Source organism: Pseudoxanthomonas sp. CCNWLY206-1 (assembly GCF_039710385.1).
Taxonomy (GTDB): Bacteria; Pseudomonadota; Gammaproteobacteria; order Xanthomonadales; family Xanthomonadaceae; genus Pseudoxanthomonas_A.
This window is the reverse complement of the sequence record NZ_JBDKXI010000007.1, coordinates 115,344-173,014: the sequence shown is the minus strand read 5'-3', so window position 1 is coordinate 173,014 and position 57,671 is coordinate 115,344. Positions and strand designations below refer to the sequence as shown.

The window sequence follows — 57,671 nt, the reverse complement described above, 5'->3', positions numbered from 1 at the left end:
TCTGACCTTCGTCTCCGTACGCCATCACAGTGTAGAAATTGCCATTGGTGGTCTTATAGCCATACGAATATGGATAGCGACCGCTGGTATTCGGCGAATTCGCCACATCGTGGGCCGAGCCCATCAGATGGCTTGCTTCATGGACCAACGTCTCTGGGGCGCAGTAATAGCTTTGACCGTCGGTACCCTGGTCGTCACCATCACTGACCACCGCATACGCCCACGACGCGTCGCTTGGCACGATTGCTTGCTGATTTGCGCCTATCAACCAGGCGATACCGCAGCCTTGATGCTCAGGCTGCTGAAAATCGCGAACTAGGATTGCGATATCTGCGCCGTACTGATCACGCGCGGTGCGCAGGGGAGTTAATGAAGCGGGAATTGCCACATTCGCCGTCCCATTGCTGCCGGTCAGTTCGTGCAACGCAGTCTGATTGGCGTTACCGTCGGTATAGGCTACTTCCGTGGCGCTCACCAAACGTAGATAGCCGTTGATGACGCTATTCGAGTAGGCCTGGTTGCCTACCTGGACCAGAAAGGTAAGACGAGTCGTTGCTGCCGATTGGCTTCCGTATGTCGCGCGATAACCTGCGGTGTAGCCGATAGCGACGTCCACTGTATTAGCGGACGTTGGGGGGGCATTCTGGGCGATGGCGTTTTGAGATACCTGCGCGTTCGCCTGGACCTGAGCGGCCGCGGCTTCGCGCACTGCCAGTGCTGCGGGCACCAGCATGTCGTTATGGCCCTTATTCGGCGACTTCACCTTGGAGGGATCCGTCTGCACGGCGAACAACGCGCCGTTGCGGGTCTGGATACTTAGCGGCGGTGCGCCGTTAGCTTGGGGAATGGATGCGAAGACCGCTTTCTCGCCAAAAGTGACGATGGCTTCCTGCTGCGGATCGCCGCCGACGACACGACCGATCCAGGTCCAATTGCCATCCGGGCTTTCGTCGTGGCGTTCGTACTTGAGTTTGACCTGGCTGCCGTCCGGCATCGGCATGGACATCTCACCGGTCACCAGCGCCTTCAGCGCATGGTCTTCACTGATCGCGACCGGATAGTAGGTAAAGGCACCTTCGCGTTTGGTCGGGGCGCCTTTGTTCTGGTAGCTCACTAATGCACCACGATCAGGCGCATTGGCGATGGACTTGGCGGCGACCCGACCGAGGTGAAGTTTGGGAAGTTGTCCAGCAGCGCCCTTCGTTGCTGCCGCACCGCGCAGCTCGGCGAAATCCGTATTCGGGCCTTTCCCACTGCACCCGGCCAGACATACCAACAAGGCGCACGCGCCAACCCGAAACTTCATGTAAGCCTCAACCTGAATGGATAACCCCTGAGGCTGCACTATAACGCAGGGGTCATGCTCGCAATAGAGAGGGCCGTCCAGCCTTTCAATTAAATTTGGCCGTTATACAGCTTTCAGATCCGGACTCCGGGTGCGGCAAGTCAGCAGATTAGGACTGGCGCCGGAACGGCACCCCGGTTTTTGACTGAAGTTCATCGTCGGTAACCCCTTCAGCCGACTCCACGAGTGCCAATCCTTCAGGCGTAACGTCGAAGACCGCCAAGTCCGTGATGATCCGGTTGACCACGCCAACCCCCGTCAACGGCAAATCGCATTGCGGCAAAATTTTGTGACCGCCGTCCTTCGCGACGTGCTCCATCAGCACAACGATGCGCTTGACGCCAGCGACCAGGTCCATCGCCCCGCCCATGCCTTTGACCATCTTGCCGGGCACCATCCAGTTAGCCAGATCGCCCTTGTCGGTGACCTGCATGGCACCCAGCACCGCCAAGTCGATATGACCGCCCCGGATCATTCCGAAGGAGTCATGGCTACCGAAATAGCTGGCGCCGGGGCGGGCGGTGACGGTTTGCTTGCCGGCGTTGATCAGGTCCGCGTCGATTTCTTCCTCGATGGGAAACGGACCGATGCCCAGCAAGCCGTTCTCCGACTGCAGCCAGACATCCATCCCTTCCGGAATATGGTTGGCCACCAAAGTGGGTAAGCCGATGCCCAGGTTGACATAGGCACCATCGGTCAATTCGCGGGCGGCGCGCTGCGCCATTTCGTCACGTGTCCAGGCCATCACTTACTCCCTTGGCGCACGGTGCGCTGTTCAATTCGTTTTTCCGGATGCGGGTTGTGGACGATGCGGTCGACGTAAATGCCAGGCAGATGGACATGGTCGGGGTCGATAGAGCCGATCTCCACTACCTCTTCGACTTCGGCCACGCAGACCTTTCCGGCCATGGCGCAGGCGGGGTTGAAATTGCGTGCGGTCTTGCGGAAGACCAGATTGCCCGCTTTGTCGGCCTTCCACGCCTTGACCAGCGATACATCGGCGATCAACGCGGTTTCCATGACATACCAATGCTCACCGAATTGGCGGGTCTCCTTGCCGTCGGCCACGATGGTGCCGTAGCCGGTGCGGGTGTAGAACGCCGGGATCCCCGCTCCTCCGGCACGCAGCCGCTCGGCGAGGGTGCCCTGGGGATTGAACTCCAGCTCCAACTCTCCGGACAGGTATTGGCGCTCGAACTCCTTGTTCTCGCCCACGTAGGACGAAATCATCTTGCGGATCTGCCGGGTCTCCAGCAGCAAGCCCAGGCCGAAACCATCCACGCCTGCGTTGTTGGAAATGGCGGTCAGCCCTTTCACGTTGCTATCGCGAAGTGCCGTGATCAACGCTTCCGGAATGCCGCACAGGCCGAATCCGCCGACCGCCAATGTTTGGCCGTCCGCGACGATCCCTCGAAGCGCTGCCTCGGCATTCAGAAAGAGCTTGCTTTTGATTCCGCCACTCGACGGCGTGGATGCGACAGCTTCGGCCATGACCAGGTCCATTCCAGAGGATGCCCGCATTTTACGCACCCGGCGGTTTGGCACACAGGTACTTTCGGGCAATGGGAAATCCTCCAGCCTCCTGCGTTTAAACTTGTGCGATGAAGACGCTTGCCCTTGTCACCGCCATCGCTGCCGCGGGTCACGACGACGACCTGGCACCACTATTGGACGCCTGTGCATCGGCGGGCCTGCATGCACGCGCTGTCGCCTGGGACGACCCCACCGTCAGCTGGGGCCGATTCGATGCTGCGTTGCTTCGCTCCCCTTGGGATTACACCGAGCGCCTTGCGGAATTCCTGGCCTGGTGCGACCGGCTGGAACAGCGGGTCGCCCTTCTCAACCCCGCCCACGTGGTCCGCTGGAATACGGACAAGCACTACTTATCCGACCTGGCGACCATAGGCATACCCGCCGTCGAAACGACCTTCGTGGAGCCGGACGCCGAGCCTTTGCAGGCGCTGCAAGCGTTTTTGGTCGCGCATCCTGCTGCTGAGTTTGTGGTCAAACCCACTGTCAGTGCCGGTGCCCGGGATACACAGCGCTATACGCGCAGCCAGGAGTTCGCTGCCAGCAACCACGTCGCGCGCTTGCTCGATCACGGCCGCGGCGTAATGCTGCAACCCTATCTGCCAGCCGTGGACAGCGCCGGCGAAACGGCGCTGATCTACTTCGATGGCCGGTTCAGTCATGCGATTGGCAAGGGTGCGTTGTTGCAGAAAGATGCTGCCGCCACCGCGACACCTTTCGCCGCAGGCAATATCAGTAGCCGCAAAGCCGATCCTGAAGAACTGAAAGTGGGAGAGCAGGTGTTGGCCGCGGCCTCCCGTCTGCTGCAGCTCAACCAACCCTTGTCTTACGCCCGCATCGACCTGATCCGGGGTGACGACGGCCACCCCCGCCTGTTGGAGTTGGAGCTGACCGAACCCTCGCTATTCTTCGCACAGGCTCCCGGCAGCGCTGAACGTTTCGCCGCCACCCTGGCGTCCCGGCTGAGCGACGATACCGTACGCACTCGCACGGGCACCGGCTGACCGGTAAAATCCTCGCCCTGTCCCCGCCTAAGCCGGGGCCGCTCCGATCCGTAGCATTCAAGGAATTCCCGCAGGATGAAGATTCTCGTCGCCTACAAGCGCGTGGTGGACTACAACGTCCGCATTCAGGTCAAGCCGGACGGGTCCGGCGTGGTCACCGATGGCGTCAAGCTGTCCGCCAATCCGTTCGACGAAATCGCGCTGGAAGAGGCTCTGCGGCTACGTGATAAGGGCGTTGCCACTGAGGTAGTGGTGGCCACGATCGCCCCGGCCGATGCTCAGGCGCACCTGCGCAACGGGTTGGCCATGGGGGCCAACCGCGCCATCCATGTGGTCACCGACCAGCCCATCCAGCCTCTGACCGCCGCCCGCACGCTGCTCAAGCTGATCGAGAAGGAACAGCCGCAGTTGGTCATCCTGGGCAAGCAGGCCATCGATGACGACGCCAACCAGACTGGCCAGATGCTGGCCACGCTGTGGGGCCGTCCGCAGGCAACCTTCGCCTCCAAGCTTGAAATCGCCGGTGACAAAGCGACCGTCACTCGCGAAGTGGACGCCGGCCTGGAAACGCTGGAAGTGGATCTGCCCGCCGTGGTCACCACCGATCTTCGCCTCAATGAGCCGCGTTTCATCAAACTGCCGGACATCATGAAAGCCAAGAGCAAGCCCTTGGAAACACTCCAGTTGGCGGATTTGGGCGTGGAGTCGGCGGACACGCTGAAGACCATGCATTACGCCCCGCCGCCCAAGCGCAGCAAGGGCGTCATGGTCAAAGACGCGGCCGAACTGGTCGCTGCATTGAAGGCCAAGGGCCTGCTGTAACGCTTCTAGTCCCCTTTCCCACAACGGGAGAGGGCTGAGATGAGGGCGCGAAGCCACCTGCCGCGACCCGCTCGACCTTTCTGGAGATCCGTCATGTCCAAAGTCCTTGTCATCGCCGAACACCTGGACGGCAAGCTCAACGCCGCCACCGCCAAGACCGTCAGCGCCGCGCTGGCATTGAATCCGGGCAGTATCGAAGTGGCCGTGCTCGCTGCCGACCCATCCGCGGTCGCTGCCCAGGCCGCGCAAATCACCGGCGTCACCAAGGTGCTGGCGCTGGCCAACCCTGCCAGCGAACACGCCATCGCCCAGGTGCTCGCACCGCAAATCGTCAAGCTCGCCGGCGGCTATACACATGTCTTCGGACCTTCGACCACGTTCGGCAAGGACCTGATGCCCTGCGTAGCGGCCCTTTTGGGCGTGGCTCAAGTGTCGGACGTGATGACGGTGGAAGGCAGCCACACCTTCAAGCGCCCGATCTACGCAGGCAACGCCATCATTACCGTGGAAGCCCCCGCCGACCAGGCAGTAGTCGCCACCGTGCGCACCGCCTCCTGGCCCGAAGCCGCCAAGGGCGGCAGCGCCGCCGTGGAAGCCGTGGCGGTCGAAGCACCTCTGCCTACCCACACCCGATTTGTTGGCCTGGCCGCCGGGAAATCAGACCGCCCCGACCTGCAAAGCGCCAAGCGCGTCGTCTCCGGCGGCCGTGGCGTGGGCTCGATGGAAAACTTCCAAATCATCTACTCCCTGGCCGACAAGCTGGGAGCAGCTGTCGGCGCCTCTCGGGCCGCGGTTGATGCCGGTTACGTCCCGAACGAATTGCAGGTTGGTCAGACCGGCAAGATCATCGCACCCGAACTTTACGTCGCCATCGGTATCTCGGGCGCCATACAGCATCTGACCGGCATCAAGGATGCAGGCACTATCGTCGCCATCAACAAGGACGCCGAAGCACCGATTTTTGAGATTGCGGATATCGGACTGGTCGGTGATCTGTTTAAGTTGTTGCCGGAGTTGGAATCCGCTCTGGGTTGAGGTCAGCCTCCCCAGCTACCAAGGAATGCAATGTCTTTATCTTGTTTTAAAGCCTATGACATCCGCGGCCGGGTGCCTGAAGAACTGAATCCACCCCTCGCGCGCCGGATCGGCATGGGCATGGCTGGACTGCTGAATACCGGACCTGTGGTGTTAGGGCGTGATGTACGCCTGAGCAGTCTTGAGTTGCAGCAGGCGCTTGAGGACGGGTTTCGTCATGCCGGCCGCGAGATTATCGATATTGGTCTATGCGGTACGGAGGAGGTCTACTTCCAGACCGCGCACCTGGGCGCAGCGGGTGGAGTGATGGTCACTGCCAGTCACAACCCGATGGATTACAACGGGATGAAACTGGTGCGCGAAGACGCCCGGCCAATCAGCGGCGACACCGGACTGTTCGCTATTCGTGATTTCGCCGCAGGAAACGAGAACCTCCCGGCTGCCACAGATCCTGGCCGTCGCGAGTCGACCGATAAGGGCGACTACATCAAGCACTTGCTGTCCTACGTCGATAGCAGCGCACTGAAGCCGTTGAAGATCGTGGTCAATGCAGGCAATGGTGGCGCTGGTCTCATCGTCGACCAACTTGCGCCGCATCTCCCCTTTGAATTCGTCCGGATCCAACACGAACCGGATGGCAGGTTTCCGAATGGTATTCCCAATCCCTTGCTACCTGAAAACCGCGCCGCAACCGCAGAAGCAGTACGCGCCAGCGGTGCGGACTTCGGCATCGCTTGGGACGGTGATTTCGATCGCTGCTTTTTCTTTGACGCCGGCGGCAACTTCATTGAAGGTTATTACCTGGTCGGACTGCTCGCCACCGCGTTGCTGGTGCGCGAGCCGGGTGGAAAAATCATCCACGATCCTCGCCTGACCTGGAGCACCATCGAGATGGTGCAGCAAGCCGGCGGCATGCCGGTGATGAGCAAGACTGGCCATGCTTTCATTAAAGAACGCATGCGCTCGGAAGACGCCATATACGGCGGTGAAATGAGCGCTCATCACTACTTCCGCGACTTCTCTTACTGCGATTCAGGGATGATTCCGTGGTTGCTGATCGCGGATCTCGTTTCGCGCACCGGCATGCGATTGGGTGAGTTGGTCGCCGATCGCATGCGAGCCTTCCCCTGTAGTGGGGAAATCAACTTTCGTGTCGACGATTCCAAAGCGACTGTGAGCCGCATCATGGAACACTATGCTGGGCAATCGCCAACGCTTGATCACACCGATGGCGTCAGCGCCGACTTCGGTGATTGGCGATTTAATTTGCGCAGCTCCAATACGGAGCCGCTGCTCCGCCTGAACATCGAAACTCGAGCCAATCCTGTTCTATTGCAGATTCGCACCGACGAGCTTTCTGCCATGATCGGTTCCGAAACTCCCCACCACTGACTAGGACTTCCCCCAATGTTGCCTATTCTTCCCGTCATCCTGTCCGGCGGTTCCGGTACCCGATTGTGGCCGCTCTCGCGCGAGGCTTATCCCAAGCAGTTTTTGCCCCTTGTGGGTGAAGACACGATGCTTCAGGCCACCTGGAAACGCGTAGCGCCAGTGGCAGGTGCTGCGCCGATCGTAGTGGCCAATCAGGAGCATCGATTCATGGCCGCCGAACAATTGCGCGAGTGCGGTGTGGTGCCAGCGGCGCTCATTCTCGAACCCATTGGCCGAAATACCGCTCCCGCCATCGCCATTGCCGCATTGCAGGCTTGCTCGATTTGCGACGACGCGCTGCTGCTTGTGCTTCCATCGGATCATGTGGTGCGCGACGATGCTGCGTTTCACGCTGCGGTGCGTGAGGCGGCTGTTGCCGCCAACATCGGCAAGCTGGTTACGTTTGGCATTGTTCCAACCGGTCCTGAAACGGGCTATGGCTATATAAAGTCAGGCTCCGGCGTAGGTGTGCGCGTTGTCGAGCGCTTTGTGGAAAAGCCGAACATGACGACAGCTCAGGAGTACGTGGCTTCTGGCGAATATTTCTGGAACAGCGGCATGTTCTTGTTCAAGGCGTCACGATACCTGGAGGAATTGAAGGCGCTGCAGCCATCGATGTTGAACGCTTGTGAACAAGCCCTGGCCAAGGCAACCCGTGATGCGGACTTCATACGGCTGGACGCGGATGCGTTCGCCGCAACGCCAAGCGACTCGATTGACTATGCGGTCATGGAGAAAACCTCCGATGCGGTGATGATACCGCTCGATGCTGGTTGGAGCGACGTTGGGTCATGGTCTGCGCTGTGGGAGGTTTCCGATAAAGATGCGTCGGGCAATGCTCATCACGGTGATGTTATCGAGATTGATTGCCGCGACACCTATGCTTACGGCACCCGTTTGATTGCCATGGTCGGTTTGCAAGACGTGGTCGTCGTCGAAACTGATGATGCGATCATGGTTGGGCACCGCACTCGAGTCCAGGATGTGAAGGAAGTAGTCAGCCGCATCAAGCGCGAAGGTCGCAGCGAGGCGGCAGCTCACCGCAAGGTTTATCGTCCCTGGGGTGCGTATGATTCCATCGATAACGGCGAACGTTTCCAGGTCAAGCGCATCACGGTAAAGCCAGGCGCATCACTAAGTTTGCAGATGCATCATCACCGCGCTGAGCACTGGATCGTCGTAAGCGGTACGGCGGAAGTTACGCGTGGCGACGAGGTGATCCTGTTGACGGAGAATCAAAGCACCTACATTCCTCTTGGGGTCACGCATCGTTTGCGTAATCCGGGAAAGCTGGCTTTGGAGCTGATAGAGGTGCAGTCCGGAGGGTATCTAGGCGAAGATGACATCGTGCGTTTCGAAGATACCTATGGCCGAGCGTGACCAAACCTAGACGTAGTCATCCGCGGTCGGCATAAGGATAATTTCCGGGCCGACCCTCCTGTTGGTCGCCGGAGATATCAGGCGATTCCAATGTCTTATATCCGGCATCGCGTATGCAGAGTTTGAAAATTCGTTCGATTGCATGGGCGAGCGTGCCATCTATTTGGCCGCGCTCGTCATCGAAGTCTGATGGCGCCAAGTCAGCGTCAAGAAGAAGGCGGAGGCTCTCAAGCCGAACCCAAAACATGCTGCCGGATACGAAAGTTTCGCTTGTGAGATCACTGTCCGGTACGCCGATCTGGTCCAGTAGTGAGTTAACGCGATCTTCGTTGGCGCCCCAGTAATAGTTCATTGACTGAGTATGGCCACTTGGAGATATTAGTCCCAAGGATGGATCTTCAAGAAAAGACGAAAGGTTTCGTGACGCTCTGTCGCCGCCTATGAGCCGATCGAGCAACTCGTTGCGCCAGATGCTTCCGTCTTTCCGGTGAGGCGACAGTTTTGTGTGTAGCTTAAGCACTACGTCAACACCTTCGTCCAACAGCTGCTGTGCGGCGATGAGGAAGGGCAGGATGTCGCGGCCACGATTCTCGACTATCACGAATCTGTAATCAAAAGAGAATCTTCTCAAGACATCCAGCATAACTGGCTGGTTGTGCGGAGCTGTTGTAACTACCAGTTTCCAATCCAGTCCCGCTTCCGATAACCGAGCTAGAACTTCCTCGAGGACGTCGGGATACCAGGCGTGCAGCACTACATGCGGTCGGCCCTGGGTTTTTGTCGCCGCTATCGAGGTTGAAGGGTGTGTCAATGCCTTCCGGGTGGCTTCGAGATAGGCAAAGCCATATCTGGCATCGGGTTCGAGAATTGCTCCTTCTGCCCACTCGTTCCATGCATTGACAAATACAAGGCTGTGCTCTTGGTCGCGTGAATAGTTGATTGCCTGAATCAAGGCATCACGATATCTGCGTGGCGCGGAATGGATGTACGCCAATCCTCCTCCGGGACGACGAGCTTGATTGTCCCAGGCAGGGTTGACGCACTGGAACAAGGGAAACCGGGTTTCGCATTGCTTCTTGAAATGCGCCGCCCACATGCTTCTCCAATCCAGGACGCGCCCTGAAAAATGCCGGTTAATCAGCGTCAGCGAGTCGGTGATGGGATGCAGGGAAGTTTGATTTGGCGGAAAAGCGATCGCCGAATCGAACCCAAACTCGTTTGGTGCGGCGGAATCGAAGCTCTGGACGTATGCGATGTGGATTTCGCCTATATCGTTCGATCTGCACCACGCGCGCCATCGCTCAGAAGTAGCACGAATGTCTTTGAGCAAGCTAGGCCGGTAGACAAGAAGGATGGGCTTTCCGAGCGTGCGCAGGTAACGCGGATCCCGCATGTACTCCGCGACATACTCGATGAATGCAATGTCGTCTTCAGGGCTGTGCTTCTGGTCAATCAGGATCTCATCGCCGCGTCCGTCCCAAGTGCGGGTCCATTTTTCGTTTGCCCAGCAAAGGCAAAACTTAAAGTCGATCCCCTTATCGTCCAGCCAGTTGCGCAAAGGTGCTTCCAGCAAGGTCTTCCCACCAAACCAGTAGAAGTAGAAGCAGAACGCGCTAACACCATACTCGCGTGCGAGCCTTGCCTGCTCGTGCATTACATTGATGTTGCGTAAGTCGTAGAAGCCAAGATCTCCTGGGAGTTTGGGTTGGTAATGGCCCTCGAACTGCGGTAAAGCGCGCGTAACGTTTCGCCACTCGGTGAAGCCCTTGCCCCACCAGGTGTCGTTCTCAGGAATCGTATGAAACTGAGGCAAATAGAACGCCACCAATGTCGTCGGCAGTGGGTGCGGAAGTTCACTCTTCTGATACGGCACGTATCCAATGGCGCGTTCGTCTGAGCGCACATAGGGGCGTCGGGAAGGGGCACCCCCGGGCGACCTCCCTTCAGGGCCGTCCGGAACCCAGTGTTTTCGCGTATCGAGGAAGCGCTGACGCAATCTATCGCGCATGATCTGTGACATGGGCGTCAGGCGAAATACGGCGCGTAGTCCATGAAACAGTAGGACACGCACTCGATGAGACAAAGGTGTCGTCACTAGATCTCTACAAATTCTGATAGTTTGGCCCCGAACCACCTTCTGGCGTCACCCAGGTGATGATCTCGTAGGGGTCCTTGATGTCGCAGGTTTTGCAGTGGACGCAGTTGGCGGCGTTGATTTGCAGGCGTTTGCCCTCGCTTCCATCAGGCTGCACATCTGAAACGATTTCGTAGACGGCGGCGGGGCAGAAGCGGGTGCAGGGGTTGTCGTATTCTTCGGTGCAGCGGGTGACGCAGATGGACGTGTCGAGTACGCGTAGGTGCACGGGTTGGTCTTCGTCGTGCTCGGTGGCAGCGTAATAGACGCCTTGCAGGCGATCGCGGGGAGCCAGCGTGCGGTCCACGTAGTCGTGCTTGGGTTGCTCGTGCTCGCCGAGCTTATCCAGTGATGACCAATCCGGTGCGACCTTCAACGTCCATAGCGAATGGCCACCCACGGCAGTTTCCCAGGCGCCATTCAACAGGCCGAACCACAGGCCCTTCTTGAAGCCCGGCTTGATGTTGCGAACCTGCTTGAGTTCGGTCATCGCATCGGAGGCCCGCAACTTTGCATCGAAGCCTGCGCTGTCCAGCGATTGCGCCAGATGTTCGGCTGCGAGCATGCCACTGCGGATGGCTTGATGGGTGCCTTTGATCTTCGGCACGTTGAGCAGGCCGGCCGTGTCGCCAATCAGCAATGCACCCGGCATTTCCACTTTTGGCAACGACTGCCAGCCGCCCGTGACGATGGCGCGCGCGCCAGCGGAAAGAATGTTGCCGCCTTCCAGCACCGGCTGGATCAGCGGATGGTTTTTCCATTGCTGGAAAGCTTCCCACGGCTTGTACTGCGGGTCCTTGTAGTCCAGCCCGCTCACGTAGCCCAATGCGATGCGGTCGTTATCCAGGTGATAGAGGAAACTACCGCCGTAAGTCTGGGTGTCTGCCGGCCAGCCCAGGGTATGCATGATCTTGCCGGGCGATGTGCGGCCTGCCGGCACCTGCCAAAGCTCCTTGATGCCGATCGAGTACGCCTGCGGGTCGCTGTCCTTGTCCAGTTCGAATCGCTTGACCAAGCGCTTGGTCAAATGTCCGCGCGCGCCTTCCGCCAGCACGGTGACCTTGGCGTGGATATCGATCCCGGGCGTGTACCCGGCTTTGGGGGAGCCGTCCTTTGCTACGCCCATATCGCCGATACGCACGCCGATGACCTTGCCTGCGTCATCGTGCAAGGTTTCCGAAGCGGCAAAGCCGGGATAGATCTCCACGCCCAAGGCTTCGGCTTGTGGTGCCATCCACGCGCACATCGCGCCCAGGCTGACGATGAAGTTGCCATGGTTACGCATGCCAGGCGGCAGGATGGGAAACTTGCGTCCACCGGTTTTGTTGAGGAACCAGAGTTCGTCCTCGGTAGCGGGCACGCAGATCGGCGGCGGGTTGTCGCGCCAGTTGGGCAGTAACGCGTCCAATGGACCGGGCTCGATCACCGCGCCGGAAAGGATGTGCGCGCCAATGGTGCTGGCCTTTTCGATGACGCAGACCGAGAGCTCCGGCTTGAGCTGCTTCAGGCGAATAGCCAGCGCCAGCCCCGCCGGCCCGGCACCTACGGTGACGACGTCGTATTCCATTACATCGCGTTCGACATCGGTCATCAGGAACTCCAGTTTGGCATTTCGGCTGCGGCTATTTTCGTGGTTTGCGTCGAGTGGGGCAAATCCGCCAGGATTAGGGCGCGTCCTCCATTGAGTAGCCGCCCGCGTTGAGTCAGTACGGCCGCCAGCCGGTGTTGCGTGGCGCAGCGCCAGACTGGCCGTTTGGTCAAACCGCGCGGCGCCGGCTGGCGGCCGTACCGGCTCAACCCAGAGGGCCGTTCCGCCGCGCGCCCGGCGCGGTGTGATCGCTCAGTCGTGTATCGGCATACACTTCTTCGCTCTTCCTTGCGCCAAACGCGCGGCGGAACGGCGCGGATGGCTACTCAATGGAGGACACGCCCTGGTCATGACCATACCAAAGCTACCGTCCGCGAATGGGATTTCACCGGACCTGCCCGGAGCGACGCTGTGGTTCTCACCGCAGTGGCTGGGCCCGGTGGAAGCGGATGCTCTGTTCGCCCAACTAACGGCGGAAATTCCTTGGGAGATCCATCGCATTCGACTGTTCGGCCGGGAGATTGATTCGCCTCGGCTGAGCTGCTGGATGGGCGATGAGGACGCTGTTTATCGTTATTCGGGAACGCGCTTCGTGCCGCACGCCTGGCATCCCGCCTTACGAATATTGAGGGAGCGTCTGGAGCACGAATTCGCCGTCGCTTTTAACAGCGTATTGGCCAACAGGTACCGGGATGGACGCGACGCCATGGGTTGGCACAGCGATAGCGAGCCGGAGTTGGGCAAAACGCCCGTCATTGCGTCCATCAGTCTGGGCGCCACGCGTCGTTTCGTGTTGAAGCACCACGAGGAACCAGAGCGAAAACTCGAACTGCCGCTGCCGCACGGCAGCCTGTTGCTGATGTCCGGCGAGACCCAGCGCCATTACCGGCATGCGCTGCCGCGTACCGTGAAACCAGTTGGGGAGAGGATCAACCTGACGTTCCGGAACATCCTTCGTCGAAGCGCCTGAAGTCTTTTTTTCTTCGCGGGCTCAGCTGTCTTTTGACTCAGGAGCCGTGGAGTGGAGAGCAGCCGAGCCCCCCAAAGGGATGTAACCAGCTCGGCCTCTACGTGAAAGGATGATTCGAGTATCTCGGCGCCATGTGCTTCTAAGCCCCGCAGCTTCTCGTAGAGCGGAGCTTGTTACATCCCCTTGGGGGGCTCGGCTGATCATCTCCGGAGCCGATGAGCCAGGACTAGCGGAGCCCCAAAAAGGAGCATTTTGATCAAGCTCCGTTCTACGTCATATGGCGAGAGATCGTGAGCATCATCTCAAGGCGAGGGTCGCGCGTCTCCATTGCCGTTGCCCAGCACCCAACCCACGATGTCGTGAGTGACCGCCGACAAGGAGTCTTCGAAGGCAGCCGCGACACTCGCAATTTCCGCATCGCTGGCGGGTTTGGATTGAAGAAAAGTACGCGACGCGACGACGCGCTGGTCGCGGTTCTTGACCAGCTTGGCACTGACTTCGACCACGGCCGAAGGTGTCGGTTGCCCGGCGTAGTCCGCTTCGAACCGGCGCAGGTCCATCACCAACCGGTAGTCGCCCAGAATGCCGGCATCTGAACTGGCCACGGCGCGAATACGGCCCGAATCTTCCAACGTCCGCTGCACCGCATCCTGCAGGAGATCCGTCGCTGGTTGGGCCCAGGAGGCGCCGCGGTAAACCTGCAGCTCTCCAGGAACCGGCCGAACGGATATGCGGGGACTGTCCACCACGCGCGCCGCGGTGGGTTTGGCGATGACCAGCGACCAGTCGGCCGTGGGCCAGGCGGGATCGGCAGGGATGCGGATGTCGGGCGAGTAAATGGTGACCGGATCACGTTGCGTGGTGCCCAGCACGGAACAACCGGCCAACGCCATCAACGGTAAGACTAAGGACAATCGCAGCAGCGCCTTCATTTGGGTTCGAACTCCTTGGGTGCGTCGCGGCCGAGCAGATAACGGGCAGGGTTGCCTTCAAGACGATCGCTGACACGGCGCAGATCGCGTACCAGCGAGCGCAGCTCGGTCAGCGTGGGCCCAAGCTGGGACAACCCATCGTTGGCGAAGCTGTTGATGGCCGCGCGATTCTCGCCGAGGATCGCGTCGGCGTTGTTCGCCGCCGAATCCAGCTTGACCAGCGTGCTGTCCAGCTTGGTAAGGATCGGCGGCAGTTCCTGGATCAGGTTCTGGTCTAGTCGTTCGATCGCGCCATTGGTGGTGGTCAACGTCGCGTCCAATTTTTGCGCGGCGTCGCGAGCGCTGACAAGCAACGACTGCAGGCCTTCATCACGACTGGCCAGAGAACCACTGACGACCTCCAGGTTCTGCAATGTGGCGGCGATACTGGCGACATTGCGGTCGCTCAGCACCTGGTCCAGCCGCTCGACGATTCGGTTGGCGGTGTCGGTGATGTTCTGCAGCGCGGAAGGCGCCGTCTGGATGACCGGTGCCTCGCGTTTGTCGACGGACGTGAGCGCCGGCGCCTGCGGAGTGCCGCCGCTCAGCTGGATGATCGTGGGGCCGGTCAAGCTGGTGATGGCCAGTTTGGCGCGGGTATCGGTTTTGATGGGCGTGGTTGATTCAACGCGGATAAGCGCGATGACTTGGCGAGGATCGTTGGGCGCGAGCGACAGTTTGGTGATCGAGCCCACCGAGATGCCGTTGTACTGAACAGGGCTGCCGACCGACAGGCCGGTGACGGCCTCGCGGAAAACCACCTCGTACTGCTGCCAGGTGCGCTCAGATGAGTATTTCGCCGCCCACAAGCCAAACAGCAGCAGCGCGCCGATAAGAATGATGGTGAATGCGCCGATGAGGACGTAATTGGCTTTGGTTTCCATGTCTCATACCGCCGTTTGCGTGGTGCGCTGCTGGTAACGCTGCCGTCCATCGCGCGCAGCGCGCGCGCGCGGACCGTGGAAATATTCCTGCACCCACGGGTGGTCGAACGTCTCGACTTCCTCCAGCGGGGCAATGGCGACGACTTTGCGGTCCGCCAGCACCGCGACCCTGTCGCAGATAGCGTACAGGGTGTCCAGGTCGTGGGTAATCAGGAATACGGTCAGCCCCAGGGCTTCCTGCAAGGTCTTGATCAGGCGGTCGAAAGCGGCCGCACCGATCGGATCGAGGCCGGCGGTGGGTTCGTCCAGAAACAGCAACGGTGGATCCAACGCCAGCGCGCGCGCCAGGCCCGCCCGTTTGCGCATCCCGCCGGAGAGCTGCGATGGCAGTTTGCCGATGGCGTCGGCTGGCAGACCCGCCAACTTGACCTTCAGCAGTGCCAATTCGTAGCGCCAGCTGTCTGGAAGCTCAGGGTGATGCTCTTTCAGGGGTACCTGCACGTTCTCGCCCACCGTGAGCGATGAGAACAGCGCGCCGTCCTGAAACAACACGCCTGTGTTGCGCTCGATGTGCTGGCGCGCCTGCATGTCGTCCGAGCGTGCATCTGCGCCCAGCACGGAGATCTGCCCTTCGTTCGGTATGCGCAGGCCCAGAATGGATCGCATCAAAACCGATTTTCCGGTGCCGGAACCGCCCACCACACCCAGGATTTCGCCACGGCGGACATCCAGATCCAGATCCTCATGCACGGTCTGCTCGCCGAAACGATTGACCAGGCCACGGACTTGGATGATGGGACTTTCGTCGGCTCCTGCGGGGGTCACGATGGACTCCTATGGCGGCGTTGGACAAGGTGGTCGCGATAGTCAATGCCGAAGTCGGCGGCTGCGCCGCCTGTCAATAGCGAAGGAAGGCAGATCACCCGCACATTCCGATGCCGTTTTCCTTGGCAGCCCGCAACGCGGGCGAATTTACTCTTGGCCATTGACTGCCCTACCAATCCATATTCATGAACCACAGCGCCGCTATGGCGTCGATGACGATCACCAGCGAGATGGTCTGCACCACGCTGGACGTCGTCCGTTCGCCAACCGATTGTGCGGTGCCTTCCACCTGCAGACCTTCCAGGCAGCCGATCAGACCGATCACCAGCGCGAAGATCGGCGCCTTGGAAAGGCCGACGATGAAATGTCTGATTTCGATGGTCTCGTGCATACGCGCGATATACATCTGGGGTGGGATGCCAAGATCGAATGCGCCGACGGTGATGCCGCCTGCCAGGCCAGCCATCATCGCTATGAAGGTCAGCAACGGCAGCATTACCAACAGAGCCAGCAAACGTGGAATAACCAAAAGATCGATAGGGTCCAGCCCCAACGTGCGGATCGCATCGATTTCCTCACGGCTTTTCATCGTGCCGATTTGAGCAGTGAAAGCACTGGCAGTGCGGCCGGCCAACACGATAGCTGTCAGCAACACCGCGAACTCGCGCAAGAAGGCGATGCTAACCAGCTCCACCACATAGATTTCCGCGCCGAAGTCGCGCAGGACGGTGGAGCCAAGAAAGGCGATAACCGTGCCGACCAGGTAGGACAGCAGAATCACTAGCGGCACCGCGTCCAAACCCACCTGTTCCATATGTGACACGGTGGCGGTCATCCGGAATCGGCGCGGCTCGCGCACCATTCTCAGCAGCTTCACCATATTCTCGCCAGTGAAGCTGAGCAGTGCCACGACTTCCTTGCCGTTTTCCTCCATCCGGTAGCCCAGGCGAGCCAATGCAGCCAGGAACCCGTAGTCACGCTTGCGTGGCGGACGGTCGTCGGCCACGTCTTCTATGGTGGAGACCAGCGCCTGGTGATCCTTGCGGAATTCGATATCGTCCAGCGAAAGTCCACGCCGATTGGCGAAACGCAGCAACTGCAATACGCCGGCCGAATCGATCCGGCCGATGTCGGTCGCATCTATGCGCTTGGTCTGTTCCGGAAATTCGCGCAGCCGGTCCGCCACGGCCAGTGCCGTGGACAAAACCCAGTCGCCGACCAGCCTTACCCGCGTTGGGTCGGCTTGATCGGCCTGGTATTGCGGATGTGCGGTTGTCTGGGTCATAGGGGCACTCGGCCGAGGAGCATACAGGCTATAGCACTGAACGTAAGCAACACACCCATGGGCGCAAATCATGGCAACGGCTAGGATAACCACAATGCACTTTCGCCGAGATCCGCTGCCGTGCGGGAGCCAACCTAGGCTGGGCAATCATCAGGACACTGTCGAAAACCCCGGGGTAGTCCAGGCATGCCATGCCTTTTCTGAGGATGCGGCGGGACGCCGCAGATCAAGGGCACCCCAAGAGCAACACGAACAACGTCCCTATTTGTGCTGTGACGTCTTTGCGGGCATGACGGCACTGGGGAATACGCGATTTGGCACGGCTGAGGTTTGACGCCCGCTTCAGTTCTGCAACATGGGCGGAGGCAGGTATTTCACGCTACCTGAGCAGGCGCTTTCCACGACCTTCGGCGATACTGTTGCCATGCTCGAACCCGCCAACTCCGCCGCTTCCGCCACCTATGCCCAGCGCATCGCTTTTGTCTGCGAAATGGCGGGCCGGCTCCACAGTTACGGCACCACGGCCCAGCGCCTGGAAGGCGCCGTGGTGGCGCTGTCACAGCAGTTGGGCCTGGACTGCGAACCCTGGTCCAACCCGACCGGCGTCATCTTGAGCTTCAGCGATCCCACCCGTCCTCTGGGGGCTAGCGATACCACCCGCGTGATCCGTTTGCCGCCGGGCGAAAACGATCTGCATAAACTCAGCGAAGCTGACCGTATCGCCGATGCAGTCGCTGCCGGCAACATGAGTATCGCCGAAGGCCACACCGCTTTGCGCCAGTTGGACCGCACGCCCAGCCGGCGTTGGAGGGCCATGCAGATATTGGCTTCCGGTCTGGCTTCCGGCGCGGTGGCGGGCTTGTGGCGGCTGCCTTGGCTGGATATCACCACGGCAGGGTTGATCGGTCTGTTGATTGGTGTACTGGCGCAAGTGATCGAACGGCGCCCACAGCTGAAGGAAGCCAATGATGCGTTATCGGCATTGGCTGCCGGCTTGGTCGCCATCCTGGTGGGCAACTTCATCGCCCCGCTCAATCTCAACACCGTGATCATCGCTTCGCTCATCGTGCTACTACCTGGTATGGCGCTGACCAACGCGGTCAACGAGCTGACCAGTCAGCATCTGGTGTCCGGCACGGCACGCTTCGCGGGTGCGCTGGCGACGATACTCAAACTGACGGTGGGCAGTTTGATTGCTGTGACATTGGCGCAACTGGTGGGCATGTATCCGGAGGTCCGCGCACTTCGTCCGCAACAGGATTGGGTGGAGTGGGGTGCACTGCTCGTGGCCGCCTATGCTTTTGCGGTGCTGTTCCGCGCTCATCGGCGCGATTATCCGTGGGTAATGGCGGCTGCCATCACTGGCTACCTTATTTCACGCGTGGCGGGGCAGGCGTGGGGTAGCCCGGTGGGTATCTTCCTGTCGGCGCTGGTGCTGACCGCGGGTGGCAATGCCTTCGCGCGCTGGGCAAACAGGCCGGGAGCGTTGATCCGGGTTCCCGGCATCATCATGCTGGTGCCCGGCAGTACCAGCCTGCGCGGCTTGATGACGATGGTCCAACAGCAGGACGTGGGCGTGGGCGAACCCGCGCTTCTGACCGTCGTGAACATCGTAATGGCACTCATCGCCGGCCTGCTATTCGGCAATCTGGTGATATCCGCGCGCAAGAATCTTTAAGCGGTGAAAACGAAAAACGGGAGACGGGAGACAAAGCGCAGATCCGCTTTGTTTCCCGCCTCCCGTCTCTCTTTACGGTGTTACTTTTTCTTGATCAGGAAATCGTCAGGCTTCTTGCCCTTGGCTACCAACGCGGCCATCCAGCGTGGCTGCTTGCCTCGGCCAGTCCAGACTTCCTTGGGATTGGCAGGATTGCGGTACTTGGGCGGAACCTTGCCGAGCTTGCGACCAGCCCTTGAACTTGGCTTGGCGACGGCGGCTTTGCGACCACGCGTGGCGGGAGCGGGCGACGCACCAAACAGTTCCTCGATGGTGTAGCCCTCGGCCTTGGCATACTTGGTGATCTTGCCGCGGACGGTAGCAATCGGATTGCGTTTGGCGAGCTTGCTCTGTTGCTCTTTTGCCTTGTTGATCAAGGCTGAGAGTTGTTTGGCCGAGAGGCCACGCAAATCAATTGACATCAATATCTCCGGAATAGAAAGAGGAAGCCTGCCCCTGACGGGGGACGCCCGATGATAGTCGACTTAATCAACGCGGCACAAACCCCAATATTTCCGGAAATGCCGGATAAACGTGCGTGACCGCACGTTTATCCGTTTTTTCAACTACGTTTCACACTATTTAATCAAGCGAGCCACAAGCTCATCGCGGCTCAGATTTTCTGCCGCTTCCGCACGTCGCGCACGATATTCGTAGGTGCCGGCCGCCAGGCCGCGCTCGGAGACCACGACTCGATGTGGAATGCCGATCAGCTCGATATCGGCGAACATCGGCCCGGGGCGCAAGCCGCGATCATCCAGCACAGCATCGACGCCAGCGGCTGTCAGTTCGTCAAGCAACTGCTGCGAGGCTTCGTTCACCGCAGCATCGTTCTTCGGATTGATGATGCAGATCGCCACTGTCCATGGCGCCATCGGCTCGGGCCAGATGATGCCGTTGCCGTCGTGGTTCTGTTCAATGGCGGCCGCGACGATGCGTGATATGCCAATGCCGTAGGTGCCCATCGCAGGCACGGCCGCCTTGCCGTTCTCATCCAATACCGTGAACTGCAACGCGGTGCTGTACTTGCGCCCGAGTTGGAAGACATGCCCGACCTCGATGCCGCGAGCGATGCGAAGTTCGCCACCATCCTGCGCGCGTTCGCCTTCGACGACATTGCGTATATCGGCGATGGTCTCCGGTTCGGGTAGGTCCCGCCCCCAGTTGACGCCCGCGATATGGAAGCCGATTTCATTGGCGCCGACGACGAAATCAGCCATCGCCGCGACATCGCGATCCGCGACGACGCGGACCGCTTTGCGCGGCTGTACCGGACCCAGGAAACCAGGTTCGCTACCCAGAAAATCGGCAATTTCCGCCTCGGTGGCTGTCCGGTAATCAGCCAGTCCGGGAACCTTGTTCAGTTTGATTTCGTTGACCATGTGGTCGCCGCGTACCAGCGCCAACACGAAACCATCGTCGGTCATCACCGCCACCGACTTGACCGTGCGCTGCAGCGCGATGCCCAGCAGCGCCGCGACGTCCTCGCAGGTTTTCTGCGTGGGCGTCGCTACCTTGCGCAATTCCTCGCTGGCTGCCGGACGTGGGCCAGGTGCAGCAGCCTGCGCGGTTTCGAGATTGGCGGCGTAGTCCGAGCCGGTGGAGAACACGATCGCGTCCTCGCCCGATTCGGCGAGCACTTGAAACTCCTGCGACGCATCGCCGCCGATGGCGCCGGAGTCCGCCTGTACCGCGCGGAATTCCAACCCAAGACGAGTGAAGATGCGGCTGTAGGCCGCGTGCATGTTGCGGTACTCGCGCACCATGTCCTCATCGGTCAGGTGAAACGAATAACCATCCTTCATCAAAAACTCGCGCGCGCGCATCACGCCGAAGCGTGGACGGATCTCATCGCGGAATTTGGTCTGTATCTGATAAAAGTTGACTGGCAACTGCTTGTAGCTGCTGAGCTCGTTGCGCGCGAAATCGGTGATGGCTTCTTCCGCGGTGGGGCTGTAGCAATACTCGGCTTCCTTGCGGTCCTTGATTTTCAATAGTTGGTCGCCGAACTTCTGCCAGCGCCCGCTTTCCTGCCATAGCTCTCGCGGCTGGATCGTCGGCATCAGCATTTCGATGGCGCCGGCGCGATTCATTTCCTCGCGCACAATAGTTTCGACCTTGCGCAATACGCGCAGGCCCAGCGGCGACCACGTATACAGGCCCGAGGCCAGTTTTCGGATCATGCCGGCACGCAGCATCAGCTGGTGGCTGACGATCTCGGCGTCGGCGGGTGTTTCCTTGGCGGTATGCAGGTGGAATTGCGACAGGCGCATCGATGCAGGCTTCTGAGGGACGAAAGCGCTATTTTGCCAGTGTTGGCGGCCGCTGCGCCGAATGCCTCGCCACTGGCCATCAAAAATCGCTGATTTAGTCGCCTATCGTGACGAGGACACGACGATAGGCGAGATCACCAGCTTGGTGGTGGGCGAGACGGAGGCTAAGCGCACGAGTACCGGCTGGCCCAGGCCGTGGAGCGGCAGCTCGTTCAACGGGACGACCTTCTGCACACCGACCTGCCGCTCGACTCCGTTGTGGTCGGTGAAGCGCACGGTGAGATCCATCAGCGGGCTGGTGTCGCTGTAGGCTCCGCCGAATCGGCTATTGCCTTGTATCGTCGCCGCGCACCGTAATCGCTGCCGGAGCTTCGCGGTCGATACGTTCGTACTTACGATCCTTGGGCGGCTTGTCAGTGATTTGCAGCACGCCAGCGTCATCGCGCCACCGGTAAATCGAGGGGCGCGCATCCCTGGCTTGCTCGGATGCCGCATGTTGAGCGCGCCGCTGTTTGGCCGCCGCTGACTCAGGTGCCTCGCGGGACAGGTACCAAGCGAGGCCGCCACCCAGCGCGACGCCGGCGGCGATCGCCCAGAAAGCGCGCATGACTTAGGCGCCGGCGGCAGGCGGCTTGCTGCAATAGGCGTTTGCGGCCGCTTGGGCCAAGGCGCGCTGGTTTTCACGTTCGCTGTCGTCCAGCGTTTTGTCAGGCTTGCCGTCGCCGTCGAGATCCTGCTGCACCGCGCCTTTGCCTTGCAGCACTTCCAGGTTTTTCCGCGCTGTCTGGCACTGCGGGTTGACTATAGACTCGCCCGCGGGTGCGGCGGTCTGCGCGGGCGCACCTTCGTCGTTGATACGGCGCCCCTTGTATTGCTCGCCCGTCGGCGGCTTGTCGGAATAGTGGGTCACGCCTTTGGCGTCTTTCCATTGGTACAGATTGCTGGCTGCGGCCAGTGCGCTGGCGCTGGCCAGCATGGCCAGGAGGCAGGCATGGAGCCAGTGGCGGGGCCGGGGCAATGTGCGCATGGCGAGTCCGAAGCATTCAGGGTAGGGTTGATTGCAGCACCCCTGGGCGGAGCTGGCAAGCCGTGGATTCGGCCGGTTGGGCTAAACTGGGACATATGGACGAAATCAAGCCGCCGCCGCGTTCCCGTGGCATCTACCTGCTGCCCAACCTGTTCACCACGGCGGGCCTGTTCGCCGGCTTCTACGCGATCATCGCCGCGGCCAACGAGCAGTTCGCGTATGCCGCCATCGCGGTGTTCGTCGCCGGCCTGATGGACGGTATCGATGGCCGGGTGGCGCGCCTGACCGGCACCAGCAGCGACTTCGGTGTGCAGTACGACTCGCTGGCGGACTTGGTCAGCTTCGGTCTGGCACCCGCGCTGGTCATGTACCACTGGTCGCTGTCATCGCTGAAGTTCGATGGCGCGGTCATGGGCCGGGTAGGCTGGACAGTCGCATTCCTGTATGCCGCTTGCGCGGCATTGCGCTTGGCGCGCTTCAACACCCAGGTCGGTACGGTCGACAAGCGCTGGTTCATCGGCTTGGCCAGCCCGGCCGCCGCCGGACTGATGATGTCCTTCGTCTGGGCCTTTGCCGACGGCAGTCTGGGCTGGAGCGGCGACGAACTGCGGTATGTGGCTTTGTTCGTCACCTTGACCGCCGCGTTGTTGATGGTGAGCCGCATCCGCTTCTGGAGCTTCAAGGGTTCCGGCGAAGGCGGCCCGAAGGCTGACCGCGTCCCGTTCTTCGTGTTGCTGCTGGTGGCGGTGGGTCTGGCAGTGCTGTTCATTGATCTGCCGCGCACCTTGTTCGCCGTGGGTGTGCTGTATGCGCTGTCGGGACCGGCGTACTGGATATGGCAGCGGACGCGCCGTGCCCAAGGGCCGGTGCCGTGAGCCTGTCGGCTGACATGTTGTGGTCGGCGGAACAGCACGAATGGCTGTCCGCGCTGGGTCACACGCTTTATGTGCCGGGTCCCCTGCCGGTGGCAATGCCCGAAAGCCCTGCGCCGGCGGGCCAACCACAAGCTTCACCTATATCCAAGGCCACAGTTCCGGTTCCCGCCCGGCGTGCCCCGTCCGCGCCCGCTGCAGTTCCGGCGGCGAATACGTCCGCACCGCCGCGCCGGGCAGCGGGAGCGCTGCCGGACCGCCTGCATTTCGCCCTGATCCGTGCGTCCGGCTGCAATCCCAATGCGGAAGGCGCCGCGGAGATCATTGCGCAATGGCCGTCCTCGGCCGAGCTGCGCGGCAATCCAGCCGCCAAGCGTGCCTTGTGGCCTGCATTGCGCAAGTTGCGCAGGACGAACCCATGAGCGCGCTGGGTGTCGAATCGGCGGCGCCGTCGCCTTCTCTTAGGCCGATGCGCGACTCCGATCTCGAGGCCATCCTGGCCATAGAACAGCGGGCGTATCCATTTCCCTGGAGCCGTGGAATCTTTCGCGACTGCATGAAGGCGCAGTATCCGGCCTGGGTGTTACTGGAGCATGGACTGGTGATCGGTTACGGCATTCTCAGTTGTGCCGCCGATGAGGCCCATGTGTTGAATGTATGCGTCGCGCCGGAGCGGCAAGGGCGCGGATATGGCCGTTTCCTATTGCGTGCGTTGGTAAGCGCTGCGCGCAATCTTGGCGCACAGCGGGTTTTCCTGGAAGTCCGCCCATCGAATCCCAACGCCATAGCGCTGTACCACAAGGAAGGTTTCAATGAGATCGGTCGGCGGCCACGCTATTACCCCGCTCATGACGGTCGCGAAGATGCGCTGGTGATGGCGATGGAACTGGTGCGCGACGACATCGACACGATGCCGAGGCTGTAAGAGACGGCACGTCACAGGCGAGCGATGGATGCATTCGCGTCGATGCATTTCGTGTGACCAGGGATGCTCTGTTCCAGAGAGAAATCTCGCAGTTCTTGAGTTTTAAACTTTGCACAGAACATCGACCACGCGATTTTCTCCAGCAGAAAAATCTCCTATGTGACTTTTCTCCGTGATGGACTCAGTGCGAATGCATGCATAGCTATTCGCTATGAGTGTGATCCGTACAAACTACTTTTCACTTCTGTTTTCCTCGCGTAGCGTGGCGCGTTGTTCACAGGAGTGCCTACATGCGTTATCACATTTTTGTTCCATCCATGCTGGCTGCGACGCTGGCGTTTTCCCCCGCTGTCAGTGCGCAATCACCGCAATCACTCACGCGCGACAATGGCGCGCCTGTAGGTGATAACCAGAATTCGCAGACTGCGGGCGAAGATGGTCCCGTCTTGCTGCAGGATGTGCACCTGGTGCAGAAGCTGCAGCGTTTCGCTCGCGAGCGCATACCGGAGCGCGTGGTGCACGCGCGTGGCACAGGTGCGCACGGCAGCTTCACGGTGACGGGGGACATCACTCGCCATACGCGTGCAGCGGTTTTCAAGCCGGGCACGACAACGCCGGTCTTCGTGCGTTTTTCAACGGTGATTCATGGCAATCACTCGCCGGAAACGCTGCGCGATCCACGCGGCTTCGCGACCAAGTTCTACACCAAGGAGGGCAATTGGGACCTGGTGGGTAACAATCTGCCGGTATTCTTTATCCGCGATGCCATCAAGTTCCCGGACATGGTGCATTCGCTCAAGCCAAGCCCCGATACCAACGTGCAGGATCCGGCCCGGGTATTCGATTTCTTTCCGCATGTGCCTGAGTCGACACATATGCTTACGCGCGTCTACTCGGATTTCGGCACGCCGCGCAGCTATCGCGAAATGGATGGTAACGGCGTCCACGCATACAAGCTGGTCAACGAGAACGACCAGTACGTCTACGTGAAGTTCCGTTGGGACAGCCGGCAGAGCGAACACAACTTATCGGCCGCTGAAGTAGAGAAGGTGCAGGGGCGCGACTTCAACCATCTATCCAATGATCTGGTGAAGGCCATCGCCCGCGGCGACTACCCGCAATGGGATCTGTACGTGCAGATTCTCACGCCCGAGCAATTGGACAGTTTCGACTTCAATCCGTTGGATGCGACCAAGGTCTGGACCGACATTCCCGAAGTCAAGGTGGGCACCATGACGCTGGACCGCAATCCGGCGAATGTCTTCCAGGAAACGGAGCAGGCAGCGTTCGCGCCAGCCAATCTGGTGCCCGGCATCGAGCCATCGGAGGATCGCCTGCTGCAGGGAAGGATGTTCTCCTATGCCGATACACAGCTGTACCGCGTGGGCACCAACGTCAACCAGTTGCCGATCAATGCACCGCGCGTGCCCGTCAACAGCAACAATCAGGACGGTGCGCTCAATGCAGGTGCGCGCAAGGGCAAGGTCAACTACGAGCCGTCGAGGATTGAGCCAAAGCCGCAGGTGACCCATGCGCGCTCCAGCGCATTGCCTGTGCAAGGCACCACCGTACAGGCACGCATCGGCAAGACGCTGAACTTCCGTCAGGCGGGTGAGTTCTACCGCTCGTTGTCGCAGGCGGATCGCAAGAACCTGGTTGCCAATCTGGCCGGCGATCTTGGACAAGTCAGCGACGAGACCACGCGCTACACGATGTTGTCCTATTTCCATAAAGCCGATGCGGAGTATGGCGTGCGGTTGACGCAAGCACTGAAGAGCGATGTGACGCGGGTGCAGGCAATGTCCGCCGCATTGAGCGAATAAGCTTCAGACGAAAAACGGGGGCGTGGTGATCCACCACGCCCTTCTCTTCACCTCTTCTTCTCCAGTCCGCGCTTATTCGGGCTACTCGCAGGAACTCATATGACTTGCGGCATCGTGCGTTTCCGCTGTCTGGCTGCTTCACTTTTCGCTTTGCTACCCATGGTGGCCGTTGTCTCTCTTGCCGGTGATGCGACGAGGACCGCTGGCCCAGATCTTCCGATGGCAACCTCGGGAGAGGCTCGCGACATGCGACTTCTTGCCGCCGCGCGTGTCGGCGACATAGCCGGGGCGATGAGTGCCGTGGCGGAAGGGGCGGCCATCGATACTCGCGACGAACGCGGTTCGACGCCGCTGATTCTGGCGTCTTACTACGGCCACGACGCATTGGTAAAAGCCCTGCTGGTAGCTGGTGCGTCACCTAACATAGGCGATGCACAACGCGGCAACACGGCATTGATGGGCGCGCTGTTCCGGGGCGAAGACGCGGTCGCCCGCATTCTGCTGGACGACGCACGCACCCTCGTCGACCAGCGCAATCATGCAGGGCAGACGGCCGTCATGTTCGCCGCACTATTCGGCCGCACCGCTATGATCGAAGCACTAGCGGCGCGTGGCGCGGATTTCAGCCTGGCCGATGCCCAGGGAGAAACCGCCGAAGGACTGGCGCACAAGCAGGGAAATGATGCGGTGATGGAGATACTGGCGAAGTATTCCGTTCGGCGCTGAGGGTCGCCTTGCCCGGTGCGTGATTCCAGCTGGGATCGAGGCTTTCGCGGTGGTCGTGAGATGGGCGCTGGTCGTTGTCGGCTCGAAGTCGCTAGCGTCGTTGATGCCAACGGCCGCGCACGATGTCGATCCAGTCAGATGCGCATGCAACTGCCGTGCTAAAGGCATGCACGAGATAGCTTTTTGCGATCGACCGCACTTCTTTTTCGTTATCCGAAGCGCTGCGGTGTGCCAGTATTCGTGACGGGGAAGGGATAAGTGAGATGCCGGGCCGCGAGCCCGCGTCGGACGTCCTTCAAAGGTCAACTTCGAATATGCCAACACCATCGAGAACGCTCGCGTCCGCGAACGTGGTTGCGCTTTGCATTCTGCTGTCCAGCGGAGTCTTGGCGCAGACGGTTCAACCCATTCTGGTGCGAGGCCAGCATCCGCTCATACCGCCTCGGCCAGCGACTACTGTGGATCACACCCGCGAAGTCGCGACCACCGGCTGGGCCACGCAGAACGGCGGTACGCGCGGTGGCTCCCAGGCAGTCGCGGCTGACATCTATACCGTATCCACGGCGCAGGCGCTGAAAACCGCATTGAAGGCAACGGCCGGTAGCGGTGGGCGACTCATCAGAATTCAGGGCGTTATCGACGTCAGCGAAGGCAAGCCGTACGCCACGACCGCGGATATGAAGCTCCGCGCGCGACTCGACATTCCAGCCAAGACGACGCTGATCGGCATCACCCGGGATGCGGGAATCATCGACGGCTATCTCTACGTCAAAGCCAGCGATGTGATCATCCGCAACCTGATGATCGAGAACCCCTGGGATGTACAGCCGATCTGGGATCCCGACGACGGCAGCGACGGTAACTGGAACTCCGAATACGACGGGCTGACAGTCGAGGGCGCCAGCAACGTCTGGATTGACCACATGCTCTTCACCGACGGCCACCGGCTGGACGATCCTACGGAGATATCCAATGGACGTCGCGTGCAGCATCACGACGGCGCGCTGGACGTAAAGAAGGGCGCCAACTACGTCACCGTTTCATACTCGGTATTCACTTCGCACGAGAAGAACAATCTGATCGGGTCCAGCGATGATGCAGCAAGCACCGATGCGGGCAAGCTGAAGGTAACCATCCACCATTCGCTGTTCGAGAACATCTCCTCGCGGAGCCCCCGCGTGCGCTTCGGCATGGTGCATCTGTACAACAACTACCATGTGGGCAGCACTCAGGATTCCGCTTATCCATTTGTCTATGCGCACGGCGTGGGCAAGGAATCCAAGATCCTGTCGGAGCATAATGTCTTCGATGTCGCGGGAGTTACCAGCTGCACCAAAATCGCCGCGAACTACGGCGGAAGTACGTATCGCGATATCGGTTCGCTGCTCAACGGAAAAGCGTTGACGTGTTCCTGGGACGGCAACATTGGCTGGACTCCGCCGTACGGCTATGCGCTATTGCCCGCCAACGAGGTCGCGGCGGCTGTCGTGGCCCAGGCGGGAGCAGGGCAGGACTGGGCTGCGTCAGGGTCGGTAGCCGCAGCCAGTATCAGCCCGCCGCAGAGGCTGCCGGCGCTACCGCAGCCAACGGCTCGCAGACCGTCAAAGCCATCTCTGGTCCGAGCGCGGGAAGTGCACGCACCGCAGGGTTGCCAGCGAAGCTGCCTGAACAGAGCGCGTTAGACGGAAGACGCATGCACGCAGCTTCTCGTAGAGCCGAGCTTGCTCGGCTGATCGTTTCCGGAGCCGACGCACGGCGAGCAGCGGAAGGCCGGAGCAGCGGAGCAAGCTCCGCTCTACGTGGTGCACGCGGGACGAAGGCATATGCTCGCAAGCTTCTCGTAGAGCCGAGCTTGCTCGGCTGAGTGTGTCCGGAGCCAACGCGCTGCGAGAAGTGGAAGGCAGGGGCAGCGGAGCAAGCTCCGCTCTACGTGGCGCACGCCCGGAAACGAAGGCATATGCTCGCAAGCTTTTCGTAGAGCCGAGCTTGCTCGGCTGATTGTGTCCGGAGCCAACGCGCGGCGAGAAGCGGAAGGCACGAGCAGCGGAGCAAGCTCCGCTCTACGCGGTGTACGCCCGGGAACGAAGCATATGCTCGCAAGCCTCTCGTAGAGCCGAGCTTGCTCGGCTGAGTGTGTCCGGAGTCAACGCGCGGCGAGAAGCGGAAGGCAGAGCAGCGGAGCGAGCTCCGCTCTACATGGCGGCACGCCCGGGAACGAAGGCATATGCTCGCAAGCCTCTCGTAGAGCCGAGCTTGCTCGGCTGAGTGTGTCCGGAGCTAACGCGCGGCGAGAAGTGGAAGGCCGGAGCAGCGGAGCAAGCTCCGCTCTACGCGGTTGCTCGCCCGGTTATCCCGCTACAACTTGGCGCGCTGTTCGCGCAGCGCATTGAGTTGGGTGTTCCAATCCGTCAGGCGTGCGCGTTCTTGTTCGACGACGGCGGCGGGTGCGTTCTGCACGAAAGTCGCGTTGCCTAACTTGCCATTGCACTTGCCTATCTCGGTTTCCACGCGCTTGATCTCCTTGTCCAAGCGAGTGCGTTCGGCGTCCAGATCAACCAGGCCTTCCAGCGGCACCAGCAGCTTCAGTTCACCGACGACCGCCGCGGCGGAAGCGGGTGCTTCGGCATCGCTGGTCAGCCATTCGATGGTGTCCAATTTCAGCAGGAACTTCAGCGATTGGGTGAAGCGCTCGATGCGTGGGCGGTCGTCCGCGGTGCCGCCTTGCAGCAACAGGCGCACGGTCTTGGCGGGAGATACATTCAGCTCACTGCGTACACGACGCAATGCCGTCACCATGGCTTTCAGCCATTCCACATCCACTTCGGCCTGCGCAAAATCCTGCCCGTTGAATTCGGCGGCGGATGGATAGGGCTGCAGCGAAATCGTATCGCTTTCGATACCCAGACGCGGTGCCACTTGCTGCCACAGCTCCTCGGTAACGAACGGAGTCAACGGGTGCAGCAGGCGCAGCAACGATTCCAGCACGTGCAACAAGGTATGGCGAGTGCTGCCGGCAGCAACGGCATCGTCGCCGTTCAAAGCAGGCTTGGCGAGTTCGACGAACCAGTCGCAGAACTCGTTCCAGGCGAATTCGTACAGCGATTGCGCCAGCAGGTCGAAGCGATAATTGGCGAAATGGGTTTCAGCTTCCGCGGTGGTTTTGGCCAGGCGCGAGAGGATCCACTTTTCGGCGTCGGTGATGGGCGCCAATTTGCCCCCATCCGCCCGCTTATCAAGTACGGGGCGGGCTCTTCGGGCACCTTCCCCCGCAAGCAAGGGAAGGGAGAATTCGGCAGTATTCATCAGCACAAACCGCGTGGCGTTCCACAGCTTGTTGCAGAAATTCTTGTAGCCTTCGGCGCGGCCCAGGTCGAACTTGATGTCGCGGCCGTGGGTCGCAAGCGCGGCGATGGTGAAGCGCAGGGCATCGGCGCCGTGGGGAATGATGCCGTCGGGGAATTCCTTGCGTGTGGCGCGCTCGATCTTCTCCGCCATTTTGGGCTGCATCAGCCCGGCGGTGCGTTTGGCGACCAGGTCATCCAGGCTGATGCCGTCAATGATGTCCAGCGGATCCAGCACATTGCCCTTGGACTTGGACATCTTCTGCCCATCCTTGTCGCGGATCAGGCCGGTGATGTAGACGTCCTTGAACGGGATCTGCCCGGTGAAATGATCGGTCGCCATGATCATGCGCGCGACCCAGAAAAAGATGATGTCGAAGCCGGTGACCAGCACCGACGAGGGCAGGTAGCGATCGAAGCCGCGTTCGGCCATTGCTGCGTGGTCCGGCCAGCCCAGCGTGCTGAACGGCCACAGCTGCGAACTGAACCAGGTTTCCAGCACGTCGCTGTCCTGCGTCAAGGCCACGTCGCCTGCGATGCCATGCTTCGCGCGCACGTCGGCTTCGTTGCGGCCAACGAGGATATTGCCTGCCGAATCGAACCACGCCGGTATCCGATGGCCCCACCACAGCTGGCGGCTGATGCACCAATCCTGGATGTTCTCCATCCAATGGCGGTAGGTGTTGATCCAGTTGGCGGGGACGAACTTCACGGCTCCGCTCTCGACCAGCTCCAGCCCGCGTTGTGCCAAGCCGTCCATTTTCACGAACCACTGGTCGGTCAGGTACGGCTCGATGACCTGGCCGGTGCGATCGCCCTTGGGCACCTGCAACTTATGGGGCTTGGTTTCCACCAGCAGGCCGGCTTCTTCCAGATCGGACAGCACGGCCTTGCGCGCTTCGTAGCGGTCCAGGCCGCGGTATTTCTCCGGTGCCGTGTCGTTGATCGCCGCGACGTCGGTGAGGATATTGATCAGCGGCAAGCCATGCCGCATACCGACCTGGTAATCGTTGAAGTCATGCGCGGGAGTGATCTTCACCACCCCGGTGCCGAACTCACGCTCCACATAGGTGTCGGCGATGATCGGAATTTCGCGGTCCGTCAACGGCAATTTCACCGTCTTGCCGATCAGGTGCGCGTAGCGCTCGTCTTCCGGATGCACCGCCACCGCAGCATCGCCCAGCATCGTTTCCGGCCGTGTGGTCGCTACGGTCAGTGAGCCGCTGCCATCAGTCAGTGGATAGGCGATCGACCAAAGAAAACCGTCTTCCTCGATGTTCTCCACTTCCAGATCGGAAATGGCCGTCTTCAGCACCGGGTCCCAGTTGACCAGACGCTGGCCTCGATAGATCAGGCCTTCCTCGTACAAACGCACGAAGGCTTCGATCACCGCCTGCGATGGCTGCGGGTCCATGGTGAAGGTGCTGCGCGACCAGTCGCCGGAAGTGCCCAGGCGGCGCATCTGCCGCTCGATGGTATCGCCCGATTGCGCCTTCCATTCCCACACCTTGCCGATGAAGCCTTCGCGTCCCAGCGAATCGCGGGTCTGGCCTTTGCCTTCCTGCGCCAGGTTGCGCGAGACCACCATTTCGGTTGCGATGCCGGCATGGTCGGTGCCCATCTGCCACAGCGTGTCGTAGCCGCGCATGCGGTGGTAGCGGATCAACGCATCCTGCAGCGTGTGCTGGAACGCATGGCCCATGTGCAGCGTGCCGGTGACGTTGGGTGGCGGCAGCAGGATCGAATACGGCTCGCCTTCGCCACGCGGCCTAAAATAGCCGGCGCTTTCCCAAGCCTCATACAGGCGGGTTTCGAAGGATTTCGGATCGTAGCTGGAGGCGAGGTCAGTCATTAGGCGGGAATCGGGAGTGGAGAATGGGGAATGGGAAAAGAGCAGGGAGATCGAGGCGGTTGGCGCATTGCCGATTCCCTATTCTCGATTCCCCATTCCCGTCTTACATATCGTGCTTGTTCACATCAAAGCCGCGCGCTTTGTATTGCTTCCAACGCTCGCGTAGAGGCTCGCGCGCGGCGGGGTCGGCGGGGACGACTTCCAGGATGCGCTCGCAAGCGCCTTCGAAAGCCGCATCGCGCAGATTGATCACCAGTGCGCGGGCCGGAACATCTACTTCCGGCGTGGCGATCAGTACCGGCGTCAGTTCGTCTTCTTCGTCAGTACCGGCGATCTGATGCGGGATGTAGGCGTCGTCGTCCAACTCCCACAGCAACGCGTCGATCTGCTCGGCCTGGTCCATGTCGCGCGCCAGGATCAGCGTCCACAGATTGGCATCGTAGGACTTGCGCGCCAACTCGCAGACCAGGCGCAATGGCTCCTCCAGGAAGCGAGGTTTGGCGATGAGATAGAAGTCGGCGCGGGGCATGGCTCGCTACGCTCGCAGTAAAGAGTGAAGTCCTGCGCTTCGCGCGCTGCGAATGGCAAAGGAAGCGATTGGATGCTCTGCTTCGCCATTGACAGCCTGCGCAGCAGGCGACTTCACTGTTGGCCGCTCCTATCCAGCAGCCACTGCGTCAGCAGACCTACCGGCCGGCCGGTAGCCATGCCGCGCTTGCCCTCGTCGTTGGCGACGCCGGCGATGTCCAGGTGCACCCAGCGCTGGCCTTCGGTGAAACGGGCCAGGAAGCAGCCGGCGGTGATGGCGCCGGCCCAGCGGCCGCCGATGTTGTAGACGTCGGCGAAGGTCGAATCCAGCATGGTCTGGTATTCGTCCCACAGCGGCAGGCGCCAGGCGCGGTCGAACACCTGTTCGCCGGCGGCGAGCAGTTCATTGGACAGATCGTCGTGCTTGCTCATCAGGCCGGTAGCGTAGCGTCCCAGTGCGACGACGCAGGCACCGGTCAGCGTGGCCACGTCGATCAGGGCTTCAGGCTTGAAGCGTTCGGCATAGGTCAGCGCATCGCACAGGATCAGGCGGCCTTCGGCGTCGGTATTGCCGACTTCGATGGTTTTGCCGGACATGCTGGTGATGACATCGGAGGGGCGATAGGCGTTGCCGTCGATGGCGTTTTCCACCGCCGGGACCACGACCACGAGATTGACGGGCAGCTTCATCTTCACCGCGGCCACGAAGGTGCCGATGACGCTGGCTGCGCCGCACATGTCGTACTTCATTTCCTCGATGCCACCTTGCGTCTTCAGATTGACGCCGCCGGTATCGAAGGTGATGCCCTTGCCGACCAGCACGTAGGGCTTGGCGTCGCCGGCGCCTGCCTTGGCCGCGCCGTCCCACTTCAGCACCACCAATCTGGGGCGATTGACCGAGCCGCGAGCGACCGCCAGCAGCGAGCCCATGCCCAGGGTTTCCATCTGTGTTTCGTCCAGGATTTCCGATTCGGCGCCATGGTCGGCTGCGAACTGGCGCGCTTGCTCAGCCAGATAAACCGGATTGCAGATGTTGGGCGGCAGATTGCCCAGCTCGCGAGCGAACTTGACGCCTGCGGCGATGGCTTCGCCTTGCGCCAGCGCGGTAGCGTCGTCGCCGCTGATGGCCAGCTTGGCCAAGCCGGGGTCGTCATTCTTCTTCTTGCCGAGCGTGGCGGTGTACCGGTAACAGGCGTGTTCGGCGGCAATCACCGCCTGGCGGATCTTCCAGGCCGCATCGCGTTCCTTGACGTCCAACTCGGTGAGGGTGAACAGGGCGTTGGCGGCCGGGCCCACTTTCAGCACGCGCGCGGCATCGCCCACGGCCTTGATGTACTGAGGGACGCCGAACTTGGCCGATTCGCCCAGTCCCACCACCAGCACGCGCGGCGCGCTTACGCCTGACAGGTCGTGCAGCAACGTGGTCTTTCCGGTCTTGCCGCTAACATCCCCGCGCTCGACCAGTGCCGCCAGCTTGCCGCCGCTGGCCGCGTCCAAGGCTTTGGCGGCGGGCGTCAGGGTCTTGTCGGCAAATGCGCCTACCACGATGCAGTCGAACGAAGCGGCAGCCGGAGCATCGCGATTCAGGGTGAATTCCAAGGTCATTGATCAGATTCCGTAGTCATTTACGTACAATCGCGGGCCGATGTCGGTGGCGGAAGTTGCCTCGGACCGCGTGAACCGACGCCGTGAAAGCCGGCGCACAAGCCCCCGATTGTAGATCAAGCCCTACCGATGCCGAAGCTGGACCGCTATCTCTTCCGAGAATTCACCCAAAGCTTCCTGGCGACGCTGATCATTCTGTTGATGGTCAGCGTGGGCGGAGTGATGGCCGATCTGCTGGGCAAGGTGGCCGATGGACGCGTTCCCGCGCGCCTGCTGCTGTCACAACTTGGCCTCCAGTTCCTGGGCTACATGCCTTACATCCTGCCGCTGGCACTGATGCTGGGCCTGCTGCTGGCGTTCTCCCGCCTCTATCGCGATTCGGAAATGGCGGTGCTGACCGGCACCGGCATCGGTCCGGCGCGCTTGCTCAAGCCCTTGTTGCTGCTGGTCCTGCCGGTGGTGCTGCTGGTAGGTGCGTGCTCGCTGTGGCTTGGGCCGTGGGCGCTGCGCACCGCCGAGCGGATGCTGGACCACGCCAACCGCAGTCTGGTGGTGTCCGGACTGGATGCCGGCAAGTTCACTGTGCTGTCCAGCGGCGCGGTGATCTATATCAGCGGAATTTCGGGCGATGGGACACAGCTGAGCCGCGTGTTCATGCATCGCCAGCAGGAGGACCGCATCGACGTGGTGACCGCTCGCAGCGGCGAGATGTTCTTTGAAGGCGACCGCAACCGCTATCTGCGCCTGAAAGACGGTTTCCGAGTGGAAGGGCCCGCGGACAAAGGGATGGACTACCGGCTGATCCGCTACGCGGTCAATGAAGTGGGGTTGCCGGACCGTACCGAAACCTTGGACGAAAACTCTCCGGAAGTGCTTCCCACGATGGCGTTGTTTGGCGATTCGCGTCCGGGTGCCAATGCGCAGTTGCATGCCCGCATCGCGCCGCCATTGTTGGCGCTGGCGTTTGCCTTGTTGACGCTGCCTCTGGCACGCAGCTCGCCGCGACAGACGCGCTATGGACGGGTGATGCTGGGGTTCATGGCCTATCTGGTCGGCGTCAGCCTGATGTTCAACGGCACCCAGATGCTGGCGGAGAACAAGTTGCCGGGAATGCTGGGTTTGTGGTGGTTGACGTTGCCGTTGCTGCTGGTGGCGATATGGCTGTACCTGCGTGATGGCCGCCTGACCTGGCGGAGGGCGCGCGCATGAAGCTGCGTCCCAGACTGCATGACCTGTATGTCGGCCAGGTCGTCCTGGTCACGGTGCTGCTGACATGGGCGGTACTGGTCGGCTTGGACGTGGTGATGGCGCTTTCGGGCGAAGTCGGCGACCTGGGCAAGGGTAACTACACGTTTGGCCATGCGGTGGCGTGGGTGGCTTATACGGTGCCGCGGCGTGCCTACACGATGTTCCCCACTGCGGCGGTGATCGGCTCGTTGATGGGGCTGGGCCAGTTGGCCGCAAGTTCCGAATTGACAGCGTTGCGCGCACTGGGTTTGTCGCGCCGGCGCCTGAGCATTTCCGTCGCCGCCACCCTGGCCATCCTGACGGGCTTGATGGTGATTAGCGGCGAGACGATAGGCCCCTGGGGCCAGCGCCACGCCGATGCCCTCAAGATCAGCGCCCGCAGCGGCGACGTGGTGGCGCTGGACCGCTTCTTCGGCATGTGGGCGCGGGAAGGGAATACCTTCCTTTATGCGCAAAGCGGCGAGCAGCGTGACGGCGAGGGCAAGCAATGGCTGCAGCTGAACGACGTGCGCTTGTACGAAATCGCCGATGACGGTCGCCTTGCATCGATCGCGCAAGCGGCGACGGCCGAGCACCTGGGAGGCTACTGGCTGCTGAAGAATGTCCGGCGCACCACTTTCCACGAGCGTTCGGTGACCCAGCAGCAGATTCTGGGCGAACGCTGGGAGTCGAAGCTGGATGCCGCGGTGCTGGCGTCCGGCGTCACCAAGGTCCGCAACCTGCCTACCCGCGACCTGGGACAGAACATCGAATACCGGCGCCGCAACGGATTGGATGCGCGCGAATATGAAGACCTCTACTGGAGTCGCTGGTTCTTTCCGTTGAACGTACTGGCGCTGTGCCTGGCGGCTATTCCGTTCGCATTCGGCAGTCTGCGCAGTGGCGGCATGGGCAAGCGCCTGTTCCTGGGCATCGTGTTCGCGGTCGGATTCTGGGCGTTGCAGACGATGTTCGTCCGCATGGCCGGCGCCTTCCGTCTGGATTTCCGCATCGCCTACGCGCTGCCGCCGATATTGCTGATGGTGATCTCGGGCCTGCTGTTCCGACGGCGAAGTAGCTGATTTCGGGTGGCGGGTGCGGCTTAGGGGCACTCGACCGTAGGAGCGGCGTCCCGCCGCGAGCTCTTTCCATCACATCGCGAAGAAGCGAAGACCTCGCGGCGGGACGCCGCTCCTACAGAGATAGGTTTATCAGCTCTGTCGCTTAGGCATCCGGACCATCCGCGTCCCGCTGAGCCGGTCGTGAAACGTCAGCCTCTCCCGGTCCACCCACGCCCACCAGAAGCCCAGACCTCCGATCAGCGTGGAAAGCGTGGCAACCACAAAGCGCAGCCACAGCGCCCGCCAGCTGGCCGGGCTGCCATCAGCCGCCACCACTTTCAGTCGCCATGGACGCATGCCCAAGGTCTGGCCGCCACGACGCCAGCTGAGCACTGCATAGAGACCTGTCACGCCCCAGCACAGGAACCACAGCAGGATCTGCAGCGGGCTGAGCGGAGCGATGTTCTGGCGTGCGCCATGTCCCGCGAGGTAATAGCCGACCGTGAAGGCGGCGGAAATCAGCATCCACAGCGCCAATACCGGCCAGATGTCGTAGATCAACGCAAGCAAGCGCCAGCCGATCAAAGCTTTCCCCTGGCGTGATTCGGGGGGGCGAGGTTTTTCGACGGAAGGAGTGGTGGCTTTCATCGCGACAGGATAGCGTTTTGCCTCGATTCGGCACTGGTTGCGGGTAGTGCGACCGGATGCGCGGGAGGCGTTGTAGCATCGCGAGTGCACCGCAGTCGCGACGTCGCGCCGAGTGGAGCGACGGTTCGGATCAGCACCTGCCTGTCTGGCGGACCGCCGCGCTAAGCTTCGCTGGATGACCGCCAAAACTCCTGCCGAACGGCGTTTGCTCGCCAATGCTCTACCGCCCATACCGGATGCCGATGCTGCGGCGATTGCGTCCTTCCTGGACGCCATCTGGGCCGAGAATGGTCTGGCGCAGCAGTCGCTGGACGGTTATCGCCGCGACCTGGAAGGTTTCGCGCGGTGGCGCAATGCGAGCAAGGGCGGCCTGATCGATGCGAACCGGACGCTGCTGTTCGATTACCTCGCCTGGCGTACCCGCGAAGGCTATTCCCCGCGCAGCAACGCGCGCCTGCTGTCGTCACTGCGCGCGTTCTACGCATTGCTGGTGCGCCGGGGTCAGCGCGGCGATGACCCTACCGCGCTGCTGGATCCACCGAAGCTCCCGAGGTCCTTGCCCAAGGCGCTGACCGAATCAGAAATCGACGCCTTGCTGTCAGCGCCGGACACGGCGACACCGCTAGGATTGCGCAACCGGGCGATGCTGGAACTGATGTACGCCGCGGGCCTGCGCGTCAGCGAACTGGTCGATCTGCCGTCCACCGCGGTCAATCTGCGCCAGGGCGTGCTGCGAGTGACCGGCAAAGGCAGCAAGGAACGTCTGGTGCCGCTGGGCGAGGAATCGCAGCACTGGCTGGAAAAATACCTGGCTGGCGCGCGACCGGTGCTGGCCGGCAAGCGCAGCCTGGTTCCCTTGTTCATCGACCCTGACGGCCGCGCGCCGAGCCGGCAGTCGTTCTGGGGTCTGGTGAAGCGGTATGCAGGCGCCGCCGGCATCGATCCGGTACGCATCAGCCCGCATGGATTGCGCCACAGCTTCGCCACCCACCTGCTCAACCGCGGCGCCGATCTGCGAGCCCTGCAGTTGCTGTTGGGGCACAGCTCGCTATCGACCACGCAGATCTACACCCTGGTCGCGCGCGAGCACCTCAAGCAACTGCACGGTAAGCATCATCCGCGGGCATGATCGTGGGCAGGTTCTCTGGAACCACAACGGGAATTTACATGCCTGAAATCGTCGGCATCGACCACATCTACTTCACCGTAAGCAATCTGGCCCGCTCTGAAGCGTTCTACGACGTCGTGCTGGTGGACGTGCTCGGTTTCCGCAAAAGCGGAGCATTCCAGCTGGGCGACGATCCGCATGTCGGCTACTTCAATCGCCTGTTTGGCATCGTGCTGCGGCCGGCGCGATTCGCAATGCATCACCAACCTTATGCCCCCGGCCTGCATCACTTCTGCCTGCGGGTGGAGTCGCCGGACGACGTCCATGAGGCGGCAGAACGGCTCATCGCCGCCAGCATCGACGCCACGCCAGCGCGCCTGTGTCCGGAATATGCGGACGACTACATTGCGACGTTCTTTCAGGACCCGGATGGCATCCGACTGGAAGTGACCAATTTTCGGCGGGAGCGGCGCGAGCGCTCGCAGCAGTGGGAACGCTGAGCGCCGCCGGTGACAGCGCCGTTGCGAGCCAGTCAGCTCTGTGGGGACGGGTGTGCGAGAATTGCCGCACTCCACGTTACCCCCATGTTGCCGCCGCAGGCGGGACAGCACAGGAATTCCCATGATTCGTTCTCTCGCCGCCACCATGTTGGCTGTTGTTAGCCTTTCCGCCTGTGCCCAGGCGCCGCAAACTCCAGCGGCTACCAGCACCAAGCCGGCGGCCACCGCCACTGCGACGAAAGGCGGCGATTCGAACGAGCGCGCCCGTCAGGCGATCAAGTCGCTTAATCCGCAGATCACGGTGGATTACGTGGGCGCCGCGCCGCTGCCAGGGTTCCGGGAAGTCATCGCCGGCGGCCAATTGCTATATGTGAGCGACGACGGCCGTTATCTGATGCAGGGTGCGGTGCTCGACATCCAGGCGCAGCAGGATCTGATGCAGTCCAGTCCGGCACTGATGAAGTACCGCGTAGACCTGCTGAAGACGGTGCCGCAATCGGAACGCATCGTTTTCGCTCCGCCGAATACGAAGTACACCGTCAGCGTCTTTACTGATATCGAATGTGGTTACTGCCGCAAGCTGCACGGTGAGATCGCCGAGCTCAACAAGCTGGGCGTGGCCGTGGAATACCTGGCCTTCCCGCGTATGGGGTTGGGCAGCAAGGACCACAAGGACATGATTTCGGTGTGGTGCTCGTCCGATCGCAAGCGCGCGCTGACCGACGCCAAGGCGGGTAAGCAAGTCCCCGCCAAGGACTGCAAGAACCCGGTAACCATGGAGTACAACCTGGGCCAGCGCATCGGTGTCACCGGTACCCCGGCTATTTACGCTCCCGACGGCACCCAGCTGGGCGGCTACCTGCCCCCGCAGGCGCTGCGGGACGCCTTGGATAAGCTGGCCAGCAAGTCCGCCCAGACGGGTGCTGCCAGCAAGTAACGCGGAGAGTCCCCTTTTAAAGAGGGGCGTCCCGGCACGGGCGACGGGGATTTGCTCTTCCCGTCTCCCGTCTCCCGAATCATGGCCTTGCTACAATAGCGGGCCCCGTCTTGACGGCACGTACCCACGGTTCGGACATGATCGTCCTTGAAGGCCTGCCGGCCTTGTCGCAATTCCGCCGCGCGCGGCTCGAAAGCAAGCTCCAGTCCATCGTTCCGGCCGTCCGCATCAGCGGTGCCTGGCACGTCTATTTCATCGAACCCGAGCCCGGGGCCAGCCTGGACGACGCCACGCTGCGCCGCATCCTGCAGGCGCAGGCGGAGATCGCACCGGTGGAGTCCGGCGCGGTATCGCGGTTCGTGGTGCCGCGCCTGGGGACTTTGTCGCCTTGGGCCAGCAAGGCGACCGAGCTGCTGCGCGACGCGGGCTTGAAAGTGAAGCGTGTGGAGCGGGGGACCCGCATCGACCTGATCGGCGGCGGCGATGACGCTGCCTTGCTCAAGGCCTTGCATGACCCGATGACCCAGTCGTTGCTGGCAGCGCGCGAACAGGCCGCGGCGATGTTCGCGGTTCCTGCGCGTGGCGCCCTGGAGCGCATCGCGCTGAGCGACCTGGAATCAGCCAACCGCCGCCTGGGCCTGGCGCTGGCCGAGGACGAGATCGAATACCTGCGCGCCCGTTATGGCGAACTTGGCCGCGATCCGTCCGACGTCGAACTGATGATGTTCGCGCAGGCCAATTCCGAACACTGCCGCCACAAGATATTCAACGCATCGTGGACCATCGACGGCAAGGATCAGCCTAATTCGCTGTTCCGCATGATCAAGCACACCCATGCGCAAACGCCGCAATACACGCTGTCGGCGTACAGCGACAATGCGGCTGTGCTGGAAGGCTACCCGGCCGCGCGCTTCCGCCCGGATGGCAGCGGCCACTACCGCAGTGAAACAGTGCAGGACTCGGCGTTCTGCATCAAAGTCGAAACACATAATCATCCAACCGCCATCGCGCCTTTTCCGGGTGCCAGCACCGGCGCTGGTGGCGAAATCCGCGACGAAGGTGCGACCGGGCGCGGCGGTAAGCCAAAAGCCGGACTGACCGGTTTCACGGTTTCGCACCTGCGTATTCCCACGCTACCGCAGCCATGGGAAGCGGACCGCGCGTTGAACCCGCGCATGGCGCCCGCGTTGGAAATCATGCTGGACGGGCCGCTCGGCGGCGCCGCGTTCAACAATGAATTCGGTCGCCCCAATCTGCTGGGCTACTTCCGCAGCTTCGAACTTTCGCAAGGCAACGACCCAGCCGGCACTCAGCTGACCCGCGCCTACGACAAGCCCATCATGCTGGCCGGCGGTCTCGGTGCCATCGACCGCGTACAGGTGGAGAAGAAGCGGCTCTCGCCGGGCGATGCCGTGATCGTGCTGGGCGGACCGGCGATGCTGATCGGCCTGGGCGGTGGCGCCGCCAGTTCGGTGGCTTCCGGCGACAGTGCCGAAGACCTGGATTTTGCCAGCGTGCAGCGCGACAACCCGGAAATGGAGCGGCGCTGCCAGGAAGTGATCGATCGTTGCGTGGCGATGAGCGAGAACAATCCCATCCTGTGGTTCCACGACGTAGGCGCGGGCGGCTTGTCCAACGCGATTCCGGAGTTGCTGCACGACTCCGGCGTGGGCGGTGTAATCGACCTGGACAAAGTGCCCAGCGACGATCCTTCGCTGTCGCCGATGCAGTTGTGGTGCAACGAATCGCAGGAACGCTATGTGCTGGGCGTGCCACAGGCGCGTCTGGCGGAATTCGCCGATATCTGCGCGCGCGAGCGCTGCCCGTTCGCGGCGGTGGGTGTTGCGACGGCTGAGGAACGGCTGGTCGTGGGATATGGAGCGACGGCTGATTCCCTTCTCCCGGGGGGAGAAGGAAAAACGCTTCACCCCATCGACATTCCCATGGATGTTCTCTTCGGCAAGGCGCCGAAGATGCATCGCGACACGCGTCACCCGCCGGCACCGTTATGGCCGTCGTTGGAAACCGCGGGGCTGGATCTGCATGAAGCGGGTCTGCGTGTGCTGTCGCATCCTTCGGTGGCGAGCAAGCAATTCCTGATCACCATTGGTGACCGCAGCGTCGGTGGCCTGACCGCGCGCGACCAGATGATCGGTCCTTGGCAGCTGCCGTTGGCCGATTGCGCCATCACCTTGTCCGGCTTCGAAGGCTATGTCGGCGAAGCCATGGCGATTGGCGAACGCACGCCGATCGCGTTGCTGGATGCTGGCGCCGCTGCACGCATGGCAGTAGGCGAGGCCATCACCAATTTGTGCGCGGCGCCGGTGGAGTCGCTGGAGCGCATCAAGTTGTCGGCCAACTGGATGGCAGCCGCCAATCATCCGGGCGAAGACGCATTACTGTTCGACGCCGTCAAAGCCGTGGGCATGGAACTGTGCCCCGAGATCGACGTCAGCATCCCGGTGGGCAAGGACTCGCTGTCGATGCAGGCGCAATGGCAAGCAGGAGATGCGGCGCAGAAGTCGGTATCGCCGGTATCGCTGGTGATAACCGCGTTTGCACCGGTGACCGATGCGCGCACGCAGCTGACGCCGCTGTTATCTCGCGAAGAAGACAGCGATCTGTGGTTGATTGGTTTGGGCGCAGGCAAGAAGCGCCTCGGTGGTTCGGTACTGGCGCAGTGCTATCCGCAAGCCAAGCGCGAAGGCGCGTTGCCTGCTTTCGCGGGCAGCGACGCGGATGACAGCGTCCCGGACTTGGACGATCCGCAACGCCTGCGCGATTTCTTCGCGCTGATCCGCGACGCGCGGGAAGCCGGCCTGCTGCTGGCCTATCACGACCGCAGCGATGGCGGTGCTTTCGCCACGCTGTGCGAAATGGCGTTCGCTTCCCACTGCGGCTTGGATATCAACCTGGACGGGTGGGGCGATGACCCCTTCCGCACGCTGTTTGCCGAAGAACTGGGCGCGGTGGTGCAAGTGGCGGCGGAAGACCGCCCGGCGTTCGCCGATCTGGTGGAACGCCATGCTCTGACCGAATGCGCACAGCGCATCGCGCGTCCCACCACGGCGCCGACCATCCGCGTGCAACAGGACGGCGAACAGCTGACGCAGTGGCATTGGGAAGAGCTGTTCGATGCCTGGTGGTCGGTCACCCACGCCATGCAGAAACTGCGCGACAACCCGGAATCCGCCGACGAAGAGCGCGAAGCCACGCGCCGCTTCACCGCTCCGGGGCTGAAGCCGAAATTGGCGTTCGATCCGGCCGAAGATATCGCCGGGCCGTTCATCGCCAGTGGGCGCAAGCCGAAGGTGGCGATCCTGCGCGAACAGGGCGTCAACGGCCAGATCGAAATGGCCTCGGCGTTCACCCGTGCCGGTTTCGACGCCTTCGACGTGCATATGAGCGATCTGCTTTCCGGTCGGGTCGTGCTCAAGGATTTCAATGGCATCGCCGCCTGCGGCGGATTCAGCTACGGCGATGTACTCGGTGCGGGTCGCGGCTGGGCAACCTCGGTGCTGGAACATAGCGGCTTGCGCGATGCTTTCGCCGAATTCTTCGCCCGTGACAATACGTTCGCGCTGGGCGTCTGCAACGGTTGCCAGATGCTGAGCCAGCTGAAGGACATCATCCCGGGTGCGACGCACTGGCCGCGCTTCCTGCGCAACCGCAGCGAACAGTTCGAGGCCCGTACCTCGCTGCTGGAAGTGGTGGAATCGCCATCGATCTTCCTGCGCGGCATGGCCGGTTCGCGTATTCCCGTGGCGGTGGCGCACGGCGAAGGCCGCGCCGAATTCGACAACGCGGTGGATCAGGTAGCCGCACGCGTATCGTTGCGCTATATCGACGGAGACGGCAACGTCGCCGCCCATTACCCCAGCAATCCCAACGGTTCGCCCGACGGCATCACTGGCCTGACCAGCGAGGACGGCCGCGCCACCATCATCATGCCGCACCCGGAACGCACCCCGCGCAGCGTCAACCTCAGCTGGCATCCGGCCGATTGGCCGGAAGAATCGCCCTGGCTGCGGATGTTCCGCAATGCGCGGGTATGGGCGGGGTGAAGGGAGTAATGTGCGCTATGCGCACGCTACGAGGCCGCAACCGCCGACCTGCTAAAGTCGGCGCTCTCCAAGGAGGACCGAAGTGAACACAGCCGTTCTGGATACCGGTACCCTCGCTGGCGCTGATGAACGCGTGGTCGACGCGCTGCTTGCCAAGGGCCGTCTGAAGGAAGCCGACCTCGGTCGAGCGCGTCGCCTGCAAGAAGAAACCGGCGGCAGTTTGCTGTCGCTGCTGTCGCGGCTGGGTTTGGTCTCCGAGCGCGACCACGCCGAAACGGCCGCCGAAGTGCTGGAACTTCCGCTGGTCAGCGCGAAGGATGCACCGGATGCGCCGCCGGAATCGGTGACGCTGTCGCTGCGCTTTCTCAAGCAGTTCCATCTGTGTCCTGTCGATGAGGACGAGTACCACATCGATGTGCTGATGGCCGACCCTCAGGACGGTTACGCGATAGATGCGGTGCAATTGGCGACGGGGCGACAGGTGCGGCCCCGGGTGGCGCTGCGTTCGGAAATCGACGACCTGATCGAACGCTATTACGGCCAGGGCCGCAGTGCGATGGGGGCGATCGTCGAGAACGCCGATGGCGAAACGGTCGGCGACATGGACGATGTCGAACACCTGCGTGACCTGGCTTCCGAGGCGCCCGTCATTCGCTTGGTCAACCTGGTGATCCAGCGCGCAGTGGAGCTGCGTGCTTCCGACGTGCACATCGAGCCTTTCGAGAACCGCCTGAAAGTGCGCTACCGCGTCGACGGCGTGCTGGAAGAGGGCGAGAGCCCGCCGGCCAACCTGACCGCGGCGGTGATCAGCCGCATCAAGATCATGGCCAAGCTCAATATTGCCGAACGCCGCCTGCCGCAGGACGGCCGCATCATGTTGCGGGTGCAGGGCAAGGAGCTGGATCTGCGCGTATCCACGGTGCCTACCGCGCACGGCGAATCGGTGGTGATGCGTCTGCTGGACCGCGAAACCGTGGTGTTCGATTTCAAGCGGCTGGGCTTCACCGACGCGTTCCTGCCGCAATTCCAGAAAGTGCTGGAGCAGCCCCACGGCATCCTGTTGGTCACCGGTCCCACCGGCTCAGGCAAAACCACCACGCTCTACACCGCACTGAGCAAGCTCAACACCAGCAACGTCAAGATCATCACCGTCGAAGATCCGGTGGAATACCAGATCGAAGGCATCAATCAGATCCAGGCCAAACCGCAGATTGGGTTGGATTTTGCGAATGCGCTGCGCAGCATCGTGCGACAGGATCCCGACATCATCATGATCGGCGAAATGCGCGACCTGGAAACCGCGCGTATCGCCATCCAGTCGGCATTGACGGGTCACTTGGTGCTGTCCACGCTGCACACCAACAACGCGGCCGGCGGCATCACGCGCATGCTGGACATGGGCGTCGAGGATTATCTGTTGACCTCCACGGTCAACGGCATCCTCGCCCAGCGGCTGGTTCGCAAGCTGGAGCCCACTCATGCCGAACGTTACCCGGCGTCGCCCGAGGAAATCGAGAAATTCAGTCTGCGCCGGTTCCAGCCCGAGGGCGAAATTTCCCTGTTCCGGCCGCGCGGTTCCGCCATCGCCCCCACGGGATATCTGGGCCGCACCACCATCGTCGAATTCCTGGTGATGAACGATGAACTGCGGCGCGCGGTGATGCGGCATGCCGGTATGGGCGAACTGGAACAACTCGCCCGCCAATCCGGCATGCGCACCATGTACGAGGACGGCATCATCAAGGCGCTGGCCGGTGAGACGACCATTGAGGAAGTGCTGCGGGTGACCGAGGACGCTTAGTGGAAAGCGGGAAGCCGGAAAGCCTCTGTTTTTCCTCCCCCCGTAGCCCCCTTTGTTAAAGGGGGCAAAAGCGAAATGCTTTTGCCGCTTCCCGCTTCCCGCTTCCCGCTTCCCGCTTCCCGCTTCCCTTCGCTGCACTGCGTCTTTCCCGCAGGCGCGCTCTGGGAAATACTCGCCGTGAAATCGTTTTCATGGGGCGGGTCATGGGCGGAATCCGGTGCGGGAGATGGGTGTGTTCCGTAGGGCTTTTGGCGATGAGTTGGGTCAGTAGCGCGACTGCTAGCGAATCCGCAGCCAAGGTTGAACCCGGCAGGCGCACCTACGCCAATCCGGTTGATATCGACTACCGCTACAACTTCGAACAACTCAACGTCGGTATTTCTTACCGCACCGGCGCAGATCCGGTCATCGTCCGCCATGGCGACGCGTATTACTTGTTCCAGACCTTGGCGGACGGGTATTGGCGTTCGACCAACCTCATTGATTGGACTTTCATCGCGCCGAATCGCTGGCCGTTCGAGAGCATGGTGGCGCCAGCTGCAATCTCCGATGGCGATCGCCTGCTGCTGATGCAATCCATGTTCACACCCGGCGCGGTGTTGATGACGCGCGATCCCGAGCACGGCCAGTTCGATTTTCTGACCCGGAAGCTGCCGAAGCTGCCTAATTCGGTACCGCCGGGCTTGGATCGCGATCTACTGCCTTGGCGCGTGGGCGAGCCGCAGCCTACTGCGATTCCTCCAGGCCCATGGGACCCAGCGTTCTTCAAGGACGACGACGGGCGCTGGTATTTGTACTGGGGATCGTCCGATACCTTTCCGCTTTACGGCATCGAACTGGATATGCGCGAGGGCATGCGCTATGTCGGTGAGCCGCGGGCGTTGATCGCACTGCAGCCCGAGCGGCACGGCTGGGAGCGTTTCGGACAGGACCATCGCGGCGCCACGCTCTCCAACGGCAAACCGGCCGGTAACTACATGGAAGGCGCCTGGATGAACAAAGTCGGTGGCCGCTATTACCTGCAATACGGCGCGCCCGGCACCGAATACAACGCCTATGCGACCGGCGTCTACGTCGGCGACGACCCGTTGGGACCGTTCGAATACGCGCCGTACAACCCGGTCGGATACAAGCCCGGCGGGTTCGTCCACGGGGCGGGCCACGGCTCCACGTTCCAGGATGCGCATGGCAACTGGTGGAACACCGGTACGCCGTGGCTGGGTTACAACTGGACCTTCGAGCGCCGCATCGCGATGTTTCCCGCGGCCTTCGGCCAGGACGGCCAGATGTCGGTGTCCACGCGCTTCGGCGATTTCCCGCACTACATGCCGGAAGGGCCAAACGAAAATCCCGAACGATTGTTCACTGGCTGGATGCTGTTGTCATATCGCAAACCGGCAACTGCATCATCCACGCTGGAGAAATCCGGCGCGGTGAGCTTCTCCGCAGAGAATGTCACCGACGAAAATCCGCGCACCTTCTGGGTCGCCGCGCACAACGAGCCCGGTCAAACACTGACACTGGATTTGGGCGCGGCCAAAACGCTGCGCGCGGTGCAAGTGAACTTCGCTGACTATCAATCCGCGCGCTACGGCGATGCTGATGACATCTATACCGAATTCGCACTGCAATCCTCGCTCGATGGAAAGCAGTGGGTGCCATTGGCCGACACCGGCCCGCAACGCCGCGACCGGCCCAATGCCTACTTCCCGTTGCCGTCGCCGGTACGCGCCCGTTATGTGCGCTACGTACATGGACACGTAGGTGCGGCGCATCTGGCGATCAGCGACCTGCGCGTATTCGGCAACGCAGGTGGGAAGAGACCTGCCGTACCGTCCGGTGTCGCCGCGGTGCGCGACAGCGATCCTCGGGCCATGGTCGTGCGTTGGCGTGAGGTATCCGGTGCGGTCGGCTACAACGTGCGCTGGGGTATCGCGCTTGACCGGTTGAATTCCACTTATCAGGTCTTCGCCGATCAAGGCACGCGACTGGAGTTGCGGGCACTGAATGTTGGCGTGCGCTATTTCGTGGCGGTCGAAGCTTTCGATGAGAACGGCGTATCGGCTTTGAGCAAGGTGGTCGCGGTTCCCTGAGAAGGATGCGATGGCATTCTCCGAGCAACCCATTGAGACGAGAATCGGCTCTACAAAAGAACGGATGAATTCCTAAGGGAGCGACGTGAGTCGCGACCGGAAACATCAACGTCGCGACTCACCAATGCCGGCATGCCGGCACCATTCCCACAAGGACGCTACGCCGACACAGGCAGGGCCAGGCACCTGCCTGGCCCTGCCGTCGTACCTTCCGTTACAGGTCGATACCAAAACCCACGCCTGCCGACTTTTCATCGCCGCTGAACGCACCGCCGATACTGAACGATGCTCGCTCGCCAATCGGCTTGGCGTAGCCAACCGACAGTGCGTTCTCGCCGTTCTGCCAGCCGGCACCCACGGCGACGCGCCCGCGTGGACTGCGGCTGCCAGCGGCGTTGATCGCCATGTTCAACATGGCTGAGCTCATGGCGCCCATCTTGTCCAGGCGCTGGTCCTGTCGCGAGAAGCGGCGGTCGACGTCATTGCGAAATGCGTTGAAGTCGTCTTCCAGCGCCAGCACCTTGAAATCGGTGTAGGCGTTGGCGCTGGTCAGCGTCTGCGTGGCGGCGTTGTCGGTGTAGGCTTGCGCGTTGCTGAGCGTGGCAGCATCCCCGGCATCGGCATAGCTGGACGCAGCGGCGGGTACGTCGCCCTCCGCATTCGCAGCCACCGCTTGTTGACTGGTATGGGCCGGCTCGGAGGAAGCATCCGTCGTTGCCACGTTTGCATTGCTGGCGCTTTGCCCGTTCTGCGAGGCGCTGCTGTTGGCCGCCACCCTGGCTTGACTTGCTTGCGCGGGCGGCGACGCCGCGGTATCGAACTTGCCGAACAGTTCCGTCAGCTTGGCATCGACAGCCGTGAACGCCGCACCGACGTTGTTGTAGGCATTGCCTTGGATCGAATAGCTCGGCGCGATAAAGACGCCGCCGGAGAAGCTGGCACCTCCACCCAGCGCGGTAGCTGTGAAGCTGAGCTGCGACAGATTCACCGCATCCGTGGCTTCGGTAGCCGCGGCCACGTTGACGATCTGTCGCTCGCTGCCACTGTCGCCCACTGAGACGCTGTCTGCGCGATCGCTCCACGAATTGGCACCAATCGCCACGCTATTGGCGGCTTCCGCAACCGCATTGACACCCAACGCCACGGTTTCATCGCCATCGGCGTAACTGTTGTGACCGACCGCGGTGCTGTATTCACCGGTGGCCCACGCACCGTTGCCGAAAGCGGAGCCGCCCGTGCCGGTAGCGCGGGTGTTGATAAGGCCGAAGAACGTCGTGCCGCCTACGGCGGTGCTTTCTTCGCCGGCCGCGGCCGTGCCTTCACCGACCGCGGTTGCGCCGCTTCCTGAAGCGTCGGCGCCGTAGCCGAATGCTGACGAGAAGTCGCCACCGGCACTGCTGTAACCGCCGACCGTGGTGGACGCCAGCCCGGCGGCATCGCTGCGGAAACCGACTGCCGTGGCCTGCGTGTTGGAAGCGCTGGCCTCCGTACCGATGGCCGACGCATAAGCGCCGCTGGCGTTGGCACCGGTGCCCGTCGCGGTCGCGCCGATCTCGGTAGCCTTCGCGCCGGCACCCAGAGCGGTCGCATCGTCGCCGGTGGCTTCCGTGCTGGCGTAGACCGGATTGCCATCCTCATCGAGCACCGGGTTGCCCTCATCGTCGAATAGCTGGCGTTGTCCTCCGACGGCAGTTGAGCCAGCGCCAGTGGCCTGCGCCGCCGAGCCATTGGCGACGCTGTTATCGCCACTGGCGACAGAATTGAAGCCGGTCGCGCTGCTGTATTCGCCCAGTGCAAAAGCACCCGAACCGGTCGCGGTTGCACCCGTGCCTTCGGCGCGGCTGGCCGACCCCGAAGCGGTCGCATAGTCGCCCGAAGCCACGGCATCATCCGTACCGTCGTCGGCACCATTGGCCTTGAAGTAACGCGAATCGGCCGTGGCTTCCTGCAATTGATCCAGGTTCACTGCGTCCGTGCCTTCGGTGCCGGCGGCGACGTTGGCGATCTGGCGTTCGTTGCCTTCGCTGCCGACCGACACCGTGTCTTCGCGATCCGCGACCGAATCACCGCCAATGGCGACGCTGTTGTCGGCGATTGCCGAAGCGAAATTACCAAGTGCGACCGCATTGAACGCAGGCGTGTACGCACCGCCACCCACCGCGACGGAGAAGTTGCCGGAAGCTTCGGTGGGTAATAAGCCGAATAGCGCACCACCTATCGCGACGCTATTGTTGCCACTGGCGATCGAGTTGGAACCCAATGCTGTGGAATCGAAATTGCTTGCTACCGCGCCGAAACCCAGCGCCGTCGCGCTGTCGGAAGTGGCTTCGGCCCCATAACCAAATGCCGATGCGCCGAACGCTGAAGCACTGCTATAGCCGCCGACGCTGGTCCCGGCAATACCGGCGGCATCGCTACGGAAACCCACCGCGGTCGCTTGTGTATCCGACGCGCTGGCCTCGGTACCCAATGCCGTGGAATACGCACCGGAAGCATTCGCGCCCGCACCGGTCGCGGTCGCACCGATCTCGCTGGCGACCGCACCGGCACCCAACGCCGTCGCATCATCACCGGTTGCTTCCGTGCTGGCATAGACCGGGTTGCCGTCTTCATCGAGGATCGGATTGCCTTCGTCGTCGAACAGCTGGCGCTGTCCGCCGATGGCGGTCGAGCTTGCGCCGGTAGCTTGCGCCGCCGAACCATTGGCAACGCTGTTATCGCCACTTGCAACGGAATTGAAGCCGGTCGCCGTGCTGGATTCACCGAGTGCAAAAGCACCCGAACCGGTCGCGGTTGCACCCGTGCCTTCGGCGCGGCTGGCCGAACCGGAGGCGGTCGCATACTCACCCGAAGCCACGGCGTCATCGGTACCGTCATCGGCACCATTCGCCTTGAAGTAACGTGAGTCGGCCGTTGCTTCCTGCAACTGATCCACGTTCACTGCATCGGTGCCTTCGGTGCCGGCCGCGACATTGGCGATCTGGCGTTCGTTACCTTCGCTGCCAACGGAAACCGTATTGTCGCGATCGGCCACCGAGTTGGCGCCCAGTGCAACGCTGTCGTCGCCGAAGGCACTGCTGTAGTAACCCACCGCAGTGCTGTTGTCACCGCTGGCCCAGCTTTCAGCTCCTAGTGCCGTCGCGTTGTCGCCCGGCGCATAGGAGAAGAAGCCGAGCGCCGTGCTTTCGAGTCCCGACGCTTCCGCCAGGCTGCCGGCCGCCGTGCTGTAGTCGCCCGCCGCAATGGCGCCTGCACCGAAGGCCGCCGAACTCAATCCGCTCGCCCGGGTGTACACCAGGATGCCGAGGCCGGGAATAAGGTCCGCCGGTCCGCCGACGGCGACGCTGTAGTCGCCGGTTGCGCCACTGGCATGGCCGAAGCTCGAAGCGTATTCGCCGGTGGCGACGCTGCCGTAGCCGAAGGCTGAACTTGACTCGCCGCTGGCTTCGCTAAGCACGCCAACAGCGGAACTTCCCAATGCGGATGCCAGGCTACCTGAGCCGACGGCTGTCGCGCCCAGTCCCGAGGCCACCGTATTGACAGTGATCGGATTGCCGTCGGCATCGAAGGCATCCACCTGTCCGCCGATAGCGATACTGGAAGTGCCGCTGGCTTCCGCCGCCGAGCCATTGGCGACGCTGTTATCTCCACTTGCAACGGAGTTGAAGCCGGTCGCACTGCTGTATTCGCCCAGTGCAAAAGCACCCGAACCGGTCGCGGTTGCGCCCGTGCCTTCGGCGCGGCTGGCCGACCCCGAAGCGGTCGCATAGTCGCCCGAAGCCACGGCATCATCCGTACCGTCGTCGGCACCATTGGCTTTGAAGTAACGCGAATCGGCCGTGGCTTCCTGCAGCTGATCCACGTTCACCGCATCGGTGCCCTCAGTGCCAGCAGCTACGTTGGCGATCTGGCGTTCATTGCCTTCGCTGCCGACCGACACCGTGTCTTCGCGATCCGCGACCGAATCACCGCCAATGGCGACGCTGTTGTCGGCGATTGCCGAAGCGAAATTGCCGAGCGCGACCGCATTGAATGCCGGCGTATACGCGCCGCCACCCACCGCGACGGAGAAGTTGCCGGAAGCTTCGGTCGGCAACAGGCCGAATAGCGCACCACCTATCGCGACGCTGTTGTTGCCACTGGCGATCGAATTGGAACCCAATGCCGTGGAATCGAAATTGCTTGCTACCGCGCCGAAACCCAGCGCCGTCGCGCTGTCGGAAGTGGCTTCGGCCCCGTAACCAAACGCCGATGCGCCGAACGCTGAAGCACTGCTATAGCCGCCGACGCTGGTCCCGGCAATGCCGGCCGCATCGCTACGGAAGCCCACCGCGGTGGCTTGTGTATCCGACGCGCTGGCCTCGGTGCCCAACGCCGTGGAATACGCACCGGAAGCATTCGCGCCGGCGCCGGTCGCGGTCGCACCGATCTCGCTGGCGACCGCACCGGCACCCAACGCGGTCGCATCGTCACCGGTTGCTTCCGTGCTGGCATAGACCGGGTTGCCGTCTTCATCGAGGACCGGGTTGCCTTCGTCGTCGAACAGTTGGCGCTGTCCGCCGATGGCGGTCGAGCTTGCGCCGGTAGCCTGCGCTGACGAGCCGTTAGCGACACTGTTATCGCCATTGGCTACGGAATTGAAACCGGTCGCGGTGCTGTATTCGCCCAACGCGAAAGCACCCGAACCGGTCGCGGTGGCGCCGGTACCTTCAGCCACGCTGGCCGAACCCGAAGCGGTCGCATAGTCGCCTGAAGCAACGGCGTCATCCGCGCCGTCATCGGCACCATTCGCCTTGAAGTAACGTGAGTCGGCGGTGGCTTCCTGCAACTGATCCAGGTTCACCGCATCGGTGCCTTCGGTGCCGGCCGCGACATTGGCGATCTGGCGTTCATTGCCTTCGCTGCCGACGGAAACCGTGTCTTCGCGATCGGCGATTGAATCGCCACCGATGGCGACGCTGTTGTCGGCGATTGCCGAAGCGAGATTGCCAAACGCGCTGGCATTGACGCCGGCCGCCCACGCACCGCCACCGACCGCCGTGGAAAAGTCGCCCGATGCTTCGGTGGGCAACAAGCCGAGCAGCGTTCCACCCAGGGCCACGCTGTTGTAACCACTGGAGATCGCGCCTGACCCCAGCGCCGTGCTATCGCCGCCACTTGCCTCCGCGCCATAACCGAAGGCCGCATCGAAGTCGCCGGTGGCTTGACTGAACCCACCGAATGCCGATGACGCCACGCCGGATGCCGCGCTGTTGTGGCCGGCGGAAATCGACTGGAGTCCGGAAGCCGAAGACCCATTGCCGAATGCGGAAGAGAATCCGCCGGTCGCGGCGCTGCCTGTGCCGATGGCGGTGGTCGAAGCGCCGGAAGCTTCGCTGCGATAGCCAACCGCCGTGGATGCATTGCCCGAAGCGATCGACTCGGTACCCACGGCAGTGCTGTTGCCGCTGCTGGCCTCGCTGTAACTACCGACGGCGATAGCGCCCTCGCGAGTGGCTTCGCTCTGGTAACCCAATGCGGTGGCATTCGTGCCAGTAGCTTCGGCGTAGCCGCCGACCGCGGTGGCACCGGTCTTGTTGGCAACGCTCTTATAGCCCACCGCGACGGCATTGCGTCCCGATGCGTTCACGTCATCTCCGCAGGACACCGCGTTCTCGCCCGGTTTGCCGCCGACGATCGGACGGCCTTTGGCATCTACGCAGTGGCTTGCATTCGGACCGTTCTTTGGCTGCTGCGGATGGTTCTTGTCCTTGTCGTATGCGCCTGCCGAGGCGATCGAGAATGCGCCGCAGACCGCCAGCGTCAATGCAGCGATACCGAATCGCTGGCGGGTACGCCGGGTGGTGCCGGCGCTACCGTGCGAGCGCTTTGCGAATTCGGATGCGACAACCAGCATGCCGAGCGACCGATTCCAAACCTTGCTGTAGATCCTGTTCATGAATTACGTCCTTCGCGTTGGTGTTCGGGGGAATGCAGCGGCACCCAGCTCCTTGCGGAGTCGGGGCAAGTTTCGTAACGGACTTCAGGAGGTGGTGCAGCGATCCGCGCGGCGTTGAATCGCGCGCGATCGGCGGTGGCACAAGGAGTCTCCGGACACGGGTGAGGTCCGGCAGAGTGAAACGAGAAAAGTAAAACGAGCGCGGGAATCCCACCGCTCTTCGATCGAAGAGGCGCCGATTGGAAAGACGAGATATCGCAAACGAATCAATGAAGAAAAAGTGGCACTACCGACTGCGTCCCGCATCCGTTTCCCCTTCCCCGAGGTGATGCCAAAAAACTCCGTGTGGATCAACACTACATGTGCGCAGTGGCATTTGCGAGTGGATTTGCTACGTTAGGCGCGTCAGTTCTTCGCAGCTGTTTTCAAGGGGTTAACGACGCGTCAACGTCGTGTGTAGACCGCGTGAAGATATGACGGTGCAGGTAAATACAGATACCTGATCCTGTTGCATGAAGTGGGGCGTGCAAGTGTTTGAGCCACGAGGTTTTGGTGCACAGACACGTGCGCTTTTTTCTTTTCCTGTCAGACACGGAGTATGTCAAGTGAATCCTCAGAACCTCAGTAATCGCAAGCGCATGCATGTCTTGTTCTCCGCTATCGCCGTCGGCCTGGCGATCGCCACATCCAGCGCGGTTGCGCTGGCCGGCGAGCCCAATACCGCAGGGCTGCGCGACGGAGGAAGCTACGACCGCTTCATCGTGAAATACCGTGACGGCAGCGCGGCGAGCGCCACCAACGCCACGTTGCAACGTTCTCTGGTCTCGGCGATTTCCGGCGCCGGCCTGGGTGCATCGGCCAACGGGCGCTCAGCCGTGGCTACCAGCAAACTGCGCAGCCTGGCGATCGGTGCCGAAGTGATCCGCACTTCTCGCAAGCTCGATCGTGTGGAAGCGGAGAGCCTGATACGGCAACTTGCCGCTGATCCGAACGTGGTCTATGCGGAGGTCGATGCGCGCCGCACGCGCAACCTGGTGCCCAATGACACCTACTACAACCAGTATCAATGGCACTTCAAGGATCCGGTCGGCGGCATCAACCTGCCGACAGCGTGGGATAAAGCAACGGGCGCCGGCGTGGTAGTGGCGGTGATCGATACCGGCATCACCCCGCACACCGACCTGGCTGCCAACATACTGCCGGGCTACGACTTCATCAGCGATACGTTCGTCTCGCGCGATGGCGACCTTCGCGATGCAAATCCGCTGGACGAAGGCGACTGGAACCCCGTGGCCGACGAGTGTTATCCCGGATCGCCGGTTCAAGACAGCAGCTGGCACGGCACGCACGTGACCGGCACCATCGCCGAAGTCACGAATAACGCCAAAGGCATGGCAGGCGCAGCCTTCGACGCCAAGGTCGTTCCGGTGCGCGCATTGGGACGCTGCGGCGGCTATACCTCGGATATTTCCGATGCGGTGATCTGGGCTTCGGGCGGCAGCGTCGCGGGCATACCCGCCAACGCGAATCCCGCCGAGGTCATCAACCTCAGCCTGGGCGGCAGCGGCGCTTGCAGCCAGGCCGAACAGGCCGCGTTCAATATTGCGCTGGCCAATGGATCCACCGTGGTGGTGGCGGCAGGCAATGAAGCCGACGACGCAGCCGATTACTCGCCCGCCAGTTGCAGCGGCGTGATCGCGGTGGGCGCGACGCGCATCACCGGCGGCATCACCTCCTATTCCAACTATGGATCGGTGGTGGATATTTCCGCGCCTGGCGGCGGCGGTAGCGTGGACGGCAATCCCGGTGGTTACGTCTGGTCAGCCGGCAATGCAGGAACCACGGTTCCCACCACCGAGACGTATTTCGGCATGGGTGGAACGTCGATGGCTTCACCGCACGTGGCAGCCGTCGTGGCGCTGATGCAAAGCGTCGCCGAGACACCACTGACGCCCGCGCAAGTGTTGTCGACGTTGAAGGCAACCGCGCGCCCGTTCCCGGTAGCGCCACCCGCGAATCGGCCGATCGGCGCGGGCATCGTCAATGCATCGGCGGCGATCGATGCAGTACTGGGTGGGGAGCCGCCCACTGCAACGCCATTGACCAACAACGTCGCCGTGGGCGGCAACACAGGCGCGAAGAACGCGGAGATCAAATACGCGTTGGTGGTTCCCGCCGGCGCCACGCAACTGTCCTTCATCAGTTTTGGCGGCAGCGGTAATGCCGATCTTTATGTGAAGTTCGGAAGCGAAGCCGGTAGCGCGAGTTACGACTTCCGTTCGGCGCGGCCCGGTAACAACGAGACCGTCAATATCGCCAATCCCCAAGCCGGCACCTACTACGTAACATTGGTGGGCAAGACCAAGTTCAGCAACGTCAGCATCCGCGGCAGCTTCACCGCCCCGTAGGCATTTCCGATGAGATTGCCCCGCCTCCCGGTATCCGGGAGGCGGGGATTGTGCAGGAAGCACGACGCGGATGGCGCAGGCACTTGGTTCTGCGGTAGTTTGGCGTCCCTTGGCTCCGAGAGTCCGCATGCCGCTGTACCGCTACAAAGCCCTGAACCCGCGCGGCGAAGTCATGGACGGCCAGATGGAGGCTGCCAGCGACACCGAGGTCGTGTCGCGGCTGCAGGAGCAGGGCCATCTGCCAGTGGAAACCAAGCTGGCGGCCGACGCCGGTGGTGTCGGGAACTGGCGCAGGTTGTTCCAGCCCAATGCATTCGCCGGCGACCGGCTGGTGCAGTTCACTCAGCAACTGGCGACATTGCTCGGCGCGGGGCAACCGCTGGACCGCTCGCTGTCCATCCTGCTCGATCTGCCGGAAGACACCAAAGCCAAAGGCGTGCTGACCGATATCCGCGATGCGGTACGCGGCGGCGCGCCACTGTCGACGGCGCTGGATCGCCAGCACGGCATTTTTTCGCGGTTGTACATCAACATGGTGCGCGCGGGCGAGGCGGGCGGCAGCCTGCATGACACCTTGCAGCGGCTCGCCGATTACCTGGAGCGCAGCCGTGCGTTGAAAGGGCGTGTGGTCAATGCGCTGATCTATCCCGCCATCCTTGTCGTTGTCGTCGGCTTTGCGTTGCTGTTCCTGATGGGCTACGTGGTGCCGCAGTTCGCGCTGATGTACGAGAGCCTGGATGTGGAGCTGCCATGGTTCACCCGCGGCGTACTCGCGCTGGGCCTGTTCGTGCGCGACTGGTGGTTCCTGCTGGTGGGAGTGCCTGCACTGGCGGGGTGGTGGTTCGATCGCAAGCGGCGTGATCAGGCCTTCCGTGACCGCTTCGATGCGCGGCTGCTGACATTCAATTTCATTGGCTCATTGATAGCCAAGCTGGAAACCGCGCGACTGGCGCGTACCTTGGGCACCTTGCTGAAGAACGGGGTGCCGCTGCTGAGCGCTTTGGGCATTTCGCGCAATGTGCTGGGCAACCGGGCGCTGTCCGCGGATGTGGAAGCGGCAGCCGAAGACGTCAAGAATGGCCATGGCCTGTCGTCCTCGCTGGCGAAGGGAAAGCGCTTCCCGCGCCTGGCGCTACAGATGATCCAGGTGGGCGAGGAATCCGGCGCGCTCGACAGCATGCTGCTGAAAACCGCCGACACGTTCGAACGCGAAACCGCGCAGGCGATGGACCGCATGCTGGCCGCCCTGGTGCCGCTGATCACCTTGGTCTTGGCGACCGTCGTGGGGTTGGTCATCATTGCGGTGCTGGTGCCGCTGTACGATCTGACCAACGCCATCGGTTGACCACGAGCACGCCGCCAGTCTTTGGCCAGAACAAACTGTTCAGAAGCTCACGCCCACACTATCGAGATTCCACAAGGACCCCCGCGATGCGCCTTTCCCGCTCCCTGACCCGTTCGCCGTCCCCCGCCGCGCAAAGCGGCATGAGCCTGCTGGAGATCATTATCGTGATCGTCCTGATCGGCGCGGTGCTCACGCTGGTAGGTAGCCGGGTTCTGGGTGGCGCGGATCGCGGCAAGGCCAATCTGGCGAAATCGCAAATCCAGACACTGTCCGGCAAGGTGGAAAATTACCAGCTGGACACCGGTCGTCTTCCCAGCCAGCTGGAAGACCTGGTGACCCAGCCAGGTGGCGCGGCTGGATGGTTGGGCCCCTATGCCAAACCGTCCGAGCTGAAGGACCCCTGGGGCAACGATATTCAGTATCGCGTGCCAGGCGAATCGCAATCGTACGACCTGCTCAGCTTGGGCAGGGACGGCAAGCCCGGCGGCGACAGCGTCGACGCCGACATCAGAAACGAGTGACCGTGCCGGCGAACAGACAGATGCCGGCCGTGAGCGCCGGATCGATTCCACTGCACGGTAGTCGGGAACGGCAGGTGAAGGCATGCGTTTGGCAGCAGCGCCACAGCTGAATTCCGGATTGGGCGGG

At 61.9% G+C, this 57,671-nt stretch carries 41 protein-coding genes and 2 pseudogenes (1 of these 43 only partly in view); 24 read left to right on the top strand and 19 right to left on the bottom strand.

The features are described 5' to 3' along the window. From AADW18_RS16120 to AADW18_RS16110, 3 genes are all read right to left on the bottom strand, one after another. Nucleotides 1-1,306: the 5' portion of a reprolysin-like metallopeptidase gene (locus AADW18_RS16120; RefSeq protein ID WP_337344416.1), read on the bottom strand. 1,022 nt of this gene lie to the left of the window's left edge; the window shows 1,306 of its 2,328 coding nt (coding positions 1-1,306); it begins with the start codon at nucleotides 1,304-1,306; the stop codon falls past the left edge of the window. Nucleotides 1,307-1,454: 148 nt separating this feature from the next. Next, nucleotides 1,455-2,090, bottom strand: coding sequence for a CoA transferase subunit B (locus tag AADW18_RS16115; protein WP_337344415.1), 636 nt, complete (start codon nucleotides 2,088-2,090; stop codon nucleotides 1,455-1,457). Next, nucleotides 2,090-2,836 (bottom strand): CoA transferase subunit A, encoded by a 747-nt coding sequence (locus AADW18_RS16110; protein WP_337344414.1) that lies wholly within the window; start codon nucleotides 2,834-2,836, stop codon nucleotides 2,090-2,092. The genes AADW18_RS16115 and AADW18_RS16110 overlap by 1 nt, the downstream gene beginning before the upstream one ends. Before the next feature lie 110 nt (nucleotides 2,837-2,946). Between AADW18_RS16110 and AADW18_RS16105 the strand changes: the two genes are divergently transcribed. From AADW18_RS16105 to AADW18_RS16085, 5 genes are all read left to right on the top strand, one after another. Beyond that, the gene (locus tag AADW18_RS16105; RefSeq protein ID WP_337344413.1) at nucleotides 2,947-3,879 is read left to right on the top strand and encodes a hypothetical protein; all 933 of its coding nucleotides are present in this window, start codon (nucleotides 2,947-2,949) and stop codon (nucleotides 3,877-3,879) included. A gap of 75 nt (nucleotides 3,880-3,954) precedes the next feature. Beyond that, nucleotides 3,955-4,701, top strand: coding sequence for an electron transfer flavoprotein subunit beta/FixA family protein (locus tag AADW18_RS16100; protein ID WP_337344412.1), 747 nt, complete (start codon nucleotides 3,955-3,957; stop codon nucleotides 4,699-4,701). Between the two features lie 93 nt (nucleotides 4,702-4,794). Further along, a complete protein-coding gene (locus tag AADW18_RS16095; RefSeq protein WP_337344411.1) occupies nucleotides 4,795-5,736 on the top strand; it encodes an electron transfer flavoprotein subunit alpha/FixB family protein in 942 nt (313 codons plus the stop codon). Nucleotides 5,737-5,766: 30 nt separating this feature from the next. Beyond that, a complete protein-coding gene (locus AADW18_RS16090; RefSeq protein WP_337344410.1) occupies nucleotides 5,767-7,128 on the top strand; it encodes a phosphomannomutase in 1,362 nt (453 codons plus the stop codon). A gap of 15 nt (nucleotides 7,129-7,143) precedes the next feature. After that, entirely contained in the window at nucleotides 7,144-8,547 is a 1,404-nt protein-coding gene (locus tag AADW18_RS16085) for a mannose-1-phosphate guanylyltransferase/mannose-6-phosphate isomerase (RefSeq protein ID WP_337344409.1), read from the top strand. Nucleotides 8,548-8,563: 16 nt separating this feature from the next. Here the strand turns inward: AADW18_RS16085 and AADW18_RS16080 are convergent, their stop codons facing one another. Next, nucleotides 8,564-10,567: a glycoside hydrolase family 99-like domain-containing protein gene (locus AADW18_RS16080; RefSeq protein WP_337344408.1), complete on the bottom strand. Its 2,004-nt coding sequence runs from the start codon at nucleotides 10,565-10,567 to the stop codon at nucleotides 8,564-8,566. Nucleotides 10,568-10,649: 82 nt separating this feature from the next. Beyond that, on the bottom strand, nucleotides 10,650-12,272 hold the full coding sequence (locus AADW18_RS16075) for an electron transfer flavoprotein-ubiquinone oxidoreductase (RefSeq protein ID WP_337344407.1): 1,623 nt from the start codon (nucleotides 12,270-12,272) through the stop codon (nucleotides 10,650-10,652). Between the two features lie 346 nt (nucleotides 12,273-12,618). On the opposite strand from AADW18_RS16075, the gene AADW18_RS16070 reads away from it, so the two are divergent. Next, nucleotides 12,619-13,239, top strand: a complete 621-nt coding sequence (locus AADW18_RS16070) for an alpha-ketoglutarate-dependent dioxygenase AlkB (protein ID WP_337344406.1) — start codon at nucleotides 12,619-12,621, stop codon at nucleotides 13,237-13,239. Nucleotides 13,240-13,541: 302 nt separating this feature from the next. On the opposite strand, the gene AADW18_RS16065 is transcribed toward AADW18_RS16070, so the two are convergent. From AADW18_RS16065 to AADW18_RS16050, 4 genes are all read right to left on the bottom strand, one after another. Further along, nucleotides 13,542-14,171 (bottom strand): ABC-type transport auxiliary lipoprotein family protein, encoded by a 630-nt coding sequence (locus AADW18_RS16065; protein WP_337344405.1) that lies wholly within the window; start codon nucleotides 14,169-14,171, stop codon nucleotides 13,542-13,544. Continuing rightward, nucleotides 14,168-15,094, bottom strand: a complete 927-nt coding sequence (locus AADW18_RS16060; protein ID WP_337344404.1) for an MlaD family protein — start codon at nucleotides 15,092-15,094, stop codon at nucleotides 14,168-14,170. The genes AADW18_RS16065 and AADW18_RS16060 overlap by 4 nt, the downstream gene beginning before the upstream one ends. A gap of 3 nt (nucleotides 15,095-15,097) precedes the next feature. Further along, nucleotides 15,098-15,919 (bottom strand): ABC transporter ATP-binding protein, encoded by an 822-nt coding sequence (locus tag AADW18_RS16055; protein ID WP_337344403.1) that lies wholly within the window; start codon nucleotides 15,917-15,919, stop codon nucleotides 15,098-15,100. Between the two features lie 169 nt (nucleotides 15,920-16,088). Next, the gene (locus AADW18_RS16050; RefSeq protein ID WP_337344402.1) at nucleotides 16,089-17,204 is read right to left on the bottom strand and encodes an ABC transporter permease; all 1,116 of its coding nucleotides are present in this window, start codon (nucleotides 17,202-17,204) and stop codon (nucleotides 16,089-16,091) included. A 424-nt stretch (nucleotides 17,205-17,628) separates the two neighbouring features. On the opposite strand from AADW18_RS16050, the gene AADW18_RS16045 reads away from it, so the two are divergent. Beyond that, a complete protein-coding gene (locus tag AADW18_RS16045) occupies nucleotides 17,629-18,882 on the top strand; it encodes a threonine/serine exporter family protein (protein ID WP_337344401.1) in 1,254 nt (417 codons plus the stop codon). Nucleotides 18,883-18,968: 86 nt separating this feature from the next. Here AADW18_RS16045 and AADW18_RS16040 read toward each other — a convergent pair. From AADW18_RS16040 to AADW18_RS16020, 5 genes and pseudogenes are all read right to left on the bottom strand, one after another. Further along, nucleotides 18,969-19,343 (bottom strand): annotated as a pseudogene (locus AADW18_RS16040) (H-NS histone family protein); the annotation flags it as partial. Between the two features lie 156 nt (nucleotides 19,344-19,499). Then, nucleotides 19,500-21,194: a proline--tRNA ligase gene (locus AADW18_RS16035; RefSeq protein ID WP_337344400.1), complete on the bottom strand. Its 1,695-nt coding sequence runs from the start codon at nucleotides 21,192-21,194 to the stop codon at nucleotides 19,500-19,502. Nucleotides 21,195-21,296: 102 nt separating this feature from the next. After that, nucleotides 21,297-21,482, bottom strand: coding sequence for a hypothetical protein (locus tag AADW18_RS16030; protein ID WP_337344399.1), 186 nt, complete (start codon nucleotides 21,480-21,482; stop codon nucleotides 21,297-21,299). A gap of 37 nt (nucleotides 21,483-21,519) precedes the next feature. Continuing rightward, nucleotides 21,520-21,801: a DUF4124 domain-containing protein gene (locus tag AADW18_RS16025; protein WP_337344398.1), complete on the bottom strand. Its 282-nt coding sequence runs from the start codon at nucleotides 21,799-21,801 to the stop codon at nucleotides 21,520-21,522. Between the two features lie 3 nt (nucleotides 21,802-21,804). Further along, a complete protein-coding gene (locus AADW18_RS16020; RefSeq protein WP_337344397.1) occupies nucleotides 21,805-22,221 on the bottom strand; it encodes a DUF4124 domain-containing protein in 417 nt (138 codons plus the stop codon). Nucleotides 22,222-22,316: 95 nt separating this feature from the next. Here AADW18_RS16020 and pssA point away from each other — a divergent pair, with 95 nt between their 5' ends. From pssA to AADW18_RS15990, 6 genes and pseudogenes are all read left to right on the top strand, one after another. After that, a complete protein-coding gene (gene pssA, locus AADW18_RS16015; protein WP_337344396.1) occupies nucleotides 22,317-23,096 on the top strand; it encodes a CDP-diacylglycerol--serine O-phosphatidyltransferase in 780 nt (259 codons plus the stop codon). A gap of 14 nt (nucleotides 23,097-23,110) precedes the next feature. Further along, nucleotides 23,111-23,515: an alanine acetyltransferase gene (locus tag AADW18_RS16010; RefSeq protein ID WP_337344553.1), complete on the top strand. Its 405-nt coding sequence runs from the start codon at nucleotides 23,111-23,113 to the stop codon at nucleotides 23,513-23,515. Then, entirely contained in the window at nucleotides 23,512-24,018 is a 507-nt protein-coding gene (gene rimI, locus AADW18_RS16005) for a ribosomal protein S18-alanine N-acetyltransferase (protein WP_337344395.1), read from the top strand. Before AADW18_RS16010 ends, rimI begins: the two co-directional genes overlap by 4 nt. A 290-nt stretch (nucleotides 24,019-24,308) precedes the next feature. Then, a complete protein-coding gene (locus AADW18_RS16000; protein WP_337344394.1) occupies nucleotides 24,309-25,841 on the top strand; it encodes a catalase in 1,533 nt (510 codons plus the stop codon). 246 nt (nucleotides 25,842-26,087) lie between these two features. Continuing rightward, nucleotides 26,088-26,567, top strand: a complete 480-nt coding sequence (locus tag AADW18_RS15995; protein ID WP_337344393.1) for an ankyrin repeat domain-containing protein — start codon at nucleotides 26,088-26,090, stop codon at nucleotides 26,565-26,567. 413 nt (nucleotides 26,568-26,980) lie between these two features. Continuing rightward, a pseudogene (locus AADW18_RS15990) lies at nucleotides 26,981-28,078 on the top strand (pectate lyase); the annotation flags it as partial. Nucleotides 28,079-28,922: 844 nt separating this feature from the next. Here AADW18_RS15990 and AADW18_RS15985 read toward each other — a convergent pair. The 3 genes from AADW18_RS15985 to AADW18_RS15975 form a co-directional block, all read right to left on the bottom strand. After that, on the bottom strand, nucleotides 28,923-31,760 hold the full coding sequence (locus AADW18_RS15985; RefSeq protein WP_337344392.1) for a valine--tRNA ligase: 2,838 nt from the start codon (nucleotides 31,758-31,760) through the stop codon (nucleotides 28,923-28,925). A gap of 103 nt (nucleotides 31,761-31,863) precedes the next feature. Next, nucleotides 31,864-32,289, bottom strand: a complete 426-nt coding sequence (locus AADW18_RS15980) for a DNA polymerase III subunit chi (protein WP_337344391.1) — start codon at nucleotides 32,287-32,289, stop codon at nucleotides 31,864-31,866. 113 nt (nucleotides 32,290-32,402) lie between these two features. Beyond that, nucleotides 32,403-33,893 carry a leucyl aminopeptidase gene (locus AADW18_RS15975; protein WP_337344390.1) on the bottom strand — a complete coding sequence of 497 codons (1,491 nt, stop codon included), beginning with the start codon at nucleotides 33,891-33,893 and terminating at the stop codon, nucleotides 32,403-32,405. Between the two features lie 129 nt (nucleotides 33,894-34,022). Between AADW18_RS15975 and lptF the strand changes: the two genes are divergently transcribed. Further along, nucleotides 34,023-35,102 (top strand): LPS export ABC transporter permease LptF, encoded by a 1,080-nt coding sequence (lptF, locus tag AADW18_RS15970; RefSeq protein WP_337344389.1) that lies wholly within the window; start codon nucleotides 34,023-34,025, stop codon nucleotides 35,100-35,102. Continuing rightward, nucleotides 35,099-36,202 (top strand): LPS export ABC transporter permease LptG, encoded by a 1,104-nt coding sequence (gene lptG, locus AADW18_RS15965; RefSeq protein WP_337344388.1) that lies wholly within the window; start codon nucleotides 35,099-35,101, stop codon nucleotides 36,200-36,202. The genes lptF and lptG overlap by 4 nt, the downstream gene beginning before the upstream one ends. Before the next feature lie 129 nt (nucleotides 36,203-36,331). On the opposite strand, the gene AADW18_RS15960 is transcribed toward lptG, so the two are convergent. Continuing rightward, complete coding sequence (locus AADW18_RS15960; RefSeq protein WP_337344387.1) at nucleotides 36,332-36,829, bottom strand: RDD family protein; 498 nt, start codon at nucleotides 36,827-36,829, stop codon at nucleotides 36,332-36,334. A 175-nt stretch (nucleotides 36,830-37,004) separates the two neighbouring features. Between AADW18_RS15960 and xerD the strand changes: the two genes are divergently transcribed. From xerD to AADW18_RS15930, 6 genes are all read left to right on the top strand, one after another. After that, the gene (xerD, locus tag AADW18_RS15955) at nucleotides 37,005-37,958 is read left to right on the top strand and encodes a site-specific tyrosine recombinase XerD (RefSeq protein ID WP_337344386.1); all 954 of its coding nucleotides are present in this window, start codon (nucleotides 37,005-37,007) and stop codon (nucleotides 37,956-37,958) included. Between the two features lie 38 nt (nucleotides 37,959-37,996). After that, nucleotides 37,997-38,437, top strand: coding sequence for a VOC family protein (locus tag AADW18_RS15950; protein WP_337344385.1), 441 nt, complete (start codon nucleotides 37,997-37,999; stop codon nucleotides 38,435-38,437). Nucleotides 38,438-38,558: 121 nt separating this feature from the next. Beyond that, entirely contained in the window at nucleotides 38,559-39,374 is an 816-nt protein-coding gene (locus AADW18_RS15945; RefSeq protein WP_337344384.1) for a thioredoxin fold domain-containing protein, read from the top strand. A 137-nt stretch (nucleotides 39,375-39,511) separates the two neighbouring features. Next, nucleotides 39,512-43,438, top strand: a complete 3,927-nt coding sequence (purL, locus tag AADW18_RS15940) for a phosphoribosylformylglycinamidine synthase (protein ID WP_337344383.1) — start codon at nucleotides 39,512-39,514, stop codon at nucleotides 43,436-43,438. Nucleotides 43,439-43,520: 82 nt separating this feature from the next. Beyond that, on the top strand, nucleotides 43,521-45,239 hold the full coding sequence (gspE, locus tag AADW18_RS15935) for a type II secretion system ATPase GspE (RefSeq protein ID WP_337344382.1): 1,719 nt from the start codon (nucleotides 43,521-43,523) through the stop codon (nucleotides 45,237-45,239). A 254-nt stretch (nucleotides 45,240-45,493) separates the two neighbouring features. Next, nucleotides 45,494-47,332, top strand: coding sequence for a family 43 glycosylhydrolase (locus AADW18_RS15930; protein WP_337344381.1), 1,839 nt, complete (start codon nucleotides 45,494-45,496; stop codon nucleotides 47,330-47,332). Nucleotides 47,333-47,546: 214 nt separating this feature from the next. Here the strand turns inward: AADW18_RS15930 and AADW18_RS15925 are convergent, their stop codons facing one another. After that, entirely contained in the window at nucleotides 47,547-53,270 is a 5,724-nt protein-coding gene (locus AADW18_RS15925; RefSeq protein WP_337344380.1) for an ESPR-type extended signal peptide-containing protein, read from the bottom strand. 638 nt (nucleotides 53,271-53,908) lie between these two features. On the opposite strand from AADW18_RS15925, the gene AADW18_RS15920 reads away from it, so the two are divergent. From AADW18_RS15920 to gspG, 3 genes are all read left to right on the top strand, one after another. Continuing rightward, nucleotides 53,909-55,678 carry a S8 family peptidase gene (locus AADW18_RS15920; RefSeq protein ID WP_337344552.1) on the top strand — a complete coding sequence of 590 codons (1,770 nt, stop codon included), beginning with the start codon at nucleotides 53,909-53,911 and terminating at the stop codon, nucleotides 55,676-55,678. Between the two features lie 127 nt (nucleotides 55,679-55,805). Next, nucleotides 55,806-57,023, top strand: a complete 1,218-nt coding sequence (locus tag AADW18_RS15915; RefSeq protein ID WP_337344379.1) for a type II secretion system F family protein — start codon at nucleotides 55,806-55,808, stop codon at nucleotides 57,021-57,023. Nucleotides 57,024-57,109: 86 nt separating this feature from the next. After that, entirely contained in the window at nucleotides 57,110-57,544 is a 435-nt protein-coding gene (gene gspG, locus AADW18_RS15910) for a type II secretion system major pseudopilin GspG (protein WP_337344378.1), read from the top strand. Nucleotides 57,545-57,671: the final 127 nt, after the last annotated feature.

Coding starts and splice junctions, on each gene's coding strand:
- AADW18_RS16115 (WP_337344415.1), bottom strand. CDS start 2,090: ATGGCCTGGACACGTGACGAAATGGCGCAGCGCGCCGCCCGCGAATTG.
- AADW18_RS16110 (WP_337344414.1), bottom strand. CDS start 2,836: ATGGCCGAAGCTGTCGCATCCACGCCGTCGAGTGGCGGAATCAAAAGC.
- AADW18_RS16105 (WP_337344413.1), top strand. CDS start 2,947: ATGAAGACGCTTGCCCTTGTCACCGCCATCGCTGCCGCGGGTCACGAC.
- AADW18_RS16100 (WP_337344412.1), top strand. CDS start 3,955: ATGAAGATTCTCGTCGCCTACAAGCGCGTGGTGGACTACAACGTCCGC.
- AADW18_RS16095 (WP_337344411.1), top strand. CDS start 4,795: ATGTCCAAAGTCCTTGTCATCGCCGAACACCTGGACGGCAAGCTCAAC.
- AADW18_RS16090 (WP_337344410.1), top strand. CDS start 5,767: ATGTCTTTATCTTGTTTTAAAGCCTATGACATCCGCGGCCGGGTGCCT.
- AADW18_RS16085 (WP_337344409.1), top strand. CDS start 7,144: ATGTTGCCTATTCTTCCCGTCATCCTGTCCGGCGGTTCCGGTACCCGA.
- AADW18_RS16080 (WP_337344408.1), bottom strand. CDS start 10,567: ATGTCACAGATCATGCGCGATAGATTGCGTCAGCGCTTCCTCGATACG.
- AADW18_RS16075 (WP_337344407.1), bottom strand. CDS start 12,272: ATGACCGATGTCGAACGCGATGTAATGGAATACGACGTCGTCACCGTA.
- AADW18_RS16070 (WP_337344406.1), top strand. CDS start 12,619: ATGACCATACCAAAGCTACCGTCCGCGAATGGGATTTCACCGGACCTG.
- AADW18_RS16065 (WP_337344405.1), bottom strand. CDS start 14,171: ATGAAGGCGCTGCTGCGATTGTCCTTAGTCTTACCGTTGATGGCGTTG.
- AADW18_RS16060 (WP_337344404.1), bottom strand. CDS start 15,094: ATGGAAACCAAAGCCAATTACGTCCTCATCGGCGCATTCACCATCATT.
- AADW18_RS16050 (WP_337344402.1), bottom strand. CDS start 17,204: ATGACCCAGACAACCGCACATCCGCAATACCAGGCCGATCAAGCCGAC.
- AADW18_RS16045 (WP_337344401.1), top strand. CDS start 17,629: ATGCTCGAACCCGCCAACTCCGCCGCTTCCGCCACCTATGCCCAGCGC.
- AADW18_RS16035 (WP_337344400.1), bottom strand. CDS start 21,194: ATGCGCCTGTCGCAATTCCACCTGCATACCGCCAAGGAAACACCCGCC.
- AADW18_RS16030 (WP_337344399.1), bottom strand. CDS start 21,482: ATGGATCTCACCGTGCGCTTCACCGACCACAACGGAGTCGAGCGGCAG.
- AADW18_RS16025 (WP_337344398.1), bottom strand. CDS start 21,801: ATGCGCGCTTTCTGGGCGATCGCCGCCGGCGTCGCGCTGGGTGGCGGC.
- AADW18_RS16020 (WP_337344397.1), bottom strand. CDS start 22,221: ATGCGCACATTGCCCCGGCCCCGCCACTGGCTCCATGCCTGCCTCCTG.
- pssA (WP_337344396.1), top strand. CDS start 22,317: ATGGACGAAATCAAGCCGCCGCCGCGTTCCCGTGGCATCTACCTGCTG.
- AADW18_RS16010 (WP_337344553.1), top strand. CDS start 23,111: ATGTTGTGGTCGGCGGAACAGCACGAATGGCTGTCCGCGCTGGGTCAC.
- rimI (WP_337344395.1), top strand. CDS start 23,512: ATGAGCGCGCTGGGTGTCGAATCGGCGGCGCCGTCGCCTTCTCTTAGG.
- AADW18_RS16000 (WP_337344394.1), top strand. CDS start 24,309: ATGCGTTATCACATTTTTGTTCCATCCATGCTGGCTGCGACGCTGGCG.
- AADW18_RS15995 (WP_337344393.1), top strand. CDS start 26,088: ATGCGACTTCTTGCCGCCGCGCGTGTCGGCGACATAGCCGGGGCGATG.
- AADW18_RS15985 (WP_337344392.1), bottom strand. CDS start 31,760: ATGACTGACCTCGCCTCCAGCTACGATCCGAAATCCTTCGAAACCCGC.
- AADW18_RS15980 (WP_337344391.1), bottom strand. CDS start 32,289: ATGCCCCGCGCCGACTTCTATCTCATCGCCAAACCTCGCTTCCTGGAG.
- AADW18_RS15975 (WP_337344390.1), bottom strand. CDS start 33,893: ATGACCTTGGAATTCACCCTGAATCGCGATGCTCCGGCTGCCGCTTCG.
- lptF (WP_337344389.1), top strand. CDS start 34,023: ATGCCGAAGCTGGACCGCTATCTCTTCCGAGAATTCACCCAAAGCTTC.
- lptG (WP_337344388.1), top strand. CDS start 35,099: ATGAAGCTGCGTCCCAGACTGCATGACCTGTATGTCGGCCAGGTCGTC.
- AADW18_RS15960 (WP_337344387.1), bottom strand. CDS start 36,829: ATGAAAGCCACCACTCCTTCCGTCGAAAAACCTCGCCCCCCCGAATCA.
- xerD (WP_337344386.1), top strand. CDS start 37,005: ATGACCGCCAAAACTCCTGCCGAACGGCGTTTGCTCGCCAATGCTCTA.
- AADW18_RS15950 (WP_337344385.1), top strand. CDS start 37,997: ATGCCTGAAATCGTCGGCATCGACCACATCTACTTCACCGTAAGCAAT.
- AADW18_RS15945 (WP_337344384.1), top strand. CDS start 38,559: ATGATTCGTTCTCTCGCCGCCACCATGTTGGCTGTTGTTAGCCTTTCC.
- purL (WP_337344383.1), top strand. CDS start 39,512: ATGATCGTCCTTGAAGGCCTGCCGGCCTTGTCGCAATTCCGCCGCGCG.
- AADW18_RS15930 (WP_337344381.1), top strand. CDS start 45,494: ATGAGTTGGGTCAGTAGCGCGACTGCTAGCGAATCCGCAGCCAAGGTT.
- AADW18_RS15925 (WP_337344380.1), bottom strand. CDS start 53,270: ATGAACAGGATCTACAGCAAGGTTTGGAATCGGTCGCTCGGCATGCTG.
- AADW18_RS15920 (WP_337344552.1), top strand. CDS start 53,909: ATGCATGTCTTGTTCTCCGCTATCGCCGTCGGCCTGGCGATCGCCACA.
- AADW18_RS15915 (WP_337344379.1), top strand. CDS start 55,806: ATGCCGCTGTACCGCTACAAAGCCCTGAACCCGCGCGGCGAAGTCATG.
- gspG (WP_337344378.1), top strand. CDS start 57,110: ATGCGCCTTTCCCGCTCCCTGACCCGTTCGCCGTCCCCCGCCGCGCAA.